Source organism: Gordonia sp. NPDC003422 (genome assembly GCF_053588675.1).
This window is the reverse complement of the sequence record NZ_JBSFQL010000023.1, coordinates 1-57671: the sequence shown is the minus strand read 5'-3', so window position 1 is coordinate 57671 and position 57671 is coordinate 1. Positions and strand designations below refer to the sequence as shown.

General features: G+C 64.0%; 51 protein-coding genes, 1 tRNA gene and 1 pseudogene (1 of these 53 running past the window's edge). 33 read left to right on the top strand and 20 right to left on the bottom strand.

Features of this window, described 5'->3' with window-relative positions:
- The 6 genes from ACWDTF_RS18690 to ACWDTF_RS18665 form a co-directional block, all read right to left on the bottom strand.
- On the bottom strand, window positions 1-170 hold the start of the coding sequence (locus ACWDTF_RS18690; protein ID WP_449754831.1) for a hypothetical protein. 352 nt of this gene lie to the left of the window's left edge; the window shows 170 of its 522 coding nt (coding positions 1-170); its start codon is at window positions 168-170; its stop codon lies off the left edge, out of view.
- Between the two features lie 131 nt (window positions 171-301).
- A complete protein-coding gene (locus ACWDTF_RS18685) occupies window positions 302-970 on the bottom strand; it encodes a hypothetical protein (protein WP_449754830.1) in 669 nt (222 codons plus the stop codon).
- 50 nt (window positions 971-1020) lie between these two features.
- The gene (locus tag ACWDTF_RS18680) at window positions 1021-1611 is read right to left on the bottom strand and encodes a hypothetical protein (RefSeq protein ID WP_449754829.1); all 591 of its coding nucleotides are present in this window, start codon (window positions 1609-1611) and stop codon (window positions 1021-1023) included.
- Between the two features lie 58 nt (window positions 1612-1669).
- Window positions 1670-1933 carry a hypothetical protein gene (locus ACWDTF_RS18675; RefSeq protein ID WP_449754828.1) on the bottom strand — a complete coding sequence of 88 codons (264 nt, stop codon included), beginning with the start codon at window positions 1931-1933 and terminating at the stop codon, window positions 1670-1672.
- Between the two features lie 322 nt (window positions 1934-2255).
- Window positions 2256-3731, bottom strand: coding sequence for an AAA family ATPase (locus tag ACWDTF_RS18670; protein WP_449754827.1), 1476 nt, complete (start codon window positions 3729-3731; stop codon window positions 2256-2258).
- 68 nt (window positions 3732-3799) lie between these two features.
- Complete coding sequence (locus ACWDTF_RS18665; RefSeq protein WP_449754826.1) at window positions 3800-4024, bottom strand: helix-turn-helix domain-containing protein; 225 nt, start codon at window positions 4022-4024, stop codon at window positions 3800-3802.
- Between the two features lie 59 nt (window positions 4025-4083).
- Between ACWDTF_RS18665 and ACWDTF_RS18660 the strand changes: the two genes are divergently transcribed.
- Window positions 4084-4635, top strand: a complete 552-nt coding sequence (locus ACWDTF_RS18660; protein ID WP_449754825.1) for a hypothetical protein — start codon at window positions 4084-4086, stop codon at window positions 4633-4635.
- 2 nt (window positions 4636-4637) lie between these two features.
- Window positions 4638-5879, top strand: coding sequence for a tyrosine-type recombinase/integrase (locus ACWDTF_RS18655; RefSeq protein WP_449754824.1), 1242 nt, complete (start codon window positions 4638-4640; stop codon window positions 5877-5879).
- Between the two features lie 46 nt (window positions 5880-5925).
- Here the strand turns inward: ACWDTF_RS18655 and ACWDTF_RS18650 are convergent.
- Window positions 5926-6002 (bottom strand) — tRNA-Leu (locus ACWDTF_RS18650).
- A 148-nt stretch (window positions 6003-6150) separates the two neighbouring features.
- On the opposite strand from ACWDTF_RS18650, the gene ACWDTF_RS18645 reads away from it, so the two are divergent.
- The 12 genes from ACWDTF_RS18645 to ACWDTF_RS18590 all read left to right on the top strand — a co-directional run bounded on the left by ACWDTF_RS18645 (window position 6151) and on the right by ACWDTF_RS18590 (window position 21455).
- Complete coding sequence (locus ACWDTF_RS18645; protein WP_240855695.1) at window positions 6151-6774, top strand: ANTAR domain-containing response regulator; 624 nt, start codon at window positions 6151-6153, stop codon at window positions 6772-6774.
- Between the two features lie 169 nt (window positions 6775-6943).
- Complete coding sequence (locus tag ACWDTF_RS18640; protein ID WP_240855693.1) at window positions 6944-8164, top strand: branched-chain amino acid ABC transporter substrate-binding protein; 1221 nt, start codon at window positions 6944-6946, stop codon at window positions 8162-8164.
- 103 nt (window positions 8165-8267) lie between these two features.
- Window positions 8268-9314, top strand: a complete 1047-nt coding sequence (locus ACWDTF_RS18635) for a branched-chain amino acid ABC transporter permease (protein WP_240855691.1) — start codon at window positions 8268-8270, stop codon at window positions 9312-9314.
- A complete protein-coding gene (locus ACWDTF_RS18630) occupies window positions 9311-10528 on the top strand; it encodes a branched-chain amino acid ABC transporter permease (protein WP_449754823.1) in 1218 nt (405 codons plus the stop codon). Before ACWDTF_RS18635 ends, ACWDTF_RS18630 begins: the two co-directional genes overlap by 4 nt.
- On the top strand, window positions 10525-11496 hold the full coding sequence (locus tag ACWDTF_RS18625) for an ABC transporter ATP-binding protein (protein WP_449754822.1): 972 nt from the start codon (window positions 10525-10527) through the stop codon (window positions 11494-11496). Before ACWDTF_RS18630 ends, ACWDTF_RS18625 begins: the two co-directional genes overlap by 4 nt.
- Entirely contained in the window at window positions 11480-12286 is an 807-nt protein-coding gene (locus ACWDTF_RS18620) for an ABC transporter ATP-binding protein (RefSeq protein ID WP_449754821.1), read from the top strand. The genes ACWDTF_RS18625 and ACWDTF_RS18620 overlap by 17 nt, the downstream gene beginning before the upstream one ends.
- A 39-nt stretch (window positions 12287-12325) precedes the next feature.
- Window positions 12326-12898, top strand: a complete 573-nt coding sequence (locus ACWDTF_RS18615; RefSeq protein WP_449754820.1) for a GNAT family N-acetyltransferase — start codon at window positions 12326-12328, stop codon at window positions 12896-12898.
- 49 nt (window positions 12899-12947) lie between these two features.
- On the top strand, window positions 12948-15719 hold the full coding sequence (polA, locus tag ACWDTF_RS18610; protein WP_449754819.1) for a DNA polymerase I: 2772 nt from the start codon (window positions 12948-12950) through the stop codon (window positions 15717-15719).
- A gap of 562 nt (window positions 15720-16281) precedes the next feature.
- Window positions 16282-18597: a bifunctional serine/threonine-protein kinase/ABC transporter substrate-binding protein gene (locus ACWDTF_RS18605; RefSeq protein ID WP_449754818.1), complete on the top strand. Its 2316-nt coding sequence runs from the start codon at window positions 16282-16284 to the stop codon at window positions 18595-18597.
- A gap of 183 nt (window positions 18598-18780) precedes the next feature.
- On the top strand, window positions 18781-19716 hold the full coding sequence (locus ACWDTF_RS18600; protein ID WP_240855676.1) for an ABC transporter substrate-binding protein: 936 nt from the start codon (window positions 18781-18783) through the stop codon (window positions 19714-19716).
- A gap of 4 nt (window positions 19717-19720) precedes the next feature.
- Complete coding sequence (locus ACWDTF_RS18595) at window positions 19721-20686, top strand: amino acid ABC transporter permease (RefSeq protein WP_240855674.1); 966 nt, start codon at window positions 19721-19723, stop codon at window positions 20684-20686.
- On the top strand, window positions 20673-21455 hold the full coding sequence (locus ACWDTF_RS18590) for an amino acid ABC transporter ATP-binding protein (protein WP_355275673.1): 783 nt from the start codon (window positions 20673-20675) through the stop codon (window positions 21453-21455). Before ACWDTF_RS18595 ends, ACWDTF_RS18590 begins: the two co-directional genes overlap by 14 nt.
- Before the next feature lie 6 nt (window positions 21456-21461).
- On the opposite strand, the gene ACWDTF_RS18585 is transcribed toward ACWDTF_RS18590, so the two are convergent.
- On the bottom strand, window positions 21462-22286 hold the full coding sequence (locus ACWDTF_RS18585) for a class I SAM-dependent methyltransferase (RefSeq protein ID WP_240856026.1): 825 nt from the start codon (window positions 22284-22286) through the stop codon (window positions 21462-21464).
- An 88-nt stretch (window positions 22287-22374) separates the two neighbouring features.
- On the opposite strand from ACWDTF_RS18585, the gene ACWDTF_RS18580 reads away from it, so the two are divergent.
- The gene (locus ACWDTF_RS18580; RefSeq protein ID WP_433254955.1) at window positions 22375-25293 is read left to right on the top strand and encodes a BTAD domain-containing putative transcriptional regulator; all 2919 of its coding nucleotides are present in this window, start codon (window positions 22375-22377) and stop codon (window positions 25291-25293) included.
- Here the strand turns inward: ACWDTF_RS18580 and ACWDTF_RS18575 are convergent.
- The 3 genes from ACWDTF_RS18575 to ACWDTF_RS18565 all read right to left on the bottom strand — a co-directional run bounded on the left by ACWDTF_RS18575 (window position 25237) and on the right by ACWDTF_RS18565 (window position 28246).
- Complete coding sequence (locus tag ACWDTF_RS18575) at window positions 25237-26334, bottom strand: SAM-dependent methyltransferase (RefSeq protein WP_240855670.1); 1098 nt, start codon at window positions 26332-26334, stop codon at window positions 25237-25239. The genes ACWDTF_RS18580 and ACWDTF_RS18575 overlap by 57 nt on opposite strands.
- Window positions 26335-26774: 440 nt before the next feature.
- Window positions 26775-27311 carry a 2'-5' RNA ligase family protein gene (locus ACWDTF_RS18570; RefSeq protein ID WP_449754817.1) on the bottom strand — a complete coding sequence of 179 codons (537 nt, stop codon included), beginning with the start codon at window positions 27309-27311 and terminating at the stop codon, window positions 26775-26777.
- A gap of 50 nt (window positions 27312-27361) precedes the next feature.
- A complete protein-coding gene (locus ACWDTF_RS18565) occupies window positions 27362-28246 on the bottom strand; it encodes a DUF4189 domain-containing protein (protein ID WP_449754816.1) in 885 nt (294 codons plus the stop codon).
- 268 nt (window positions 28247-28514) lie between these two features.
- Here ACWDTF_RS18565 and rpsA point away from each other — a divergent pair, with 268 nt between their 5' ends.
- The 3 genes from rpsA to ACWDTF_RS18550 all read left to right on the top strand — a co-directional run bounded on the left by rpsA (window position 28515) and on the right by ACWDTF_RS18550 (window position 31558).
- The gene (rpsA, locus tag ACWDTF_RS18560) at window positions 28515-29975 is read left to right on the top strand and encodes a 30S ribosomal protein S1 (RefSeq protein ID WP_240855666.1); all 1461 of its coding nucleotides are present in this window, start codon (window positions 28515-28517) and stop codon (window positions 29973-29975) included.
- An 88-nt stretch (window positions 29976-30063) separates the two neighbouring features.
- Complete coding sequence (gene coaE / locus ACWDTF_RS18555) at window positions 30064-30966, top strand: dephospho-CoA kinase (RefSeq protein WP_240855663.1); 903 nt, start codon at window positions 30064-30066, stop codon at window positions 30964-30966.
- Between the two features lie 142 nt (window positions 30967-31108).
- Window positions 31109-31558 carry a hypothetical protein gene (locus ACWDTF_RS18550; RefSeq protein WP_240855658.1) on the top strand — a complete coding sequence of 150 codons (450 nt, stop codon included), beginning with the start codon at window positions 31109-31111 and terminating at the stop codon, window positions 31556-31558.
- 14 nt (window positions 31559-31572) lie between these two features.
- Here the strand turns inward: ACWDTF_RS18550 and ACWDTF_RS18545 are convergent, their stop codons facing one another.
- Both ACWDTF_RS18545 and ACWDTF_RS18540 read right to left on the bottom strand, forming a co-directional pair.
- Window positions 31573-32049 carry a hypothetical protein gene (locus tag ACWDTF_RS18545; RefSeq protein ID WP_240855656.1) on the bottom strand — a complete coding sequence of 159 codons (477 nt, stop codon included), beginning with the start codon at window positions 32047-32049 and terminating at the stop codon, window positions 31573-31575.
- Window positions 32046-32573 carry a DUF402 domain-containing protein gene (locus tag ACWDTF_RS18540; RefSeq protein ID WP_240855655.1) on the bottom strand — a complete coding sequence of 176 codons (528 nt, stop codon included), beginning with the start codon at window positions 32571-32573 and terminating at the stop codon, window positions 32046-32048. Before ACWDTF_RS18540 ends, ACWDTF_RS18545 begins: the two co-directional genes overlap by 4 nt.
- Window positions 32574-32647: 74 nt before the next feature.
- Here ACWDTF_RS18540 and uvrB point away from each other — a divergent pair, with 74 nt between their 5' ends.
- Window positions 32648-34798, top strand: a complete 2151-nt coding sequence (gene uvrB / locus ACWDTF_RS18535) for an excinuclease ABC subunit UvrB (RefSeq protein ID WP_240855653.1) — start codon at window positions 32648-32650, stop codon at window positions 34796-34798.
- Window positions 34799-34969: 171 nt separating this feature from the next.
- Window positions 34970-35416, top strand: a complete 447-nt coding sequence (locus ACWDTF_RS18530) for a universal stress protein (protein ID WP_355275686.1) — start codon at window positions 34970-34972, stop codon at window positions 35414-35416.
- 12 nt (window positions 35417-35428) lie between these two features.
- Here ACWDTF_RS18530 and ACWDTF_RS18525 read toward each other — a convergent pair whose 3' ends face one another.
- Window positions 35429-36334: a hydroxymethylglutaryl-CoA lyase gene (locus ACWDTF_RS18525; protein ID WP_449754815.1), complete on the bottom strand. Its 906-nt coding sequence runs from the start codon at window positions 36332-36334 to the stop codon at window positions 35429-35431.
- A 140-nt stretch (window positions 36335-36474) separates the two neighbouring features.
- Here ACWDTF_RS18525 and ACWDTF_RS18520 point away from each other — a divergent pair, with 140 nt between their 5' ends.
- The 6 genes and pseudogenes from ACWDTF_RS18520 (at window position 36475) to ACWDTF_RS18495 (ending at window position 40947) form a co-directional block, all read left to right on the top strand.
- The gene (locus ACWDTF_RS18520; protein WP_355275690.1) at window positions 36475-37161 is read left to right on the top strand and encodes a GntR family transcriptional regulator; all 687 of its coding nucleotides are present in this window, start codon (window positions 36475-36477) and stop codon (window positions 37159-37161) included.
- A 36-nt stretch (window positions 37162-37197) separates the two neighbouring features.
- Window positions 37198-37341 carry a hypothetical protein gene (locus ACWDTF_RS18515; RefSeq protein ID WP_433254934.1) on the top strand — a complete coding sequence of 48 codons (144 nt, stop codon included), beginning with the start codon at window positions 37198-37200 and terminating at the stop codon, window positions 37339-37341.
- On the top strand, window positions 37338-38435 hold the full coding sequence (locus ACWDTF_RS18510; RefSeq protein WP_449754814.1) for a CaiB/BaiF CoA transferase family protein: 1098 nt from the start codon (window positions 37338-37340) through the stop codon (window positions 38433-38435). Before ACWDTF_RS18515 ends, ACWDTF_RS18510 begins: the two co-directional genes overlap by 4 nt.
- A gap of 63 nt (window positions 38436-38498) precedes the next feature.
- Window positions 38499-39233, top strand: a pseudogene (locus ACWDTF_RS18505) (hydantoinase/oxoprolinase N-terminal domain-containing protein).
- Window positions 39164-40321, top strand: a complete 1158-nt coding sequence (locus tag ACWDTF_RS18500) for a hydantoinase B/oxoprolinase family protein (protein ID WP_433259538.1) — start codon at window positions 39164-39166, stop codon at window positions 40319-40321. The pseudogene ACWDTF_RS18505 and the gene ACWDTF_RS18500 overlap by 70 nt, the downstream one beginning before the upstream one ends.
- The gene (locus ACWDTF_RS18495) at window positions 40318-40947 is read left to right on the top strand and encodes an isochorismatase family protein (RefSeq protein ID WP_433254928.1); all 630 of its coding nucleotides are present in this window, start codon (window positions 40318-40320) and stop codon (window positions 40945-40947) included. Before ACWDTF_RS18500 ends, ACWDTF_RS18495 begins: the two co-directional genes overlap by 4 nt.
- A 142-nt stretch (window positions 40948-41089) precedes the next feature.
- On the opposite strand, the gene ACWDTF_RS18490 is transcribed toward ACWDTF_RS18495, so the two are convergent.
- The 4 genes from ACWDTF_RS18490 to ACWDTF_RS18475 form a co-directional block, all read right to left on the bottom strand.
- Window positions 41090-43444: a HelD family protein gene (locus ACWDTF_RS18490; protein WP_433254925.1), complete on the bottom strand. Its 2355-nt coding sequence runs from the start codon at window positions 43442-43444 to the stop codon at window positions 41090-41092.
- Complete coding sequence (locus ACWDTF_RS18485; protein ID WP_449754813.1) at window positions 43441-44055, bottom strand: hypothetical protein; 615 nt, start codon at window positions 44053-44055, stop codon at window positions 43441-43443. Before ACWDTF_RS18485 ends, ACWDTF_RS18490 begins: the two co-directional genes overlap by 4 nt.
- Window positions 44056-44125: 70 nt before the next feature.
- The gene (locus ACWDTF_RS18480; protein ID WP_240855639.1) at window positions 44126-45277 is read right to left on the bottom strand and encodes a DoxX family protein; all 1152 of its coding nucleotides are present in this window, start codon (window positions 45275-45277) and stop codon (window positions 44126-44128) included.
- A 675-nt stretch (window positions 45278-45952) separates the two neighbouring features.
- Window positions 45953-46306, bottom strand: a complete 354-nt coding sequence (locus ACWDTF_RS18475) for a DUF732 domain-containing protein (protein WP_449754812.1) — start codon at window positions 46304-46306, stop codon at window positions 45953-45955.
- 264 nt (window positions 46307-46570) lie between these two features.
- Between ACWDTF_RS18475 and ACWDTF_RS18470 the strand changes: the two genes are divergently transcribed.
- Both ACWDTF_RS18470 and ACWDTF_RS18465 read left to right on the top strand, forming a co-directional pair.
- On the top strand, window positions 46571-46918 hold the full coding sequence (locus ACWDTF_RS18470; protein WP_449754811.1) for a hypothetical protein: 348 nt from the start codon (window positions 46571-46573) through the stop codon (window positions 46916-46918).
- Window positions 46915-47196, top strand: a complete 282-nt coding sequence (locus tag ACWDTF_RS18465) for a ribbon-helix-helix protein, CopG family (protein ID WP_449754810.1) — start codon at window positions 46915-46917, stop codon at window positions 47194-47196. Before ACWDTF_RS18470 ends, ACWDTF_RS18465 begins: the two co-directional genes overlap by 4 nt.
- A 381-nt stretch (window positions 47197-47577) precedes the next feature.
- Here the strand turns inward: ACWDTF_RS18465 and ACWDTF_RS18460 are convergent, their stop codons facing one another.
- A complete protein-coding gene (locus ACWDTF_RS18460; protein WP_449754809.1) occupies window positions 47578-48258 on the bottom strand; it encodes an MBL fold metallo-hydrolase in 681 nt (226 codons plus the stop codon).
- 281 nt (window positions 48259-48539) lie between these two features.
- Here ACWDTF_RS18460 and uvrA point away from each other — a divergent pair, with 281 nt between their 5' ends.
- The 5 genes from uvrA (at window position 48540) to ACWDTF_RS18435 (ending at window position 57031) form a co-directional block, all read left to right on the top strand.
- Entirely contained in the window at window positions 48540-51422 is a 2883-nt protein-coding gene (uvrA, locus tag ACWDTF_RS18455; RefSeq protein WP_240855636.1) for an excinuclease ABC subunit UvrA, read from the top strand.
- 243 nt (window positions 51423-51665) lie between these two features.
- Window positions 51666-53018 carry a hypothetical protein gene (locus ACWDTF_RS18450; protein WP_449754808.1) on the top strand — a complete coding sequence of 451 codons (1353 nt, stop codon included), beginning with the start codon at window positions 51666-51668 and terminating at the stop codon, window positions 53016-53018.
- Window position 53019: 1 nt separating this feature from the next.
- Window positions 53020-54009, top strand: coding sequence for a phosphoribosyltransferase-like protein (locus ACWDTF_RS18445; protein ID WP_449754807.1), 990 nt, complete (start codon window positions 53020-53022; stop codon window positions 54007-54009).
- A gap of 11 nt (window positions 54010-54020) precedes the next feature.
- Window positions 54021-56045: an ORC-CDC6 family AAA ATPase gene (locus ACWDTF_RS18440; protein ID WP_449754845.1), complete on the top strand. Its 2025-nt coding sequence runs from the start codon at window positions 54021-54023 to the stop codon at window positions 56043-56045.
- Window positions 56045-57031 (top strand): hypothetical protein, encoded by a 987-nt coding sequence (locus ACWDTF_RS18435; RefSeq protein WP_449754806.1) that lies wholly within the window; start codon window positions 56045-56047, stop codon window positions 57029-57031. Before ACWDTF_RS18440 ends, ACWDTF_RS18435 begins: the two co-directional genes overlap by 1 nt.
- 34 nt (window positions 57032-57065) lie before the next feature.
- On the opposite strand, the gene ACWDTF_RS18430 is transcribed toward ACWDTF_RS18435, so the two are convergent.
- Window positions 57066-57413, bottom strand: coding sequence for a hypothetical protein (locus ACWDTF_RS18430; protein ID WP_449754805.1), 348 nt, complete (start codon window positions 57411-57413; stop codon window positions 57066-57068).
- Window positions 57414-57671: the final 258 nt, after the last annotated feature.

Sequence of the window (57671 nt, the reverse complement as noted above, 5' to 3'; positions counted from 1 at the left end):
CGGTGCTCGTCGGGCAGGGTCGCGTACTCGCAATGGCCAAGGGAAGCCGGATCGCGAGGTGTCAGCCGTGCGTGGGTTATCTCGCCGCCCAGCAGCGTTGCGACGACGGCATGGGCAGATTCGTGGATAGCGGTCGCGAACCGGTCGCGGGTCCGCTTGTCGACCTTCATGGGTGTGCAGTCCTCTCGTTGGAGATGTTCGACGACGTTCGGGGCGGGGCGGTCCGTAACCAGGCCCCCGCCCCGAACGCCGATATGGTGAGGAGCGGAACTCCCATCACGCGCCCACCATCGCCGGTTGGTCAGTGGGGGATGCCCAGATCGTCGAGCACCTGACGCGCGGCGTCGGCATCGTCGGGCGCGCTGGGGGTCGAGTCGCCGCGTGCGTTCTCGAACTGGCTGATCTTGCGCCCGAGACTCATTGCTGCAGAATCAATCTCCCTCAACACAGCTTCGAGGCGTTCACTCACCGACAGCAGACCCCGCAGAGTGCCCGGGGGTCGGGCGTTCCCGAGGTAGTCGGCCAGGGGCGCGGTGAAGGCGTCGGCGTACTCGACGAGCACCGCCGCCCATTCACCGCCGATGACGTCCTCACGTTCGATGTGGGGCTCGACGGGCCGCTGGGCGACCGTGACCAGTGCCTTCTCTGCCTGGGCGCGTGCCGACACCGGAAGGTGTGCAGTACGGCGATGGGCATCCCGTTCGATGAGCAGCGTGGCGATAGTCGACACCGCACCACACACCGCGTTGACGACGTCCTCGACGCCATGCTTGAAGGCCAGGGGTCGGGGCTGGGCGGCGACTCGCTGAGCAAGCGGGGACACGATGGCGTCGACCTCATCGGCGAGACTGAACGCGCCACCGTACACGTGCGTGAGGCGCTTGCGGCGGCGGTTCCGAAGCTCGTCCTGGGTGTATTCGGGCGGGGGCGTGAAGGCGTACTCGCGTCGGGTTCGGTAGCTGGTGCTCATGGGGATAAGACCTCTCAGTTGTGTTGTTATCCGTTGGGTGACAGTCGATCTCACGGGTTGCACCACTCCTCAGGCGTCGGGCAGGGGTGCATGTCGTCGCTCAGCGCCACGCTCCCGGGATAGAACCGCTCGCGGGTGTCGTCACCCTCGGGCAGTGCGGAAAGGCCGGGAGCGTTGAGGAGAGCGGTGGACAACCCGGGAAGTCCCTCCAACGCCTGGCGAAGGGTGCGCGGGTCGAGCACGCTGAGGATTTCGGCCATGCGCGTGGCGAACTCGGTATCACTGACGGGCGGGTTGATCTCGACCTGCTGGGGCGCGTCGAGTCCGAACAACTTCGAGATGCGGTCGTGGGTTCGCAGCACGACGTTGGCCGCGTTGACGTCACCCGACACGGCGGCGGCGATGTGTCCGCGCATGACCAGTTCCAGCCGACGCCGCTCCACCTCGCGGTAGGTCTCGACGCTTTCGGCCTCCTGGCGGGACAGCAGGCGGTTCACGGCGTGTCGGGGTCCCGACTCGTCGGTGTAGCCCACGCGCTCGGCAATCTCGGACCACTGCAGGCCCGCCGTGCGCAGCTTGAGGGCTTCATGGGCGCGCTCGCGCTCGGCGGCGTCGGGGGCGTTCTGGCGGGGGTTGCTCACGGCGTTGTCTCCTTGGTCGAGCTACGGACGGGCTTGATCGGATCGGGACGCGGCGCGCTCATGCGAGCACCAAGGCGCTGCTACCTGCTGCCCGATACGCCGCTCGGCTGAACGAGTCGGCGCGGGCGATGTAGTTACGGCCTCGGACCTTCACGGTCTCGACGTCGCCGTGTTCGACGAGCGCGCCGAGTGCGGTCAGGCGCAGCCAGAACCCGGCAGGCAGGGTGTCGCGGATGCGTGCCCACGGCACCATCTCGCCCTCGGGGTAGGACTGCAGTGCGTCCAGGATCATCTGCTCGACGCTGCTGTGGTTCTCGATCATCTGGGGTCTCCTCGTTGTGTTGGTGGTCGGTGTTGTCGTTCGCACTGCTCCCGCCGAGGCCCACGGGTGCGGTGTCAAGTCGGTGTCATGTTTTTGTCAGGATTTCGTCATCATCTGCGGGTCACGCGGCTTCTACGCAGCTCCCACCGCCTCCCCGTAGATGCGGGGTCGGGTCGACTTCGTGGAGTAACGAGCTGGACCCCTCTCCACCCCGTCAGGTCGGACGTCCAGCTCAGCTCGTCCCTATAGACGAGCTGACGAGCTGGACTGAGCACTTCGTTAGTTCGTTCTAACGAGCTGTGACGAGCTGACGAACTGGCCATCATTCGACCTCCTGCGCAATCGTGAAGGTGTCGGCCCCGGGGTGCAGGAAATGCGCCCCGCGAGAACCTGTCTCGACCCTCGCCGCGTTGCTCGCGAGCGCCGACTTGATGGCGGCGCGAGCTGTGTTCTGCGAGATGCCATCACCGCGCAGACGTTCCTCGGCGGCGTTCTTTGACAGGGTTCCCGGGGACTCGTGGATGAGTGCGAGGAGCTTTTCGACGGCCTCATTGGTGACCGACTCGCGGCGGTTGCCATCGGCGTAGCTGAGTCGGCGTGAAGCTGTGTCGAACGAGAGGCGACCCTCGGGCAGCGACACATCGCGACCGAGCGCGGAGAAGTACCGGGGCCGTGTGCCATCGTCGTCTGTCTCGTCTCCATCGCGGACGATCTTCCACATGGCGTCGTTCCAGTCGAGCAGGCGCGAGTCACCGCGTGCGCGCTCGTTCTGGTGACCCATGTGCGTGACCACCATGCCCTCGTCTGCGCCGATCTCGGCCAGCAGTTCATCGAAGGCGACGAGCACGCGGCCCGCGTCCTTGTCCTCTGACAGGCCCTGAGCGTCGAGAATGGGACGAAGGCAGTCGAGTATCACGACGTCGGCATCTGCGAGCTGTGCCGCCCACTCCGACCGTGTTGCCGCGCTGAGAATGTCGAACGACGACACAGCACCGCGCAGCGGCAGGACGGTCACCGCGTCGGTGTTGACGATCCGCTGGTCGCGCAGCCATCGGCGCAGCGTGCGGGGGTCGAGTTCGGTGTCGATCAGTGCGACTCGCTGGACCGGCGCGGTGTCGAACTTGTCGAGGAACTTGCCCCCGTCGACGAGCGTGCGGATGACGTTGCCGACCATCGTCGACTTCCCGGCCTTGAATTGCGCGGCCAGCAGGATGCGGCCACCTGTCGGCCACACGTCGCCGATCCGGTAGGTGGCGTCCTCGTCGGGTTGGGCCAACAGATCGCTCAGGCTGAGCGCACAAGGCCGCTCGACTGAGGTGTTGTGCTGGTTGACGATTCGGCGGGCCTCGTCGTCGATCCGCTTCACGGTCGCACGTCGTACCGCCTCGGCGCGCTGCTTGAGGCTCGCAATCTCGTTGTCGCTCAGCGGAACCAGGGCGCACAGCTCCGCATCGGTGGCGTCGACGTTCACAGCGTCGGCCCCGGTGAACATGAGCGTCGGCGCGGCCTTCACCGGGTCGCGTCGAGCGTCGCGACGGCGGAGATTCGCGGCGAGGTCGTACTGCCACCCGACCTGGGGATCGTTGAGCAGTGCGACGTCGTACCTATGTCCGCGCCAGCGATCCTGTCGACGCTTCAAGGCATCCGCTGCGCAGTCGTCCTCGTGCTCGCGCTTGGGTAGCTTGCCATGGTCAAACGGGTTGTAGTCGGGGTGGTCCCGAGGCAGGTCGGCACCGTAAACGCGCCGGGTTTCTGCACTAGACTGGGCGGTGGGCTCGTCGCCCTTGGTGGTCGTCATGTCGACCTTTCTGCAGCGCCCCGGCTCCTCGATCTCCCGGGGCGCTGCTCCATGTAAACGGTTGCGCGTCAGCGATTTTCGCCGGGAGTCTCGACGTGCGCGTCGATGTAGGCGCGGACGTCGGAGGCGCGGTATCGCACGCGGCGTCCGATCTTGACGTAGGGCAGGCCCCGTCCGAGATACCGCTCCGTGCTGAGCGTCCCCTCCGTGGTGTTGAGGTAGCTCGCGGTCTGCTTCGGGGTCCAGAGTTCTTCGGGTGCTGCGGGTGAGCGGCGGGTGTCTGTTGCTGTCATGCGAACTACATTGCTCGGCAATGAGGACAATTGCTAGGGCAAAGTGTCATACTGTTTACGTGAGCACCACTTACAACACAGAACCCATCAAGGGAGACGTCGAGAGCGTCACCCGCAACGACGACGGATTGATCGAGGTCAGGCTCGTCGGCCACGCGCACCGCTACCAGGTGCGAGTCACGACACAGCAGGGCAGCGCGCCGCGTCTCGTCGAGTTGCGCATGGTCTCGCCCGACGATGCCGCCGAGATTGACCCGATGAACGTCCGACAGATTCCCGTGCGCCGACTCGCTGCGGCTGCGGCCAAGTTCGAGGCGCGCGGGGATGGCCTCATCACGACGATTGCCGAGGTCAACGACCCGACGCTGGACCTGCGCCCCGAACGGTCGACGGGAGGCAGGGGGAACAAGCTCGACGACGACCATTACCGGCAGGTGGCGGGACTGCTCATTGCGGCGCTGGAAGTCGGCGAGTCACCGCGCGAGTACGTCGGGCGTGAGCTGCACGCCTCGAAGCCCACCGTCGACAAGTGGATCAGGGAGGCCAAGCGCCGGGGGTTCCTCGCGCGCGACTGGTACAAGGCCGACAGCAGCGACAACGGAGGGCAGTAGATATGGCCAGCATCAAGAAGTACGCGACCGCCAAGGGCGACCGTTGGCGCGTGCAGTACCGGACGCCGGATCGCCGCCTGACGACTCGACGGGGGTTCCTGACCAAGCGCGACGCCGAGAACTTCGCGGCCACCACGCACGTCTCGAAGTTGCGTGGCGAGTACGTCGACCCCGCCGATTCTCGGGTGACCATCGGGGAGCTGGGTCCCGACTGGCTCGCGCGGCGTGCTCACCTCAAGCCCAGTTCACGCCACGTCGAGGAGATCGCGTGGCGCATCCACGTCGAACCCAAGTGGGGCCGGGTCAAGATCGCCGACGTCCGTAACAGTGCAGTGCAGTCGTGGGTGGTCGACATGGGCCGCATGGTCACCGACAGGGAGGGCAAGGTCACGAAGAAGGGCAGCGGGGCCGTCACGATCCGTCGTGCTCTCGACGTACTCGCCGGGATCCTCGATGAGGCCGTGCGAGACCGTCGACTCGTCATGAACCCGGCGCGGGGCGTCAAGCTGCCCCGCAAGGAGGCCCGAGAGCACAGCTACCTCACCGAGGCGCAGCTCTGGCAGCTCTCGGAGGCGGCGTCGGATGGCCGCGCGGGAGACGACAAGGCCGTGATCCTGCTGCTACTGGGCTACTGCGGCCTGCGGTGGGGGGAGCTGGCGGGTCTGCACGTTGCGGACGTCGACATGCTCAGCCGACGCCTGCACGTGCGTCGGAACGCGGTCAACGTCGGTGGTGAAATCATCGTCGGCACGCCCAAGACCCACGAACGGCGGACTATCCACTTCCCCAAGTTCCTCGTCGAGCCGCTGAGCGTCGTCTGTCAGGGCAAGGGCCGCGATGACATCGTGTTCCCGGCAGCGCGCGGCGGATATGCGAAGTCACCCGGGGCCAACACGTGGTTCAGCGGTGCGGTCGCTCGCTGCCAGACCGCTGCAGACGAGGCCCGGGCCAAGGAGCGCAAGGCGTCGCCCGACGTCGAGCTGACGACGCCCGAGTTCCCCAGGGTGACGCCCCACGACCTGCGCCACACTGCTGCCTCGCTCGCGGTCTCGGTCGGCGCGAACGTGAAGGTGGTGCAGAGGATGCTGGGCCACAAGTCGGCCACGATGACGCTGGATACCTACGCCGACCTGTTCGACCGCGATGCCGAGTCGGTCGCCGACGCTCACGACGAGCGTCAGACGTCGGTAATCGCGACGAATGTAGTCAAAATGTCGTCAAAGGCGTCAGGCGGGGGAGCCTGAGCGCTCCCGGTAAGCCGTTGACCAGCAGCAATATTCGCTGGTCAGGTGGTGCCCTCGGTGAGACTCGAACTCACACTGTACGGGTTTTGAATCCGTTGCCTCTGCCAATTGGGCTACGAGGGCGTGCGCGCGACGGTGTCGGTTGCAACAGCCAACTCTAGATGATCGGCCGGTGGGCACGTCACCCGGTACTCTGCCACCATCGACCTCCGTGCTGCCGGGCCATGCTCGGCGGCCCGACCTGCGGGGTCGCCGACATCGAGGAGGGGAAGTGACGGTGACCGACAGCGTCAAGGCACATGCCGACGGTGCGACGACGGCACACAAGGTGCTCGTCGCCGAGGACGACTCGCTGATTCGGATGGACCTCATCGAGATGCTTCGCGAAGAGGGGTACGACGTCGTGGGGGAGGCGCCCAACGGTCAGGCGGCCGTCGAACTCACCGAGAGCCTGGGTCCCGACTTGGTGATCATGGACATCAAGATGCCGATCCGCGACGGGATCGACGCGGCCACCGAGATCGCGCAGAAACGACTGGCGCCCGTGGTGATGCTGACGGCATTCAGTCAGCGCGATTTCATCGAGAAGGCTCGCGACGCCGGCGCGATGGCGTATCTGGTGAAGCCGTTCACCAAGGCCGATCTGGTCCCGGCGATCGAGGTCGCGGTAAGTCGCTACCAAGAACTCAAGATGCTCGAACGTGAAGTCGCGACGGTCAACGATCGTCTGGAGACACGCAAGGTCGTCGAACGAGCCAAGGGTCTGCTGATGGAGAAGCAGGGCTTGTCCGAACCCGAGGCGTTCAAGTGGATTCAGCGTGCAGCGATGGATCGTCGGACGACGATGAAGGCGGTGGCGCAAGTCGTCGTGGAGACGCTCGGTCCCCAGGGCTGAGCGAATTGCGAGCCTCGTAAATTCTGGGAAAACCTCACCGCGTTTGTCGTGGGAGTTTGCGCCCAATCCATCGCACCCAGCGCTTGGGCGGTCTATGTTTTCTCAAGGTCTGCTCAGCAGATCTCTCGACCGCGGGGTCGGGCCGGCTCTTGGAGAGAGGTACTGAACAATGCACCGTCGCGTGACGACAGTTGCACTGGCGACGACGCTGGCAGCTGTACTCGCCGTTTCGGCATGTAGTAGCAAATCCACGGATTCGGGATCTGAATCCAGTGGATCTGCCGGCTCCGGACTGACGATCTCGCCTGTGGCCCAGATCAATACCGCAGGCGAGGAACAGCCCGCGGTACAGGAGGCTAACGCGCTCAATCCCGCCGAACCCGGCGGCCAGACCTGTGCGCCCGCGACCATCGCGATGGCCGGTGCCCTCACGGGTGCCGATGCGGCTCTGGGCATCAACATCAAGTACGGCGCTCAACTGGCCGTCGACCAGCACAACAAGGCCAACCCGAACTGCCAGATCACGTTGAAGACCTTCGACACCGAAGGCGATCCGCAGAAGGCAACTCAGGTAGCCCCGCAGATCACCAACGATGATTCGATCATCGGACTGATCGGTCCTGCCTTCTCGGGCGAGACCAAGGCGACCGGCGGCATCTTCAATCAGGCCGGGCTGGTGTCGGTGACGGCGTCGGCCACCAATCCGGGCCTCACTGGAAACGGCTGGAAGACCTTCTTCCGCGGGCTGGCGAACGATGACGTGCAGGGTCCCGCCGTCGCCAACTACCTGACCGGCAAGCTCGGCAAGCAAAAGGTGTGCGTCATCAAGGACGACACCGACTACGGCGCGGGCCTGGAGAATGCGGTGACCGAGGCGCTGGGCGCCAAGGCCGACGCCAGTTGCTCCGGCGATGTGAAGAAGGGTGAGCGCGATTTCTCGGCGGTCATCTCGAAAGTTACAGCGGCACAACCGGATGCGGTGTTCTACGCGGGGTACTACGCGGAGGCAGCGCCGCTCGCACAGCAGCTGAAGACCGCAGCCCCGAACGTGACCTTCGTGTCGGGTGACGGTGCCAACGATCCGCAGTTCACCGCGCAGGCGGGCGACTCGGCGAAGGGTGCCTACCTGTCGTGCCCGTGTGGTCCTGCTCCCTCGCAGTTCGCGCAGGAGTACCAGTCGGCGTTCAACCAGGCTCCGGGCGTCTACTCCGTCGAGGCCTACGACATCGCGGCCATCATGATGAAGGGCATCGAGGAGGGCAACACCACCCGACCGAAGCTCCTGCAGTACATCGGGCAATACAAGGGCGCGGGTCTTGCGCGTCAGTACTCGTGGCAGACCAACGGCGAGCTCTCGACATCGCTGATCTGGGTGTACGAGGTCAAGTAACGCATCAACCAAACACTCGGTGCGTCCGTGCCGCCCACCGGCGTTCGGGCGCACCGAGTGTTTGTGAAGTACACCCGTGAACGATGACGGCTGAAGGGGACGAATGACCACCACCTACCTGGTGGCCGAGACGACAACAGCGGTGGCGTCGACCATTGGATTCGACGTCGGATCGCTTGTCGACAGCTTCTGGTATCTGACCATCGAGGGCCTGACGTACGGCTCCGTGTACGCCCTGGTGGCGGTCGGTTACACGCTTGTCTACGGCGTTTTGCGGCTCATCAACTTCGCGCATTCCGAGGTCTTCATGCTCGGCATGTTCGGCACCTACGTCGGATTGCTGCTGCTGGGATTCACTCCGTCCGGCAACACGTACGCCGAGGGCACGTTGATGACGGTGGTCTATCTGGTGCTGGCGGGTCTGTTCGGCATGATCGTGTCCGGCAGTGCGGCCATGGGGTTGGAGTTCGTGGCCTATCGGCCGCTGCGACGGCGAAACGCCAAGCCGTTGGCCTTCCTCATCACCGCCATCGGCATGTCGTTCGTCTTGCAGGAATTCGTGCACTACGTGCTGCCGAAGGCCCCGGTCGAGCCACCGCTGGGCGGCTCGTCGGCTCAGCCGACAATTCGCTTGGTCGCGCCGGTCGAACAGTTCACGATCTTCGGAGCCCCGGTCACCAACCTGACGATGGTCATCATTTTCTCGGCCGTGATTCTGGCGCTGGGCACCGACTTCATGATCAACAACACCCGGCTAGGGCGCGGGATTCGATCGGTGGCGCAGGACCCGGATGCGGCCCTGCTCATGGGCGTGTCGCGGGACCGGGTCATTCTGCTCACCTTCTTGATCGGTGGTCTTCTGGCCGGTGCGGCAGCACTGCTCTACACGCTGCGTGTCCCGAACGGGATCATCTTCAATGGCGGGTTCATCCTGGGCATCAAGGCGTTCTGCGCCGCGGTCCTCGGCGGCATCGGCAATGTCCGCGGAGCTCTGCTGGGTGGGCTGCTGCTCGGCGTGATGGAGAACTACGGATCGGTGCTGTTCGGCAATCAATGGAAAGACGTGGTGGCCTTCGCATTGCTGATCCTGGTGCTGATGTTCCGTCCGACGGGCATTCTGGGTGAGAAGCTCGGAAAGGCGAGGGTATGACGACGCAACCGGTCGGCACGACAACGCCCCAGGCCCCCGAGCGCCACGGACTCGGCGACGCGATCCGCACGTGGTGGGAGGCACTCCCGCGCGTACAGCAGTGGCTGGTCGGTGCGCCATTGATCCTTCTCCTGGCGCTGCTGCCCGTCATCAATCCGCCGCTGATCACCACGACGGCCACCAACTTCGGAGTGGTCATGGCGACATTTGCCATGACCGCGCTCATTGCCATCGGACTCAACGTGGTGGTCGGACAAACCGGCCTCCTCGACCTCGGCTACGTCGGCTTCTACGCAGTGGGTGCCTACGTCGTTGCGCTGATGACCAGTCCGTCAAGTCCGCTGTGGAACAGCCCAGACCATGGGTTCTTCTCGGGTCCCTGGGCCTGGCTTGCGTGTGTTCCGCTCGCGATCGTGATCACCGGTGTCACCGGGCTCATCCTGGGCACGCCGACGCTGCGTGTGCGCGGTGACTACCTGGCCATCGTCACGCTGGGCTTCGGTGAGATCGTGCGACTGCTCGCCGACAATCTCACCGAGGTCACCAACGGGGCGTCGGGCCTGCAGGGCGTCCTGTACCCCGAACTCGGCCGCAGTGACGAGAGCCCAGGCGGTGTGTTCTCGACCGCCAACAACAGCACCGACCTCAACTACGGCGTGTGGTGGTACTGGCTCGGGATAGTCGCGGTGATCATCGTGCTCATCGTCGTCGGAAATCTGGAGCGCAGTCGCGTCGGCCGGTCGTGGGTCGCCATCCGTGAGGATGAGGATGCCGCAGAGATCATGGGCGTGCCGACCTTCAAATACAAGCTCTGGGCGTTCGTCATCGGGGCCGGAATCGGTGGGCTGTCTGGGGCTGTCTATGCAGGTCAAGTCCAGTACATCGATCCCAAGGCATTTACCGTCATCAACTCGATGCTGTTCCTGTGCGCCGTGGTCCTCGGCGGTCAGGGAAACAAGCTCGGGGTCATCGCCGGTGCGTTCATCATCGTCTACCTGCCGGCGAGGGTTCAGGGTGTCGAGGTCGGCGGGCAGGCGCTGAGCGAATACAAGTACCTCTTCTTCGGGCTCGCACTCGTGGTGCTGATGATCTTCCGCCCGCAAGGGCTGTTCCCGGCCCGAGCACGATTGATCACCTTCGGTCGGCAGGTGTACTCGGTCGCACGGCGCACTCCACACCCCGCACCGTCGGGCAGCGAGGAGGCACGCGCATGACGCATCGCATCCCCGACGACGAGCCGGAGCAGACGCCCCCGACGCCGGACCTCTCTGAACAGCTGGCCGAAGCCCAGGCCGACGTCGAGGCCACCGTGGTGGTGAACCCCGCAGACGTCGACCCCGCTCTTGCCGATCCCGAAGCCGTTGCCGAAGCTGTTGCGCCGCAACGCGAGATCGCTGCCGAAGAGGGTGAGACGCTACTGAAGGTCGAGGGTCTCACCGTGGAGTTCGGTGGGCTTGCCGCACTCGACGACATCAGCTTCGACATCAAGAGGGGCGAGATCCTCGGACTCATCGGACCCAACGGTGCAGGCAAGACCACCTGCTTCAACGCGATCACCGGTGTGTATCGGCCCACCAAGGGAATCATCACCTTTGACCAGGCACCCCTCGGAAAACTCAAGCAGCACAAGATTACTCGGCGTGGCATTGCACGCACGTTCCAGAACGTGCGGCTGTGGGGCGAGATGACGGCGCTGGAGAACGTGTGTGTCGGCACCGACGCCCGGCACAAGACGTCGGTGTTCGGCGGAATCTTCCGCACCCCACGTCACTATCGCGAAGAACGCGACGCGGTCGATCGTGGCATGGCGTTGCTGGAGTTCGTGGGCATCGGACCTCGTGCGGCCGAGAAGGCGTCGAATCTGCCCTACGGTGATCAGCGCCGCCTTGAGATCGCGCGTGCGTTGGCGACCGAACCCAAACTGCTCTGCCTCGATGAACCGGCGGCCGGCTTCAATCCGAGTGAGAAGACGGCGCTGATGGGGCTGATCAAGAAGATTCGCGACGACGGATACACGATCCTGCTGATCGAGCACGACATGCGGCTGGTCATGGGTGTGACCGACCGCATCGTGGTGCTGGAGTTCGGACGCAAGATCGCCGAGGGCAGTCCTCGCGACGTGCGTGACAATCCCGCCGTCGTTGCCGCCTACCTAGGAGTTCCCGATGACGAGATCGCCTGATCACGACGAATCCGCGACAACGAGCTCCGTCGAGGCGGACGCCACGACTGCGGACGCCACGAGCACCGGGACGCCGGTGCTCGAACTGACCGACGTCGTCATCCATTACGGACGTATCCGTGCCCTGCACGGTATTTCGTTGCACGTGAACGCGGGTGAACTCGTCACGCTGCTCGGTGCCAACGGGGCAGGCAAATCGACCACCATGCGCGGCGTCTCCGGGCTCAACAAACTCAGCGCCGGAGACATTCGGTTCCACGGTGAATCGATCACGAAGTGGTCGGCGCACGAGCGGGTTGCCCGTGGCATCGTCCAAGTGCCAGAAGGGCGTCGGATATTCCCCGGGATGACCGTCCTGGAAAACCTCGACATGGGTTGTTACGGAAGGAAATTCCCCAACAAGGCGGCCTACAAAGAGGCGCTCGACCACGTATTCGACGTGTTCCCACGTCTGGGCGAGCGACGCAAGCAGTACGGCGGCACGATGTCCGGCGGCGAGCAGCAGATGCTGGCAATCGGTCGCGCGTTGATGGCCCGGCCCACCCTGCTGCTGCTCGACGAACCGTCGATGGGGTTGGCGCCCATGGTGATTCAACAGATCTTCCGGATCATCGCGCAGATCAACGCCGATGGCACCACCGTCCTGCTGGTCGAACAGAACGCTCAGCAGGCGCTGAGCCGATCCGACCGCGGCTACATCATGGAGACCGGGACCATCACCAAGGAGGGGCCCGGCAAGGAATTGTTGGTCGACGACGCGGTACGAGAGGCGTACCTCGGCGTGGCGTGACCTCTGGCGCGCGCCGTGGCCGTGAGTACTGTCGATGCCATGGTTGATGTCACAGTGCGAACTGCGGACGATCTCGACACCGTTGAGCGTGTGCTCACGCAGGCCTTCGCCGACGATCCGGTGATGCTGTGGATACAGCCCGATGCGAGTCGTCATCGGATGATCTTCCACACCCTGCTCCGCAACGTGCACGGCCCGACCTCCACCCTGGAACTCGCAGTCCGCGACGGCGCCACCATCGGCGCGGCGGCATGGGACCCACCTGGACACAAGATCAGCGCCAAGGGGCAGGTGATGTCCTCGTTGTGGTTCATCCGCGCCCTCGGGCCGCGGATCGGTCGCGGGTTCGCGCTTGAACAGAAGTTCATGAAACGACGTCCGAAGGAGCCACACTGGTATCTCGGTCAACTCGGTGCCGCTGCTCCGGGTCTCGGAGCAGGGACTGCGCTGCTCGAACACCGGCTGTCGCAGATCGACGCGCCGGCGTATCTGGAGAGTTCCAATGAGCTCAACCTGCCGCTGTACGAGCGGTTCGGATTCCGGGTGACCGAGGAGGTCGTCCTGCCGTTCGACGGTCCAACGGTGTGGCTGATGTATCGGCCTATGCCGTAAGTCGCGTGGGGCGCCCGAGCTGTCGGGGCCCATCACTAGACTTCGAGAGGTGAGTCCCGCGCAGAGTTCCAGCCCCGCCCGATCCGCGACGCGTGGCAAGGGCGCCGACCGTAAACCTGTGTTGATGCTCCTCGACGGGCATTCCCTGGCCTACCGGGCGTTCTTCGCGCTTCCGGCGGAGAACTTCAAGACCGCGAGCGGGCAGACCACCAACGCCGTGTACGGCTTCACGTCGATGCTGATCAACCTGTTGCGCGACGAAGAACCGACGCACGTTGCGGCAGCCTTCGACGTGTCGCGCAAGACGTTCCGGTCCGAGATGTACCCGGAGTACAAGGCGCAACGATCCAAGTCGCCCGACGAGTTCAACGGGCAGGTCGACCTCACCAAAGAGGTTCTCGACGCCCTGGGCATCCCGGTGATGGCGATCGAGGGATACGAGGCCGACGACATCATCGCGACTCTGGCCACCCAGGCCGACGCGGAGGGATTCTCGGTGCTCGTCGTCACCGGCGACCGCGATTCGCTGCAGCTGGTCAACGAGCGCATCACTGTTCTCTATCCCCGCAAAGGCGTGTCGGACCTGACCCGCTTCACGCCGGAAGAGGTCGAGAAGAAGTACGGTCTCACGCCGGTCCAGTATCCGGACTACGCGGCGTTGCGCGGCGATCCAAGTGACAACCTGCCCGGCATCCCCGGAGTGGGGGAGAAGACCGCGTCGAAGTGGATACGTGAGTACGGTTCGCTTGCGTCGCTCGTCGACCACGTCGACGAGGTGAAGGGCAAGGTGGGCGACGCCCTGCGCACACATCTCGCGTCGGTGCAGACCAACCGTCAGCTGACCGAACTGGTCCGGGACATGCAGTTGCCGGCCACCCCCGACGAGCTCGCCGTCGTCGGGTGGGACCGCGACCGCATTCATCAGCTCTTCGACGATCTCGAGTTCCGAGTCCTTCGTGACCGGTTGTTCTCGACGTTGAGTTCTGTTGAGCCAGAAGCAGAGTCCGGATTCGACCTCGACGGCGCGATCCTGGCGCCGGGTGAGGTGTCGGACTGGCTGACCACACACGCCCGCACCGGCCGCAGCGGAGTCGCCGTGACCGCGCCGCACGTCGTGGTGGGGGCCGATCCCACCGGGCTGGCGATCGCCGCTGCCGACGGGACGTCGGCCTACATCGATGTGACATCGGTCGATCCCGACGACGAGCGTGCGCTGGCCGCATGGCTGGCCGACGACACCGTCGGCAAGGCGCTGCACGAAGTGAAGTGGGCGATCCACGCACTCGCGTCGCGTGGCTGGACGCTTGCGGGTGTCACCAGCGACACGTCACTGGCCGCCTACATCGTGCGGCCCGGTCAGCGCACCTTCAACCTCGACGATCTGGCATTGCGCTACCTGCGGCGGGAACTGCGCGACGACACCGCCACGGACGACGGACAGTTGTCGCTCCTCGACGACGACGGCGGTGCCGCGAAATTGGCCGAACAGCACATGCTCGAGGCGCGTGCGGTTGCCGAACTCGCCGAGACCTTGGACACCGAGCTCGACCGGATCGACTCGCGGCCGCTGCTGACCGACATGGAGCTGCCGCTGGCGTTTGTGCTCGCCGATCTGGAGGCGGCCGGAATCGCGGTCGACGTCGCACATTTCGAGGAGCTCGAGGAGAACTTTGCCGAACGGATCCGCGTCGCCGCGGACGCTGCCTACGACGTGATCGGCGAGCAGATCAACCTCGGATCGCCCAAACAGCTGCAGACCGTGCTGTTCGACAAGCTCGACATGCCGAAGACCAAGAAGACCAAGACCGGCTACACCACCGACGCCGACGCGTTGCAGGCGCTGTACGAGAAAACCGAACATCCGTTCCTCGCGCATCTGCTGGAGCATCGCGACGCAACCCGACTCAAGGTCACCGTCGACGGTTTGTTGAAATCCGTCGCCGACGACGGTCGTATCCACACCACGTTCAACCAGACGATCGCCGCGACGGGTCGCCTGTCGTCGACCGAGCCGAATCTGCAGAACATCCCGGTGCGCACGGCGGCCGGCCGGGAGATCCGGCAGGGTTTTGTGGTGGGTGCCGGGAGCGCAGCGAGCGGGCCCGGTGATACCGGCGCCGGGAGTGACTGCCTGATGACCGCCGATTACAGCCAGATCGAGATGCGCATCATGGCGCACCTGTCCGAGGACGCGGGCTTGATCGAGGCATTCAACACCGGGGAGGACCTGCACAACTTCGTGGGTTCGCGGGCGTTCGGCGTCCCGATCGACGAGGTGACCACGGAGATGCGGCACCGGGTGAAGGCGATGTCGTACGGCCTCGCGTATGGGCTGAGTGCCTTCGGGCTCGCCGCGCAGCTGAAGATCTCCCGCGACGAGGCCAAGGAACAGATGGAAGCGTACTTCGCCCGGTTCGGCGGAGTCCGTGACTACCTGCACAACGTTGTGGCGGAAGCGCGCCGAAACGAGTACACCGCAACGCTTTTCGGTCGTCGCCGATACCTGCCCGACCTCAACAGCGACAATTGGCAGCGTCGACAGTCCGCCGAACGCATGGCCCTCAACGCGCCGATCCAGGGAACTGCAGCAGACATCATCAAGGTTGCAATGATCAACGTGCAGAAGCGGGTTCGCGCGGAGAAGCTCGATTCGCGCATGCTGCTGCAGGTGCACGACGAGCTCGTCGTCGAAGTGGCCAATGGTGAACGCGATGCGATCGAGGCCGTGGTACGTGAGGAGATGGGTAGCGCCATCGAGTTGTCGGTGCCCTTGGAGGTGTCGGTTGGCTTCGGTCGGTCCTGGGACGACGCGGCACACTGATTCGAAGGGTACTGCCTTCGGCCTCCTGACCTGCGAAAACCCGCCTGCTGGTTGAGTAGCGTCCTGCCTGTGGAATCTAGGGGAAGAACTTTCATCCCCGGGGTTGGTGGTCGTCCGCGAGAAATTTCTGGGGGAGGGCACCAAGGGTAGGGGACGAGTTTCTTCCCCGACTTCTTGTGGCGGTTCGGGTCCGTGATCGCAGGGTTTGGGCCGTGACGACGGTGCCGACCAGAGGGGCCGGCCATCAGTATGACTCTGTGTCCGGAATCCGAACACGAAATCATACTGATCACCGCGACTGTGATACCCGCCCTCGACGACGACCCTCATCCGCCTCCACGGTCGCCGACGCCGTCGGCGGGTGGTCGTTGATGCGACGGGTTCGGTGGCGAACAGTTGAAGGTGAATCGAGAAACTTCAAGGGGGGTCGGCCACATGGTTGAATCCGCGCCACTGATCGGGTGGTGAACTGCGACCCGACCCTAAGGTGATGGCCATCACAGTTAGGGCGGATGGCTGTGACGTGTCGAGTATCCGCATCGTCATGCCCAGTGGAGGCCCCGTGATACTCGAAACGGGACGTATCTTTGCAGGTTATCGGGTCGTTCGACCCATCGGTCAGGGCGGGATGGGTCAGGTCTATCTGGTCGAGCACCCACATCTTGGCCGGCTCGAGGCGCTGAAGTTGATCGCCGTCGACCACGGAGACCCGCAGTTCGAGGAACGATTCACTCGCGAGGCGAGGACGGCGGCCGCCCTGAAACATCCCGGCATCGTGACGATCTACCACTACGGGGTCGAGCAAGGCATGCCGTGGTTCACGATGGACTACGTCGATGGCACCGACTTGGCGTCGACCCAGCGACTGACTCGTGACGAGGTCGGGGTGGTCGTGTCGCATGCCGCGGACGCGCTGGATTACGCGCATCGCCATGGAGTCGTCCACCGCGACGTCAAACCGGCAAACATCATGGTCACCCGCGACGACGCAACGGGTTCGCTCGAGCGGGTGGTCTTGCTCGATTTCGGAATCGCCCGACTCATGTCGGGTGCACGTCTGACGGCGACGTCCGCCTTCATCGGCACATTCCGCTATGCGGCACCCGAGGTGCTCGACGGGACGTCGGCGACCGACCGTGCCGATCAGTACTCGCTGGCCTCCACGACATTCGAATTGCTCACCGGGAGAGCGCCTTTCACTGCCGAGCACCCGGCGGGTCTGATCGCGGCACAATTGAGCAAGCCACCGATGTCGCCGTCGGAGGTCTCGCCGGAACTGGCGCCGATCGACCCGTGCGTCCAGCGTGCCCTGGCCAGGAATCCCGCCGCGCGTTACGCGTCGTGCTCGGACTTCGCACGTGACTTCGCCGCCGGTCTACAGGTCATGAATCCAAGTGCATCGGTCACGGCGACCCAGGTGGTGGTGCCACCGCCCGGTCGCGGGGACGACAGCAATCCGGCCGCCGTCCCGACGTCGATGCGGGCGAGTAGGGCCGCTTCGGTGGCCGGTATGGGGTACGGCCCCGGAGGAGCATCGGGACCCGGCTCGACGCCGGGCGAACCACTGGGACCGATCGGGCCACCGTCGGGCCCCGGACCACACCCCTCGTGGCCGTCACAACCACCGCCGCCGCCGCGCAAGAAGCGGCGAAAGGCTTTGTGGGCAGGGGGCATTGCCGCAATGATCGTGGCGGCGCTGGTCGTCGCCGCCGGTGTGTACGGATTCCGATCGGATGACGAGTCCGAGGTCGAGGCCAAGGCATCACGGGCGGTTGGCCCCGGTGTGTTCATGCCGATCACGCAGGTCGCCGTCGACGGTAGCCCGGCCGCGCATGACGTGAGTCAAGCGCTGGATCCACGTGGATCGGGAGACGCGAAATGTGCGCCGACGACGATTGCGTGGGCCGGACCGCTCAGTGGCAAGCGCGCCACTCGTGCAGCCGGCACGCGTAACGGGGTGGCGCTCGCCGTGCAGGCTCACAACGACGCTAATCCCGATTGTCCGGTGACGGTGCGCGAGGTCGACACCCAGGGAGATCCGGAACAGGCGGCGAGGCTGACTCCCGGCATCATCGGTGATCCCTCGGTCATCGGTGTCATCGGTCCGTGGACCTCGGGCGAGGCCTTTGGCATGGGCCCGGCGTTCAACGCAGCCGGCCTGGCCTTTGCGAGCGGTTCGACGACATCGCCGAAGCTGGGCACCGACGGATGGCGCACCTTCTTCCGGGGCACCATCTCCGACGATGAACTCGGGTTCGCCATCGCGAACTACCTGGCCAAAACCCGGCGATTCTCCAAAGTCTGTGTGGTCGGCGACGACACGGACCTGTCCGGTTCCCTGTCGCCGTCGGTGGCGGCGAACCTGGGATCGGCACTTGCGGCGGACTGCAACCTCACTCTGAAGGCCGGGTCCACGGATTACGCCCAGCAGGTGGCACGCATCAAAGCGGTCGCTCCCGACGCCGTCTTCTACGGAGGCAACTACCCGGAGGCCGCGCCGCTGGTGCGGCAGATGCGCGACGCGGGTGTCTCGGCCACGTTCGTCGGCGGGTCCGACGGAATCTTCAACCCGCTGTTCGTGGAGGCAGCCGGCCCGGCCGCGAAGGGAACTCTGGTGGCGTGCAACTGCGGTCCGTCGTCGGAGCAATTCCTTGCGGCCTACCGTGACAAGTTCCAGGCCGAGCCACTTGTGTTCGCGTCGGAAGCCTACGATCTGACGACCATCATGCTGGCGGGCATCTCCTCGGGTGTGAACACGCGGGAGGCGATGGTCGCCCATCTGCAGCGCTACGCGGGCATGGGGATGGCGCGGGAATACCAATGGGGCACCAACGGAAACCTCACGTTCCCGCGGGCATGGGTCTTCCAGGTCGCTTGATCGAACGAGCCCGCGACGGCGAGCGAGCGATCGCTCATCTGGCTGTCGGGATCGGCTCCGCCGGTTAATCTTTCGTAACCGACCGGTGAAGTGCGACCGCAGGCAGTAAGTTCAGACGCCGGGGGACACGACAGTTTCGGTTGGTTACCTGCTCTGAGTATCGGGGCACGAAGGGGTTTTGTGATGCGCGACCTGCGATCGATCCGTCCGGCAGCGATGAGGCTGCCGGCAATTCTCACGCTGCTCTTGGCCGTGATCGCCCTTGTGGTGGCGGGCTGCTCCAATGACGAGTCCACAGAGGGCAATGGTGGCAGTTCCGCAATCCAACCGATTTCCGTGGATGTCGAGAAGCAGGCCGATATCGCAGCACTGTTGCCGCCGGAGATCGCGCAGTCCGGGCAATTGATCGTCGGCGTGAACGTTCCCTACGCACCCAACGAGTTCAAGAACAGCAGCGGCGAGATCATCGGCTTCGACGTCGATCTCATGAACGCCATCGGCAAGGTGCTCGGCGTGACACCGGTCTACAAGGAAGCCGACTTCGACAAGATCATTCCCGCGATCCAGGCAGGGACGTTCAACATCGGCATGTCGTCGTTCACCGACAACCTGGAGCGGCAGCAGCAGGTCGACTTCGTCACCTACTTCAATGCGGGCACGCAGTGGGCGCAGCAGGCCGGTGGGAACATCGATCCGAACAACGCCTGCGGCAAGAAGGTTGCCGTGCAGGCCACGACCGTGCAGGACACCGACGAGATCCCCGCGAAGAGCAAGGCGTGCACCGATGCCGGTAAGCCGGCCATCGAGAAGGTGAAGTTCACCGATCAGTCCGAGGCGACCAACGCGCTCGTGCTCGGTCGGGTGGACGCGATGTCGGCGGATTCGCCGGTCACCGCCTACGCGATCAAGCAGGCCGGCGGCAAGATCGAGGCGGCCGGCGAAGTGTTCGACTCGGCGCCGTACGGATACCCGATCGCCAAGGGCTCGCAACTTGCGCAGGCCATCCAGAAGGCAGTGCAGTTCCTGATCGACAACGGCCAGTACAAGGCGATCACCGAGAACTGGGGCGTCCAGGCAGGTGCCATCCCCACCGCGGTCATCAACGGCGCGACCAGCTGATCGGGTGAGTTCACCGACCACCGGCCCGACCGGTGTGGGTTCTGACGCGGAGTCAGAACCCACACCGATCAAGGCCGTACCACTGCGACATCCTGGTCAATGGGTAGCGGCAGCGATCGTCGCGATCCTGGTCTTCCTGTTCATCTGGGGCGCAGCCACCAACGACGCTTACGGGTGGAGTACCTACGCGAAGTATCTCTTCGACACCCGCATCCTCGAGGGTGTCGGGTACACCATCGCGCTGACGGTGCTGTCGATGGTGATCGCCATCGTTCTCGGTGTGCTGTTGGCGATCATGCGACTGTCACCCAATGTCGTGTTGCGGTCGGTGTCGTGGGTGTACCTCTGGATCTTCCGTGGCACACCCGTGTACGTGCAGTTGGTCTTCTGGGGACTGTTCCCGTCGCTGTACAAGCAGATCGATCTCGGAATCCCGTTCACCTATCAATTCGTTCACTTCGACATCCAGTCGCTCAATGCGGCATTCACCTTCGCGATGATCGGCCTGGCGCTCAACGAATCGGCGTACATGGCCGAAATCGTCCGCGCCGGCATCTCCTCGGTCGGTGAGGGTCAGACCGAGGCATCGGTGGCACTGGGGATGTCGTGGACGCAGACGATGCGTCGCACAGTGCTGCCGCAGGCGATGCGCGTCATCATCCCGCCGACCGGCAACGAGGTCATCAGCATGCTGAAGACCACGAGCCTCGTGACGGCGGTGCCGTTCAGTCTCGAGCTCTACGGTGTGGCCCATGACATCTCGGGTGTCAATTTCCAGCCGATCCCGCTGTTGCTCGTCGCGTCGACCTGGTACCTCGCGATCACCAGCGTGTTGATGGTCGGCCAGTTCTACCTCGAGCGTTACTACGCCCGAGGTGCCTCGCGGCAGCTCACCGCCCGGCAGTTGAAGGCGATGGCCGCAGTGCGGAACGAGGTCGTCGTGGATGAGGAGAGCGATGAGCGCCGGTGACACGAAGCCGCAGCCCATGGTGCTGGCCGACCGCGTGTGCAAGAGCTTCGGGACCTTGCAGGTCCTCAAGGGCATCACGCTGGAGGTCGGCCGGGGTGAGGTGCTCTGCCTGATCGGTCCCTCCGGGTCGGGCAAGTCCACCTTCTTGCGCTGCGTCAATCACCTCGAGGTGGTCAACGCCGGTCGGCTATACGTGGACGGTGACCTCATCGGCTACCGGGAGCGCGGCGACAAGCTCTACGAGATGAGCCCGAAGGATGCGGCCAAGCAGCGCCGGGATATCGGGATGGTGTTCCAGCACTTCAATCTGTTCCCGCACCGCACTGCGCTGGAGAACGTGATCGAGGCGCCCACGCAGGTGAAGAAGCAGTCGAAGACCGAGGCGCTCGCCCGGGCCCGGGAACTCCTCGATCGGGTGGGGCTCGCGGACAAGGCCGACACTTATCCGGCGCAACTGTCCGGCGGCCAACAGCAACGCGTGGCCATCGCGCGGGCGCTCGCCATGGACCCGAAACTGATGTTGTTCGACGAACCGACATCGGCGCTCGATCCCGAACTGGTCGGCGAGGTCCTCGGCGTGATGCGTGAGCTCGCGGCGTCGGGAATGACGATGGTGGTGGTCACCCACGAGATGGGCTTCGCCCGTGAGGTGGCCGATCAACTGGTCTTCATGGACGGCGGGGTGGTCGTCGAAAGAGGCGATCCGCGCGAGGTTCTGGCCAACCCGCAGCACGAACGGACCAAGCTCTTCCTGTCGAAGCTGCTCTGATGGTCCTCAGCGGACCGGCTTCGTGCAGGAGAAGATCGCCGTCCCCGGAAAGTAGCTGCCGCGCAACGGACTCCACTGGCCCCACACGCGATCGAAGTCGTCGGGCCATTCCGGTTCGATGATGTCGTCCAGAATCAGTCCGGCGGAGCGGATCTCGCGGACCCGATCGCCGATGGTGCGGTGGTGTTCGGCGTAGGTCACCTGCCCGGCGTCGTCGATCTCGGTGTAGGGAGTGCGGTTGAAGTACGGGATGGTCACGGTCAGTCCGTCGGGACCCGGGTCGTCGGGAAACATCCAGCGCATCGGATGATTCACGGCGAACACCCATCGCCCGCCGGGGCGGAGCACTCGGGCCACCTCGGCCATGACGCCGGCCGAATCGGCCACGAACGGCACAGCGCCGAAGGCCGAGCATGCGGCGTCGAAGGAATCGTCGGCGAACGGGAGTGCCTCGGCGGTCGCTTGCACAAGTGGCACCCGCTGCTCGTCGCGGGCCATGGCGGCGACACCGATGCCGAGCATGCGCCGCGACAGATCCATGCCCACCACGCGGGCGCCCTGTGCGGCGAGCCAGCGGGCACACGGAGCCGAGCCGCAGCCGACCTCCAGGATGTCGCGACCGGCTACCTCACCGAGAAGGTGGACGTCGGCTTCCCGAACCCGCTCGGGACACCAGACAAAATCGCCGCCGTCGCGACCGACGCCGAGGAATTCTCCGTGTTCGCGGTGGTAGTTCTCGGCGTCGGAGTCCCACCACGACCGGTTTGCTCGTTCGGTGACCTCCGAGGTGGCATCGGGAAGTAGCTGGGGCGGACGCGGAACCTGCGGCATGTCGTCGTGCACGCCTCCGATGATAGAATTTCGCGTGGTCAGCGTGCTTCTGCTGGGTCCGATCGACGTTGCACCGACAGTTACGTCGGTGCGAACCACCGCGCAATTCGGCAGTCCACGTCTGCGCTGCCTGCTCGCTGCGCTCGCGGTCCACGCCGGTGAGATCGTGAGCGTCGACCAGCTGGCCGACATCCTCTGGGGCGACGAGCAACCGACCCGACCCGAAGCCTCGCTGCACAACCTGGCATTTCGTCTGCGCTCCGAATTGCGGCGCGCGGGGCTGGAATCGGTGACGGTCCGCACGATGGCTCCGGGATACGGATTGACCGCCAAGCCGACCGACCTCGACGTCGCGGTCTACGCGGACGCGATCCGGTCGGCGGCCACGCTCCTCGGACCGGATCCGCAGGCGGCCCTCGACCTGGTCGACGACGCCGAAGCTCTGTGGCGCGGAGACCCATTCGGTGAGTTCACCGACGCCCACTGGGTGCGCGAGGCGGTCGGTGATCTGGTCGAACTGCGTCTTCGTGGCGTGGAGATCGGTGCGGACGCGCTCTTGTCGCTGGGTCGCGCACCCGATGCAGTACAGCGACTTTCGTCGACGACGGTGGAGCATCCCTACCGTGAGAGTCTGCACCTGCGTCTGATGCAGGCGCTCTCGAGCGCGCATCGGCCGACCGACGCGCTCGCCGTCTACCGCAGCCTGCGGGACAGGCTGGCAGAAGACCTTGGCACCGAACCCGATGCCGCGCTTGGGCGGTTGCACGCAACGATCCTGGCCGGTCCCGAAGCCACCGCGGCCGCCCCCCGACGTGAGCACGCCGAACTCTTCGGCCGCCGGCACGATCTCGCCGCGGTGACGGACGCGTTGGCGGCCGATCGGGTCGTCACCGTCGTCGGGGTGGGTGGGGTGGGCAAGACGGCGTTGGCCCGGGAACTCGCGACGCACTTCGGTCCGACGTCATGGTGGTGGTCAGAACTGGCGTCGGTGACCGACGGCCCTGCCGTGGCGCCATTGGTGGCAGCGGCCACGGGCGTGCGGCTGCGCGGGGACCTGAATCCGGTCGATGGGCTGGCCGACGCACTCTCAACCGCGGAAGGCGTTGTGGTGCTGGATAACTGCGAACACGTCATCGATGCGGCGGCGGTGGTCGCGTCGACGTTGCGGTCGCGGTGTCCGGGTATCACGGTGCTGGCGACCTCGCGCATGCCGCTCGGGGTGGACGGAGAACGAATCTTGCCGCTCGAGCCGCTCGCCGCGCCCGGCGAAATCGGTGATGTCGGGTCGTCGCCCGCGGTCCAACTCCTTTGTGCGCGTGCCTCGTCCCGCGATCCGGACTTCTGCCTGACCGAGGCGAATGAGGCTGCTGTTGCGGAGATCTGCCGACGGCTCGACGGTATCCCACTGAGTCTCGAACTGGCTGCCACGAAGATGCGGGCTCTCGGGCCGGAAGTACTGGCGGGGCGGCTCGAGTGGCGATTCCGGGTGCTCCGCGGCGGGGTTCGTGCAACGCACCCGCGGCATCGAAGCCTGCACGCCCTCGTCGACTGGTCGTATTCGTTGCTGGGCGAACGCGAACGGGAACTCTTCGACATGCTGTGGGTGTTTGCCGGCGACTTCGATCTTGCCGCGGTTGAGTTTGTCGTTGCCGAGGTCGAGGGACCCGCTACCCGCGACGACGTCGAACTGCGGATGTCCGAACTCGTGGAGGTGTCGATGGTGGCCGTGCGCGGCGGCAGATATCGCCTGCTCGAGACGCTGCGCAGCTTCGGCGTGCAACAGTGCACCCAGGGTCGTGACGAGACCCTCCGCCGTGCGCATGCGGGCTACGTCGCCGATCGGCTTGCCGGGCGAGAACGCGATCTGTGGGGACCGGGTCACGCCGCGGCGGCACAGATGGCCGCGGCCATGCTGGACGACGTTCGCCGTGCCATGGATTGGGCGGTCACCCACGACCGACGGCTCGCGATCCGCATCCTCCTCGGGTTGCTGCCCTATCTCGAACTGTCGATGAGTACCGAGGTGACCGGATGGGCGCGAGACTTGCTGCGCAAGAGCGGAGATGAGCATCGTCGTGAACGAGCGGTCGTCCTCGCGGTTGCGGCAAGCGGTGCCCGTTTCGACGGCGACCTGTTCGCTGCGGGGCAACGGGCGCGGGACGGGCTCGACTGCGATCCGCACGGACCGGTCCTCGTGTATCTGCACATGATCCTGCTCGATGTGGCCATGTTCCAAGGGGATCTCGATCTCGCGCAGGAGCACACTCACCGCTATCGCGTCGCCGCCGCCGATGCGGGTATGCCGTCGGTAACGTACATGGCTCGTGCCTGTTCGGTTCTGGTCGACTCGTATCGCGATGACGCCGACGAACCAGAGGCGGGTTCGGCGCACGTGATTGCGGTCGCCGGCGCTGCGGCGGACGCGGGCGACGACGTCGTTGCGTCGTGGTGCAACTACATCGCCGGCGAGGTGTTGCGCGAGTGCGACCCGCATCGGTCGATTGGGTTGTTCGACAACGCGATCGAGGGTTCGGCCCGAACCTGCGACCGCTATCTGCAAGGGGTGGCCATGGTGTCGCGGGCGTCGGTGGAGTTGCGGGCCGGTGACCCGTCGATCGCGGCCGGCATGTTCCGCGACGTGGTCGAGCACTGGCGCAGATCGGGCAACTGGACTCACCAGTGGGTGGCAATGCGAACCGTCGTCGAACTGCTTGCACACCAGGGCGATAAGGCGGCTGCGGCGCGGTTGCTCGGAGCCATCCGGCACTCCGGTGAACTCAGCGGTGCCGGGGTGTACGGCGAGGACGAGGAGCGCCTGGCCGGGATTGAGCATGAACTGACCGAGACTCTCGGCGACGACACTGTGGCGGTCCTGATGGAACTGGGTGCCGCCCTGCACCCGGCTGCGGTGGTCGCGTCGAGTGCCGCCGCCCTGGACATACTGTCGCGGTCAGGTCCGGGTGGTGAGCTCGTAGAAACGGAAGAAGCTGAAGTCGTCGATGGGTAGCGTCGCGGCGCCGGCGAATCCGGCGTCCTTCGCGTAGCCGTCCAAGACGCTCGGTCGCATCACCGTACCGGTGGCGGACGACGGTTCCGAACACATTCCGTCGGGCAGACAGACGAAGATCGAGAATCCGTACATGAGCCGGTCGACCTCGTCGGCGGACCCGGCGAACTCCCCGGACACCGCCTCGTCCATGACCACCATCGAACCGCCCGGCACGAGCGCGGCACGCACCGATCGGAGAACCTCTACCGGGCGTGGCATGTCGTGAATGCACTCGAAGGCGAAGGCAATGTCGAAAGTGCCTGCTTCGCCGGCGGTGTTGCCGTCGGCGAGACGGAAGTCGACACGATCGGCCACCCCATGGTCTGCTGCGTTGCGCCGAGCCATCGCCACCGACTCCGCATCGACGTCGAGTCCGGTGAAGAGTGCCTCGGGGTAGGCCTGTGCCAGAGCGATGGTCGACCATCCGCCGCCGAATCCCACGTCGAGAATGCGCGCTCCCGGCCTCGACAGGGTCCGGTGGATGTGGTCGACGCCGGCGATCGCGGGTCCGAGGCGTTGAGCAAACCACGGCCGGTTCAGGGCCGCTTGACATTCGCGGGCATCGGCGCCCAGGGCTTCCCAGCTGACGCCGCCGCCGCGTCGGTAGGCCGACATCAGTTCGGGAAGGTGCGTGAAGGCGGCCGCGAACATCCGTGGGAGGGCGCCGAGGTAGGCAAGACTGTGTTCGTCGAGCAGCACCTCGGCGACCCCTGGTGCGATGGCGAACTTCGGGGTTGTCGAGGTGGTGTCGGCGTCCAGTATCCCGAAGGCGGCTTGCATCTCCAGCCATTCGCGGACGTATCGGCGATGGGTTCCGGTGCGTGCGGCGACGTCGTCGGCAGTCGAGGGTCCGTGATCGGCGAGGTCGGCATACCAGCCGAGACGTTCGCCGAGGTAGATGCTCATCGTCTCGGCCGTGGCCAGAGTCGAGGTGAACAGCCGCTCGGCGAACTCGTCGGCGGACGGTGCATGGTCGGTGTGAATCTGTGTGAGTGTCATGCCGGAAGTCTTGCCCGGCGACCTCTCAGATCACTCTCACCGCCTGAGTGCCGAGTTGGAGAACGCGAGTGCTGCAGCACTCGCGCTCTCCAACTCAACTCGAGTCCTCGCAGCTCGAGGTGGAATGTGGCCAGGAGGAAGCCCAGGCCGTGCCCGACCTGGTTGTCTATGTGCCGTGGGTGGCCTCAGGCCACACCCTGTGCCGAATCGTTGAATCTGTGTGGTGCAAAACCCAAGTTCTTAACAAGTACCCGGAGTGTAAGGATCGCTTCCACGGCAGGAACCGCGGCCGGTTCACAGCGTCGCTAACCCTCATTTTTGCGGGCGCCAAACCATCGTGTTTTCCCAGGTCAGAGCGCTGGCCGCCAAACCTTCGTAACGGGGAGCAGAGGGACGTGACGCGTTGGTGCAGGTCAGCGTCATGATCACCGGACTTGGAGTCAGCGAACCCCAGCAATCCGAGTTTCGGTGCGCGCGTCGCTGTCCCATCGTCGGAGAGCCACGAACCGGCCATCGATCGGAGTTTGGAGGTCGGCCACGTCGAGTGCGCGGGTGAGTTGCTCGAGGTCGAGACGCCGAGCGATCGTGACGTGTGGAGTCCAGCTTCCCGGTGCGGTGTGGAGCGGCGGCGGGGCATCGGCGATGTGGTCGGCGGACAAGTCGACAACCTCTGCGTGCAGGTCGAGCAGTTCGGCGGTCGGAACCACGAGCCGCGCGAGGGTCACCCGCTCGGGCCGGCCGAACAGGATTGGCGCACCGATGGTCATCGGGATCGGGAATCGCGTGGACAGGTGGGCGCACGCCGCATCTGCCTCGGCCTGAATTCGCGAACTCACCACCACGGTGACGTGCGGGCGATTGGTCGGAGTGAGATGCCGGCCCGCGTTCGGGAGGCCGGCATCGGTGAGCTGTGACCAGTGCGTCCGTACGGTCGCGTCGCTGCGCTCGTCGAGCAGGAGCTCGATGGAATGCATCATCGCGTCAAGTCAACCAGCCGGTCTGTGAGCCCGATACCAGGTTGCGAATGTCACATACAGGTGGTGATGAGCTCGCTGCACGTGCCCTGCCCGATCGACGTGCACTTGTCCCGTGCCGCGGTGATCACCGAAGAGCGCACTCGACCGTTCGCCCAACCCGTGGGCCCCCAGCCGCTGGCGGCCGGAGCCGTGGCCACCGAGGCGCACCACCCGGTCTGCATCGGTACCCATCCGCAATAGCTGTCCGACGGCCAGCCCTTGCTCCAGATGGCCTGGTTGCAGGCGTTGACGGCCGCCGTCTTCGCGGCGGTGCTGGTCGGATAGTTGGTGGCGACCTTGTACGCGCCCGACCCGGAGAACGCGATCGCCCCGTAGTAGATGGTCTCGGGGGTTGTCGTGGTGGTCGTCGTATACGGCGTGTACGACGGGCTCACGGTGGATTCGGTGGATGTGGTCTCGGTCGAGGTGCTCGCGTGGGCACTGTTCTCGGAATCCTTGTCGTCGCCCGATTTTGCGATGGCGATCACCGCGACGGCGACCACGACGCCGACGATCAAGACGAGGACGCCGACGATCGCGAGCACGGTGGTGCCCGAGTTCCCGCCACCGCCGTTAGGTGGCGGGCCGAACGGGGGACCCCCGAAGGGCGGCCCGCCGAACGGAGGGCCGACGGGCGGTGGTCCCGACGGTGGTGGTCCGTACGGTGACGATGGGTATGGGGGAGTCCCGCTCGGTGGTGGCCCGCCGAACTGGCCCGGGCCGTTCTGGACGGGGTTGTACTGGGTCGCCCCGTACTGGTTGGGATCGTATGGGGGCGTCGGATTGTGGCCGGTCGGCGTGCCGTACGGGTCTGGGGCTCTCTCGCCGCCCCTGCCGTTTTGAGCACCGCCGTGTGGATCACGGCCGTATGGGTCGCCGTTGTATGGATTGTTCATCGCGATATCCCCGATCCTTCTACTGGCGTGCACGGCCACGACGTCCCACCGTGAGCCAGACACCCGCCCCGAACGGCTCGACCGGAACCTGCCCTTGAGGTCGTATTTGCCCAGGACAACCCGTCTCGCGTAGTCTTGCACGAGCACGCGCGCATGGTCGCGTGCCCTCGTTGTGCCCAACGCCGATCCAGTGTCAGTCGACTCAGTGTCAGCGGGCCCGACAAGCGGAACTGTACCTACTACACACCTGTCCGGAGCAACTCAACATATGTCGTCCCCCACGATCACCTCGCCGCAAGTAGCCGTCAACGATATCGGCTCGGCCGAGGACTTTCTCGCCGCCATCGACTCCACGATCAAGTACTTCAACGATGGCGACATCGTGGAAGGCACCATCGTCAAGGTCGATCGGGACGAGGTTCTGCTCGACATCGGTTACAAGACCGAAGGCGTCATCCCTTCCCGTGAACTCTCGATCAAGCACGACGTCGACCCCAATGAGGTCGTCAACGTCGGTGACGAGGTCGAGGCCCTGGTCCTCACCAAGGAGGACAAGGAAGGCCGCCTGATCCTGTCCAAGAAGCGCGCTCAGTACGAGCGTGCGTGGGGCACCATCGAGGAGCTCAAGGAGAAGGACGAGGCCGTCAAGGGCACCGTCATCGAGGTCGTCAAGGGCGGCCTGATCCTCGACATCGGCCTGCGTGGCTTCCTCCCGGCGTCGCTGGTGGAGATGCGTCGCGTTCGCGATCTGCAGCCGTACATCGGCAAGGAGATCGAGGCCAAGATCATCGAGCTCGACAAGAACCGCAACAACGTGGTGCTGTCGCGTCGTGCCTGGCTGGAGCAGACCCAGTCCGAGGTCCGCAGCGAATTCCTGCACCAGCTGCAGAAGGGCCAGGTCCGCAAGGGCGTCGTGTCCTCGATCGTCAACTTCGGCGCGTTCGTCGACCTCGGCGGCGTCGATGGTCTGGTGCACGTCTCCGAGCTGTCCTGGAAGCACATCGATCATCCGTCCGAGGTTGTCACCGTTGGTGACGAGGTCACCGTCGAGGTTCTCGACGTCGATCTGGACCGCGAGCGTGTTTCGCTGTCGCTCAAGGCAACTCAGGAAGATCCGTGGCGTCAGTTCGCCCGCACCCACGCGATCGGTCAGATCGTGCCGGGCAAGGTCACCAAGCTGGTGCCGTTCGGTGCGTTCGTCCGCGTCGACGAGGGCATCGAGGGCCTGGTGCACATCTCCGAGCTGGCCGAGCGTCACGTCGAGGTGCCGGATCAGGTTGTCGCCGTCGGTGACGACGCGATGGTCAAGGTCATCGACATCGACCTGGAGCGTCGTCGGATCTCGCTGAGCCTCAAGCAGGCCAACGAGGATTACACCGAGGAGTTCGACCCGTCGAAGTACGGCATGGCCGACAGCTACGACGAGCAGGGCAACTACATCTTCCCCGAGGGCTTCGACGCCGACACCAACGAATGGCTCGAAGGCTTCGAGAAGCAGCGTGAGGCATGGGAGGCCCGGTACGCCGAGGCCGAGCGTCGCCACAAGATGCACACCGCTCAGATGGAGAAGTTCGCCGCGGCCGCAGCGGAGGCTGCCAACGCACCGTCGGACTACTCGTCGGCATCCGAGAGCCGCACCGCGAGCAGCGCTCCCGCGTCGACCGGCGGTTCGCTGGCCAGCGACGAGCAGCTCGCAGCACTGCGCGAGAAGCTGTCGGGCAACGCCTGATCGCTCCGTAGTCACTGACTGACGAGGCCCCCTCCCGATTCGGGAGGGGGCCTCGTTGTCGTCTGTGTCGGTTTGCGAAACTGATGGGGTGATCAGGCTGGGGCTGACCGGCGGCATCGGAGCCGGCAAATCGACAGTGGCCAAGACCTTCGTCGACCGGGGCGCGTACATCATCGACGCCGACAAGATCGCCCGTGAGGTGGTGGCACCCGGATCGGAGGGGCTCGCCTCGCTCGTGACGGCCTTCGGCGACGACATCCTCACCGCCGACGGCAGCCTCGATCGGCCGGCGCTGGCCGCCAAAGCCTTCGTCGACGACGAGCAGCGTGCCAAACTCAACGGCATCACCCATCCGTTGATCGGCGCACGGACTCAGGCGCTGCTCGACGCGGCGCCGCCGGATGCGATTGTGGTGCAGGATATTCCGCTGCTCGTGGAGAACCACACGGCACCGTTCTTCCATCTCGTCGTCATCGTGCACGCCGATGAACAGCTTCGTCTGCATCGTCTGACCACCATGCGCGGTGTGGATGAGGCCGATGCCCGGGCTCGGATCGCTGCTCAGGCCACCGATGAGCAGCGGCGCGCGGTGGCCGACGCCTGGCTGGACAATTCCGGTACGCCCGAGGACCTGGCCGCAGCTGCTGCGGCGCTGTGGGACGAACGGCTGCTGCCGTTCGAGGCGAATGTGCGTGCGCGTCGGCCTGCGGAGCCGATCGAGGCTCTCGTGGCGGCCGACCCGGACCCGGGTGCGTTGCCCGGCCGTCTCACCAACCGACTCTGGGCGATCGTCGGCGCGAACGCGACCGCGGTCGAGGTCACCGCGAGCGAACCGTCGATCGAGCTGATGGTGACCGCACGGAGCGACGATGCGGCCGCCGAACTGGGCGATGCGCTCGCCGATGGCGGGTTTGCTCCGGTGGCGCCTGGTCGCCATCGATCCTGCGATCCCGGCAAGCCTGCGACGGTCGCGGTGGTTGCGCCGACCTGATCCGAAGCTCGTGACTTCTTCCCCCGTCCAATAGGTTCCTCGATTCTTGCGTCCGGAGCCGTCGTAGATTGCTACCCTGAGCCCGAAATGTTTCATATATGACCTGGTGATTAGTCGGGGAGAGTCGGGAAAAGCTATGTCGGTGAACAAGTTTCGTGTTGGTGCAGCGGTTGTCGGGGTTGGGCTGGCGATGTCGGCGGCAAGTGTGGCGGGCCTGGCGCCTGCCCCGGAGGCCGGGGCCGCGGTCGAGGGAGTCGCGATCGGAACGCATGCGGGCTACGGTTCGGTCGCCAGCCGCTACGGGGCGGGATGCACTTACAAGGTGGCGGCGATGGTCAGCGACTACTCGCCCAACGCGGAGCGGGTGACCATCACGAGCCGACGGCTCGGCGGTGGCCCGACGGTCACGCTGGTGAGCAAGAAGCCGACCCGGCCTGTGGTTGCCGCGTCGTGGATGCCATCGGCGCCCGGTGTCTACGTCATCAAGGCAACGCAGGGGAACTCGACGAGGTCGCTGACCGCACAGGCCGGCATCGGGGTGCAGTTCCCGCCGTTCTTCGGCCGAGGGCAGTGCGCGGTCCTGATTCCTTGACGTAACTATGGCGTTCACGCGAAATGCGCGGCGAGGCGTCGATGTCGGTGACGGAAGAGGTGGCCGACGAACCAGACGAGAAATGGTGTCAGCGGACGCAGAAGTAGCCGTGGCCGGAACTCGAGCACGTCGCTGACCTCGGTGCGGCTGTCATCGAGGGCCGTCAACCGGCGAGTGTGGGTCCATGTCTTCATCGTCACCATCGACGACTCTTCGCGGAACCCGACGCCCGGGGTCAGCTCGACGATCCTCAGATCGTCGTAGTCGAGCGGGAGGACGCCGCCGTAGAGTAGCCACACCTTGCCGACAGGTTCACCGATCTCGATGTCGGCGATGGTCTTTCCGCGGTGCCGTCGAGGCAACACCATCTTCATGTATGGCATCAGTTCGGCGTTGATCCCGTCCATGCTCGCGACGCGTTCCCACGCGGTCTCGGACGGTACGTTCAGGACCGAGGTCTGGCCGACACGGCTCAGTGCGGTTTCAGTCATGGCCGGTCCAGCCACGTCAGACGGTCGCAGACGGACTCGTCGAGCCACAGTTGCACGTCATGTGCGTTCTCGGCGGCGCCCACCAGGGTTCGGGCCGCGATGGCGACGGCGTGGTCGCAGTCGGCGAGTTCGAGCAGGCCGGCGGCGTGTGCTTCGAACAGCTCGTCGACGTCGAGCAACTGCAGTGGAGTTCCCGGAACGTCGACGAGGTCGAGGTACCAGTCGACGGCGTGCCAGCGCCCGTCCGCGTCGGGCCCCGAGAACTGCCCGACGTCCAGGTACAGGCGCTGGCCGTCGCGGTACCCGTCCCGGAAGTGGAAAATGTTGGCGCGCAGGCCAAGTGTGGGGAGTAACCAGGTCTCGAGATGCTCGAACCGGGGATGGTCGGCGGTCCGCGACATGTACAGCCCGAAGCCGGTGATCCGATAGTCCAGCACAGGCCGGACGAATCCCTTGTTGTCGGTGTTGGTCATCGCGGGCACGTCGAACACCTCACGCTTGGGCGGGTGCGGGGACTCGGCCATGTCGTCAGCCTAATGGCGCCTCGGCGCACCTGCGCCGGAACATTCCTGTCATAGGCCGCGTTTACCCTGGCACTATGGCTTTTGCTGCTGAACACCCTGTTCTTGCCCACTCCGAGTTCCGCCCGGTCGGCGAGGTCGTGCGCGCCGGTGGAGACTTCGAGGTGGTCAGCGAGTACGAACCAGCCGGCGACCAGCCAGAGGCGATCGATGATCTCGAGAAGCGGATCGCCGCGGGTGAGAAGGACATCGTGCTGCTCGGCGCCACCGGCACAGGCAAGTCCGCGACCACCGCCTGGCTCATCGAGCGCGTCCAACGACCGACGCTGGTGATGGCGCCGAACAAGACGCTCGCCGCTCAGCTCGCCAACGAGCTGCGCGAGATGCTGCCCAACAATGCGGTCGAGTACTTCGTCTCGTACTACGACTACTACCAACCCGAGGCGTACATCGCCCAGACCGACACCTACATCGAGAAGGACTCGTCGATCAACGACGACGTCGAGCGGCTGCGGCACTCTGCGACGTCGAGTCTGCTGTCGCGGCGTGACGTGGTGGTTGTGGCGTCGGTGTCGTGCATCTACGGCCTCGGCACCCCGCAGTCCTACTTGGACCGCTCCGTGGAGGTCGAGGTCGGGCAGGAGATCGACCGTGACGCACTGCTGCGCCTCCTCGTAGACGTGCAGTACACCCGCAACGACCAGTCGTTCACTCGCGGTGGCTTCCGGGTTCGGGGCGATACGGTCGAGATCATCCCGTCCTACGAGGAGCTCGCGGTGCGCATCGAGTTCTTCGGCGACGAGGTGGAGGCGCTGTACTACCTTCACCCGCTGACCGGAGATGTTGTTCGACAAGTCGATTCGCTCCGAATCTTCCCGGCGACACACTACGTGGCCGGTCCGGAGCGGATGGAACGCGCGATGAAGGGTATCGAGGAGGAACTCGAGCAACGGCTGGCCGACCTGGAGGGCAAGGGCAAGCTGCTGGAGGCCCAACGACTCCGGATGCGCACCACTTACGACCTGGAGATGATGCGGCAGGTCGGATTCTGTTCGGGTATCGAGAACTATTCGCGCCACATCGACGGCCGCGCGGCGGGCAGTGCCCCGGCGACCCTCATCGACTATTTCCCTGACGACTTCCTGCTCGTCATCGACGAGTCCCACGTCACCGTTCCGCAGATCGGCGGCATGTACGAGGGCGACATGTCCCGCAAACGCAACCTGGTGGAGTACGGATTCCGATTGCCGTCGGCGGTGGACAATCGTCCGCTGACCTGGGACGAGTTCGTCGACCGGATCGGGCAGACCGTCTACCTCTCGGCAACCCCCGGTCCCTACGAATTGGGACAGGCGAACGGTGAGTTCGTCGAGCAGGTGATCCGGCCGACCGGACTCGTCGACCCGGAGGTCGTGGTCAAACCGACCAAGGGGCAGATCGATGATCTCGTGCACGAGATCCGGGAGCGGACCGAGCGCGACGAGCGGGTCCTGGTCACGACGCTGACAAAGAAAATGGCCGAGGATCTCACCGACTACCTGCTGGAACTCGGCATCCGGGTGCGATACCTGCATTCCGAGGTCGACACCCTGCGACGCGTGGAGTTGCTGAGGCAGCTGCGATCCGGCGATTACGACGTGCTGGTCGGCATCAACCTGCTCCGCGAGGGACTCGACCTGCCCGAGGTATCGCTGGTCGCGATCCTCGATGCCGACAAGGAAGGATTTCTGCGCAGCACCACCTCGCTGATCCAGACGATCGGACGCGCGGCGCGCAACGTCTCGGGCGAGGTGCACATGTATGCCGACAAGATCACCGACTCGATGCGCAACGCGATCGACGAGACCGAACGGCGGCGCGAGAAGCAGGTCGCGTACAACACCGAACACGGAATCGACCCGAAGCCGTTGCGCAAGAAGATCGCCGACATCCTCGACCAGGTGTATCGCGAGGCCGACGACGTTGCGGTGGGCGGTTCCGGGCGCAACGCCAGCCGGGGCCGGCGCGCGCAGGGCGAGGTGTCCAAGGCCGGCAGCGCGGGCGTGCTGGAGAAGCGGGACGTGTCGTCGATGCCGCGGGCCGAACTCGCCGATCTGGTGTCGCAGCTCACCGATCAGATGATGAACGCGGCCCGCGACCTGCAGTTCGAGCTGGCCGGCCGCCTGCGTGACGAGATCGCCGACCTCAAGAAGGAGCTCCGCGGAATGGACGCCGCAGGAATCAAGTAGCCGAGAGTCGGGGGCAAGCCACCGCGGCGGCTATTTGTGCGGATCACCACGAACCGGGGACAAACACGGCGCGGGCAAACTACCCTGCCGGATCAGGGGCCCTACAGTATGGGGATGGCATGAGCCCCGCTGGAGGGCAGCGGGGTGGGAATCTCTTCTGAGAGGTTGGCAATGAGCGCATACCAGACCGTCGTCGTTGGAACGGACGGTTCCGAATCGTCGATGAAAGCAGTAGAACGTGCAGGCGCCATCGCCGGTGAGGCGGCGCAGCTTGTGATCGCATGCGCATATTTCCCCAATGATCGCAGCGCCGGTGGGGCGGCCGACGTGCTCAAGGACGAGGCGTACCAGGTGACCGGGTCGGCACCCACCGAAGAGATCCTGCGGACCGCCAAGGAACGGGCCTCCGGTGCCGGTGCGGGGAACATCGTTGCGCGCCCGATCAAGGGCGCGCCCGTGGATGCTCTGCTGCAGCTGGTGACCGATGTGAAGGCGGACCTTCTCGTCGTCGGAAACCGCGGGTTGAATTCCATCGCCGGTCGTCTGTTGGGCTCGGTGCCCGCCGATGTGGCACGCAAGTCGGCTTGCGACGTCCTCATCGTGCACACCACGAACTGACCTATTTGCACGTCACGGTCGCGTCGGAAATCCTCCGGCGCGACCGAGTAGCGCCGGGACCGCCTTGTCCAACGTCTTGCCGAGCCATTCGGCTGCCGTGACGAGTCCCGTCATGTCGACGCCCGTGGACACATCCGTCCGATCGAGGGCGTACAGCAGATCCTCGGACGCGATGTTGCCCGTGGCCGCGGGAGCGAACGGACAGCCGCCGAAGCCGCCGATGCTGGCGTCAAGGGCCGTTGCACCTGTTTCCAATGCGGTGAGGGCGTTGGCGTAGCCGGTATTTCGTGTGTTGTGGAAGTGCCACCGCTGTGGAATCCCAGGAGCCCGTTCGGCGGTGATCCTGGCAAGTGCGCGAACCTGTGCGGGCACGCCCACTCCGATCGTGTCCGCCTGCGCGATCTCGTCGGGGGCGCCGGCGTCCACCAGTTCGGACACGATTTGTCCGATCCACGTGGGATCGACCTCCCCGGAGAACGGGCATCCGAACGCGGTCGCGATGGTCACGGTGGTGGCCAGACCCGCGGCGCGCGCATCGCGCACCACATCGGCTGCCGCTGAAATACCTTCGGCGACGCTGCATCCCTGATTTGGCCTGCTGAACTCCTCGGTGGACACCACAACCGCGTTGACCTCGTCGACCCCGGCCTCGACCGCGCGGTCCAGACCGCGACGATTGAGAACAAGTCCGATATAGGAAACGTCGGCCCGGTCTCGGGGCACGGCAGCCATCACATCTTCGGCGCCGGCCATCTGCGGTACACGCTTGGGATTGACGAAGCTGACGGCCTCGATGCGGCGTACGCCGGCCTCGACCGCGCGGTTGATCAACTCGACCTTCTCGTCGACCGTGAGCAGTTTCTGTTCGTTCTGCAGTCCGTCACGCGGACCGACCTCGACGAGCTGTACCGATGCCATGCCTCATCCTCGCACTATCCGAGATTGTATGCAATGAGCCAATGGTTGATCGAAATTTGACGCGATTCGGCGGACATATCGGTCAGGGCCCGCTAGATTGTGAACAATCAATGGTGAGGGAGTGGGGCGAATGGAGTCCGATGACAAGGGCAGTTGACCGCGTGTACGGCCACATCCGGGACGCCATCGTCGACGGCACGTATGCGCCGGGCTCGCGGTTGGGCGAGGTGGAGATCGCCGAATTGACCAGCACGAGCCGCACCCCCGTCCGGGAGGCGCTTCGTCAGCTCGAGATGGAAGGGCTGGTCGAGGTGCTGCCGCACCGGGGCGCCCGGGTGTGCACGTGGACCGCGGCCGACCTCGAGGAGATCTACGAACTGCGGATGTCGCTCGAGGCGTTGGCCGCCGCGCGGGCGGCGCGGCGCATCGGCCCCGATGAACTCGATCGCCTGGATGCCTTGTGCTCGCGGATGGAAGCGGCGACCCTCCCCGAGGCCGATCTGGATCTGCTCGCACAACTCAACGACGAATTCCATGCCGTCGTCCGGTCCGCCGCTGCGAGCCCGCGGCTGGTGTCGATGCTGGCTTCGGTCATCTCCCTCCCGCTCGTGATGCGTACCTTCCACCGCTACGCCCCGGCCGATCTCACGCGCAGTCACGCCCACCATCGTGATCTCGTGGCGGCACTTCGGGCCCGCGACGACGTCTGGGCCGACGCGGTCATGCGCGCGCATGTGCGCGCGGCCGAGAACGTCCTATTGCAAGCGCACGCCGCCGACCAGGCGGCAGCCGACCACGCCGATGCCCGATCGGACACCGCTGTCTGATCTGCGTTGGTGGACAACAGGAATGAGGAATGCCAGATGAACGCTGCTGCTGCGACCGCAGTCGATGCGACGGCCGGATCGACGTCGGGTCCGCTGTCGGATCTGCGGGTGGTCGAGATGGGTCAGCTACTTGCCGGCCGTTCTGTGGTCAGCTGCTCGGCGACTTCGGTGCCGAGGTGATCAAGCTCGAACCGCCGGGTTCGGGGGACCCGATGCGTCAGTGGGGACGGGAGAAGCCGCACGGAAGGTCGCTGTGGTGGCCGGTCGTGGCGCGCAACAAGAAGTCGGTCACCTGCAATCTGCGTGACCCCGAGGGGCAGCAGTTGGCCCGCCGCATCATCGCCGAGGCCGACATCGTTGTCGAGAACTTCCGGCCGGGCACGCTCGAGCGTTGGGGCCTCGGCTTCGATGAACTCCGCAAGGACAACCCCGGCCTGATCATGGCGCGCGTCAGTGGCTACGGACAGTCGGGCCCCTACTCGTCGCGTGCCGGCTTCGGGTCGATCGGTGAGGCGATGGGCGGAATCCGTTATGTGACAGGCGATGCCGGCATGCCGCCATCGCGCAGCGGGATCTCGATCGGCGACTCACTCGCGGCGGTCTTCGCCACCGTCGGCGTGCTGGCCGCCATCCATCAGCGCGAGCGGTCCGGGCGTGGACAACTCGTGTATTCGGCGATCTACGAGGCGGTCCTGGGCATGATGGAGTCGCTCTTGCCGGAATGGGAGATCGGCGGCTACCAGCGTGAACGGACCGGATCCGTACTGCCGAACATCGCGCCGAGCAACGTGTACCCGACGAAGGGTGACGAGATGATCCTGGTCGCCGCGAATCAGGACACGGTCTTCGCGCGACTTGCGACAGCGATGGGACGCGACGATCTGATCACCAATCCGCGCTACCGCGATCATGCGTCGCGCGGTGAGAACATGGTCGAACTCGACGACGTGATCGCCGACTGGACCCGCGATCACGGAACCGAGGAACTCCTGGCGATCCTGCACGAGGCAGGTGTGCCGGCCGGCCGCATCTACACGGCACAGGACATGTTCGCCGATCCGCATTTTGCGGCACGGGACGCGATTGTGCGGTTGGCGCACCCCGATTTTGGGGAGATCCCCATGCACGGCGTTTTCCCGAAACTGAGCGAGACTCCCGGATCGGTTCGGCATGCCGGACCCCAACTGGGTGAGCACAACGCAGACATCTATCACGACCTACTCGGCGTCGACGATCAGGCGCTCGCCGACCTCACCAAACGCGGCATCATCTAACCCCCAATATGCTTGCCGCACAGCATCTGTCACACACAACCCCCCAACAGCTTGGAGATCACCATGAGCTACCGACTCGGCGTCGACGTCGGCGGTACCTTCACCGACGTCTTGCTTCTCGAGGAGACCACCGGGACCACCTATCGCGCAAAAACCCCGTCGACACCGGCGGACCAATCGGTCGGAGTACTCAACGGAGTGACCAAGGTGTGCGAGGAGGCGGGGATCGAGCTCGCTGCGGTGGGCCAGGTCCTGCACGGGACCACCGTGGCCACCAACGCCATCCTGTAGGGTCGTGGCGCGCGCGTCGGATTGGTGACCACCGACGGCTTCCGGCAGGTGCTGCAGATCGCGAGATCCTTTGTGCCAGGGGGTCTCGCAGGTTGGATCATCTGGCCCAAGCCCGAGCCGTTGGCGAAGCTCGAGCACACCATCGAGGTTGTCGGTCGGATTGCGGCCGACGGCAGCGAGGTGACGCCGCTCGACGAAGAGCAGGCACGGTCGGCCCTCCGTGGTCTCGCCGAAGCCGACATCGAGGCCGTGACCATCTCACTGATCAACTCGTACGCCAACGACGCGCACGAGCGTCAGGTCGCGGCCTGGGCGGCCGAGGAACTGCCGGGAATTCCGGTGTCGATCTCCAGCCACGTCCTGCCGGAGATGCGGGAGTACGAGCGCACCTTGACGACGGTGGCCAACAGCTATGTGCAACCGGAGGTTTCGAGACCATCGAGTTCAGCGACTTCATCTGCGACGACGGATGTGGTCACGGCCCCTACGAACTCACCATCAAGCTGACTCGCAACGGGGAGAAGATCCACCTCGATTTCTCGGAGGCCGCGCCGCAGGCGGTGGGGCCGGTGAACTACTTCATCAACGAGAACCTGGTCCGGATGTTCTTCGGGATCTACGTGATCACGGTCGCCGATCCGCAGATCCTCTGGAACGACGGCTTCTATCCGCTGATCGACGTGACGATACCGGAGGACTCGTTCTGGAAACCGCGGTTCCCGGCCGCGCTCAACGGTCGCAACCATGGCATCGGTCGTGTCTTCGACCTCTTCGGCGGATTGCTCGGCAAGAACAACCCGGAGATCCTCAACGCGGCCGGCTTTTCATCCTCGCCGCACTTCATGTACTCCGGTCACTACGACGGCGGGCCACGCGACGGCGAGTGGTTCCAGTTGTACTCCATCGGATTTGGTGGGATTCCGGGCCGTCCGATGGGCGACGGGCCGGACGGGCACTCGTTGTGGCTGTCCTTCGTCAACATCCCGTGTGAGTACTTGGAGTCGTACTACCCACTGCGAGTTGAGCGTTGGGAGACCATCAGCGACACCGGCGGCGCGGGTCTGCATCGTGGCGGCAACGGTGTCGACGTGGCGTATCACTTCGAGGAACCCGGCACCATCGCCATCCACGACGACCGCTGGCTCACCTACCCGTGGGGTGTCAACGGTGGCAAACCCGGTGCGCGCGGGCGGAAGTGGATTCAGCGGGCCTCCGGTGAGGTCGAGGTCCTGCCGAGCAAGATCAACGACGTCCCGGTCGGTCGGGGCGACGTCCTGCACTTCGTCACCTGGGGCGGCGGCGGCTGGGGCGACCCGCTCGAGCGTGACGCCGAACTCGTCGCGCTGGAGGTCAGCCGGAAACTGGTGAGCGCGGCCGGGGCGCGCGCGGGATACGGGGTCGTGTGCAGTGACGACGGTGTTTTCGACGCGGCGGCCACGACCGCGCTGCGTTACGAGATCCGCTCGGGCCGAGGGGAACTGGCGGTCTTCGACAAGGGTCCGGAGATCGCGGAGATCTTGGCCAACTGCGAGGCCGAGATCGGTTTGCAGCCACCCCGCCCACCCGTGAACGTCCGCAAAGCCGTCGGGGCGTGAACGACATCCTCGCGTCGTACCGGGAGTCGGGATTCGCGCGCGATCTCGGCCCCGGGCGCAGCGCTGCGGTTCTCGTCGTCGACGTCGCACGTGCGTACCTCGACGACTCATCGCCGCTTCGGGCTCCGGCCGAGGATGCGATCGCGGCGTGTGCGGAGCTGGTGGCGACGGCCCGGGCGTGCGCGGTGCCGGTGGTGTTCACCCGGGTCGTCTATCAGCGTGGCGGTGCCGACGGCGGATTGTTCATGCGAAAGATTCCGTCGCTCAAGGTTTTCGAGGAGGGGTCGCCGCTGGCCGACTTCGTCGACGATCCGCGGCCCGAATCCGGTGAGATTGTCGTCACCAAGCAGTACGCGAGTGCGTTCTTCGGAACATCGTTGGCCGCGTCGCTGACTGCGTCGGGTATCGACACGCTCTACATTTGCGGGCTGAGCACCAGCGGGTGCGTGCGGGCCAGTGCCACCGACGCGATGCAGCACGGGTTCCGCCCGCTTGTCGTCGCCGATGCGTGTGGTGACCGGGAACCGGCCATCCATCAGGCGAATCTCCTTGACCTACGGGCGAAGTACGCCGATGTGATCGATCTGCAGGAGGCGTTGGCGCAGTTGCGGGCGGTTGATTCGTAGCGAGACCCGGGCATGCACCCCGCTGCCTGAGGTGTGAGGAGCGCAAGCGACGAGCCTCGAAGGCCTGGTGACGAAACCTCGCCAGGCCCTTCGAGGCTCGTCGTCAGGGCTCCTCGCACCTCAGGGAGCGGTGGGGACGTAGTCAGCGGTTGCTCGGGGTTGTCGTGTCCGCGACCGGCAGCTCGGCGAGTTCGTCGGGCAGCGGCTCGGTGTGTACGACGATGAGCCGCTGCGTGGCGCGGGTCAGGGCGACGTAGAGGTCGCTGTATCCGTACCGGACGTCGTTCCCGGATTCGGCGATGATCGCGGCTGGTTCGACGACGATGGTGGTGTCGAACTCGAGTCCCTTGGCGGTGCGGACCGTGAACACGCGCGGCGGGTCGTCGAGACCGGCGTCGGCGAGGGCCGACGAGACCGTGGCTTCCAGGGATTCGGGTACGAGAACGGCGGTGAGCCCGCTGTACTGTTCCTTCGACACTTCGACGACGGCCGCCCCGATGTCGTCGGTTGGCACAGCGACGGGTGCAATTCCGTTGCTGCGCAGCGATGTCGGCGCAGTTTCCGAACCGCCGATGCGATCGAGCACGCGAATGGCGTAGCGCATGATCTCGTCGGGGGTGCGGTAGTTGACCGTCAGCTCGCGGAGCTGCCAGCGATTGGCAACATACGGTTGGAGGACCTCCCGCCAGGATCGGGTGCCCGCTTCGTCGCTGGTCTGCGCGGTGTCACCGATGATCGTCATCCAGCGATTCGGTATGCGGCGCATGATCATTCGCCACGCCATCGCCGACAGCTCCTGCGCTTCGTCGATGATGACGTGCCCGAAGGTCCAGGTGCGATCCTCGTAGGCGCGTTCAGCCGTGGTGGCGCGTCGTATCTCGGTCTGTCGGGCCGCCAGCTGTTCGGCGTCGATCAGGTCGTAGGCCATCAGGATCTCGGGGTCGAGTTCGTCTTCGATGTCCTGTGGGGCGGAGCCGGTCAGAATGTCCAGGGCGTCCTGCGCCTCGGCCAGTTGTCGACGCCAGCGTTGGCGTTCGGCGCGTTCTGCGTCGTCGGTTCCGTAGCCGACCAGTTCGGCGAGCTCATCGAGGAGCGGGACGTCGGCGGGGGAGAAGTCGGCGCCGTCGGACGACTGTGTGCCGACTGGCCGCTCCAGTGCTGAGCGGTCCTCGGCCGACCAGCCGGGGGTCGCCTTGCGGATGGCTGCCGGGTCGGTGAGGAACTCGCGCAGTAGATCCTGCGGCGTCAAGGCCGGCCAGAATCGTGCAAGCTCGGCGCGGATGTCCGGGTCACGGCTCATATCGTCGCGGATGTCGGCAATGTCGGTGGAGCTCAGCAGTTGTGAGCCGTCGAGCAGGCTGGAACCGATGGTGTTGGCATGTCGGACGGCGAGTTCGTCGAATGCCGCGCGGAGGAACGCACGCTGCGCGAGGTTGTGCGGACGACGGGTGCTGCGCGCCTTGCCGCGTGCGCTCTTGATCAGAGCCGAGTCGATTTGCACTTGATAGCCGTCGAAATCGACATCGATGGGTCGGCCGGGCAGCGATTGCTGGGCGCGGACCGCGCGTTTGAGCACGTCCACCATGCTCAGATTTCCCTTGACCACAGCGGTTTCTCGAGTGTCGGTGGCTGCGGCATGAACGCCGGGGAAGAGGTTCCCGACGGTCGAGAGCAACACTCCCGATTCACCCAGCGACGGAAGGACCTGCCCGATATAGGTGAGGAAGTCGTCGTTGGGTCCGACGATCAGGATTCCGCTGCGCGCCAACAGTTCTCGGTGCGTGTACAGCAGGTACGCCGCGCGATGCAGCGCCACTGCAGTCTTGCCCGTGCCCGGTCCGCCCTGGATGACGGTGACGCCACGGTGCGTGGACCGGATGATGAGGTCCTGTTCGCGCTGGATCGTCTCGACGATGTCGGTCATCTCGCCGGTGCGGGCCACGTTGAGCGCTGCGACCAGCGCCGACTCGTTGACCACGTCACCGTTGCCCACATCGTCGAAGTTCGCCTGGTCGCCGGTGAGGTATTCGTCGCTGACGCCGCGTACCTTTCGGCTCCGGGTACGGACATGCCTGCGGCGCGCGACGTCCTCCGGAGCGGCAGGCGTGGCGAGATAGAAGGGTCGCGAGAGCGGCGCGCGCCAGTCGAGCAGCAGAGTGGAGTCGGCTGCCTCCTCGTCGCGGTCGCCATTGTCGCGGACGCCGTCGTCGAGGACCCCGATACGTCCGATGCGCCTAATCTCGCCATCGTCGAGATCGAGCCGACCGAAGTACAGATTATGTTCGGCCGCATCGAATTTGGCGAGATCCTCGGTGTACATGCGTTCGTAGGACTCGCGTTCGGACCGGGCTTGCGGCGTCCCGCCGGATTCGCTCAGCGTGGTCGACAGGCGATTGCGCGTGGTGGTCCGCATGCGGTCCAATCGGCCGTAGACGCGGTCGAGGTGTTCTTGTTCCTCGTCGAGTCGGGGGTCGGCGTCCGGGGGCACGGCCGTCATGCTTCACCTCCGTGCGGGACAGCGGCGGTCGTTGGCCAGGCGGGGAAAGCCAGTCCGTGGGTCCGAATGTCGTCGGCGACGCGGGCGGCGACCGTGGGCTCGGCGAGCCGACGGCAGACCTGCTCCGCGCGGTCCCGCAGCACGGGACTGTGCAGACGTCCGTGAAGCCAGTCGAAGACGTCCTGCTGTGTGCCGAAGGACAGAGGTCGGCCGGCCGGTTCGCCGAGCGCGCCATGCCGGGACACGTAGAGCGCGAAGGACTCAGCGACGGGTGGGTTCAATGGGTGGTCGTGCGTGGTCACTGTCAATCGATCGTAGTTGGGTTCGGTCTCGTCCAGGGTGGCCAGTTCGTCGGCGTGCAGCCACGCGGCCATCGTGGTCAGCGACGCGCCGGGCGATGTGATCGGGGTGGCCGGAACGTAGCCGCGCCTCGACACATGTGCCGAATGGCCGACCGCGAGGTTACCCACCTCGAGAGCGAATAGCTCGACGCTGTGTCCGAGTTTGACCCTCATCACACTCGACGATGCGTTGGAGCCGATGGCGACCACGAGTACTCCGCCGACGCGAGACGGTCGGTGCAGCGGGGTAGCGACAGCGGACGCGGGCACCCACGGGTATTGGTGGGGTGGGTGCACCGCGTCCGGGTTGTTTGGTGGCGTCGTCAGGTGTGCGCTGCCTTCAGCTGCGGGCCTTGCGCCAGCGGCGGCGGCCCTCGTCGGCGGTGTGGCTTGCGGTGTCGCCCGCCGCCTCGGCAAATGCCCGTGCCGACTCGGCGAGCTCGGTCGAGAGCTCGCGTGCGGCGTCGGCGAGGTCCGCGCTACGCGCCTTGGCAGTCTCGGCGAGTTGCGGCGCCTTGTCGCGGGCGGTCTCGGCCAGGTCGGCACTGCGCGACTTGACGGTCTCGGCGATCTGCGGGGCCTTGTCGCGTGCGGTGTCGGCGAGTTCGGCCGACCGGCCCTTGGCCACCTCGGCCAGTTCCGCGGAACGCCCACGTGCTGCGTCGGCGATCTCGGGGCCGCGCTTGCGGGCGAAGCGTGCGAACCCGGTCGACTTCTCGCGTGCGGCGTCGGCGACCTCGGGTGCCCGGTCACGGATCAGCTCGGCCACCTCAGCTGCGGCTCCCGATGCCTTCTCGGCGAACTCTGCGGACCGTTCGCGCGCAGTCTCGGCGAGTTCGGGTGCGTGTTCGCGGAACTTCGCCGCGGCCTCCGCTGACCGCTCCGACAGCAGATGCGCCCCTTCTTTGAGGTATTCGCCCGCTTCCGACGAACGCTCACCGAGAACCTCAGCACCGTCCTGCGTGCGTTCGCGCAACGACTCCCAGGTGGTGGCGCCTGCCGCGGCGCCGATGGGCAGCGCCGCGGTGATCGCGTCACCTGCGGCACTGGCCTTGCGCTTGCCGCGCCATGCGAGCGACGGCTTGCCCTCGGTGTCGGCGGCAGCGATCAGGAGTCCGCCCAGCAGGCTGACGTTCTTGAGGAACTGGGTGCGCTGCTGCGCGCGCACGGCAGGGTCGGTCTCCGCCCAGAATGCGTGGCCGGCGACGGTGGTCGGGACCAGACTGCCCGCGAGCACGGTCGACGCGACACGCGGGAACTTCCCGGTGGCGAGCAACAGGCCGCTGCCCACCTGAACCGCCCCGTTGATCCGCACCAGGGTCTCGGGATCGGTCGGGACCTTCTCCGTCGTCTCGTTGGGCAGCTTGTCGACGGCCTGTTCGACAAAGCCCTGCGCAACCTTGGCGCGGCGTTCCGGATTGCGAATCGAATCGACCCCGGCGTAGACGAAGACGGAGGCGAGCATCGGGCGGGCGATACGGCGGAGGATCATTCGGTCACGACCTTCTGGTGTCGGGGTTGTGTTGTTCGAATTCCTGCTGGTGCGCTCTTCTTGGCTTTGTCCACGCTACCTGTTCGTCGCAGCGGGCCGTCCGGATCGCTGGTCACGGGGCTGTGCGGAAATCGCGACGCCGTCAGTTGCGTGGGCACGCGCACGCGCCCCCAGCTTGGGGCACGGTCTGTTCAGTAGCTGGCCATCGCTGCGCGATGACGGGCTACATCCTGCCCGAGTTGTTCGTGACCTGACTGCCCAGAATCCCGCCGCCGCTAGTCTGGCCAGGATCGTGGTGAGCTGGTGATAGCGCGGCAGCTTCCTATCATGGGTGCCACCAACGCAGGCCTCGTGGAGTCTGCTTACACAGAGCGAAACTGTCGGTCGCATAAAGGCGTGCCCGAGCACCGAGCTTCGGGCAGGCAGTCCCTATTTGAGAACGAGTGATCGTTGGTGCGTTCCACTTCTCTTTGCTTTCCCAGACTCCGTTCAAACCCGAACAGAACAGCTTCCCGTCGGAGGAAACCTTGCCCAGCTCGTGCTGATAGCAAGGACCTCCTTCGCGCTGCACCGAGGACCGCGATGCCGAGACATCGCCGATGCCGCCTATGACGCCTGTGGCGGCTGCTGCCAGAACAAGGCCCGCGATGATCGACTTCCTCATCGGTTATGTCCTCAGAAGTTCTCGTACCGGTGCGCGTGGCGAGGACAGAGGTCCTGCGTCGCATAAAGCAGGAACAGTCGCTGTTGGTAGGCGGGCTGATAGCTGCCGTCAGGGTTGTAGTAGATCCGCTCGGCAACTTGGGTATCCCGATATCGGTCCATCACGCGGCACGCTCGGTAGCCACCCGCCACCATCTCCGCGTCAGTGGTGTAGCGGCTATTGGGCCAGGCCGCTGTCGGCAGAGTCCTCGCTTTGTTCACGAACCGTTGCTCGGCGGGGGTGATGGCTGATGCCGATCCGGCGGCCCCTACGAGAAGACCGGTGCACATCACCAGCGCGGCAAGTCCGGCGACGAGCAATTTCATTCGTTGGTCCATTTCATGATTGCGTGCGGGATGCAGTTCGCGGTGCCGCCCGAACGCGCCTGCGCATCGGCCGAGTGCACGACGTCGCTGAATCGTACCCTCCTCGAGGCAAATAAATCGTGGGTCGAGCGCACGTTCGTCTGATGAGGTGAACGTCCCACCGCATGAGCAACCGCCGATACGAACGCTCGGACGTTCCGACGTTTCTGACCAGCAACTGTGCATCCACTAGCCGTGGGCTAGAAAGTGTCTTACGCTTTTGTGGTGCAGGTAAATGTCTACGGATCGGCATACCGACACGGCATCACCGACGATGAGATTCGGGCGACGATCGCATATCCGCTGATTCGATATGCGATCACCACCGAGTTTGAGGACGCAGACACCTACATGTTCGTAGGCCGGATCGACAACGAGCCGTGGATCGAAGTGGCCGCCGAGGATCGAGATGGCGACAGCTGGGAGGTATTCCACTCGATGCTGCTGACCCAACGCGTTGCAACTGAAGTGTATGTCGCATCGGCCGGCGCCATCGACCTGTGTGCTGAGTGGGTTGGGCAGCGCCCGACGGTCGGCACGTACCTAGACCTGGAGGAAGGTGACCAGAGATGAATCCGAGGAATGCGCGCGACTACGAGCGCATGGCCGATGCGGTCGAAAGCGGAGAGTACAAGGTGTCCGGACCACTCGAAACCGGTGCCACACTGAAGATGGGCCGACCGGCGGTAGGTGAGCGCCGAGACACCACCTCACGTACGGTGCGCTTACCTGCTGCACTCGATGCGCGGCTGGCTGATTACGCGGAGGATGCTCGAACAACTCCAAGTGAGGTTCTCAGACGGGCAGTCGATGAGTATCTGAGCAAGCGTCCGATCCGAAGAGTTCGGTGACCAATCCCGCTGACCTGGGCAAATGCAAAGAACCGGGCTGCGGCCGTCCCACAAAATCTAGGGGAGGAAGTTTCTTCCCCGATGTTCGGAGTCGTCCCTTAGAAATTTGCGGGGAGGACACCAAGGGTAGGGGAAGAGTTTCTTCCCCTACTTTTTGTGGGCGCATGTTCCTTCCGTCGCGCTCGGCGGAACGCGATGACCGAGACGGGTGACTGAGATCGGGCCCGTCAGCGTCGGCTTCCGGGACATACCCGGAGGACCACCCTCAGGGGCCCGATCGTGGCCACCGGCCCGACCCAACCTTCCCGCCGCCACGATCGCCGACGCGGTCGGCGGGTGGGTCGCTGACTCGACGAGACCAGCCGTCTTAGTGCACCGGTGCTACCAGCCGCGCTCGCGCCACTCCGGGAGCGAGCCACGTTCGGCGCCCAGGGTCGTGTCCTTGCCGTGTCCGGGATAGACGACGGTGGAGTCGGGGTATCGGTCGAAGATCTTGGTGCTGACGCCGTCGACGAGGGTGTCGAAGTCACCGGGTTGCCATGTCTTGCCGACACCGCCGGGGAACAAGCAATCCCCCGTAAAGAGGTGCACGGTGTCACCATCGGTCAGGGCGAGCGCGATCGAACCGGGGGTGTGACCGACCAGATGGATCGCGTCGAACGAGAGATCACCGACGGTGATGACGTCACCGTCGTCGACGAGGCGGTCGGGTGTCACGGGGAGTTCGGCCGCGTCGAGGCGCCCGGCCGCGGTGGGCACGCCGGTGGTCTCGGCGATCTGCTTCAGTGCCTGCCAATGGTCGAAGTGCTGGTGGGTCGTGAAGATGAGCGCGGGTGTGCCGGGTAGCTGCTCGAGTAGGGCGGCGATGGTGTCGCCGTCGTTGGCGGCATCGATGATCAGCTGGTCTCCGGTCGCGCGCGAGGTCACCACGTAGACGTTGTTGTCCATCGGGTCGACGGAGAGTTTGACGATGGTCGCCGAGTCCAGCGTGCGGCGTTGCGGGGTCTTGGACTCGGACAGGTCGCCGGTGTAGATGTCGGAGATGGGGGCTGCTGCTGTCATGCAGACCACTCTATGAGTGGGTGCCGATCGTGGCGGCAACTCCGGCCTGCGCGCTCGGGAGATCGGCGCCCGCGCAGGTCGCGAGTATCGTGGATGACTGGCCCCGATACCTGTGCGCACCCGGCGGAAAGCGTCCGTGGGAACTGCTGCGCCCGAACTTGTCGGTGGCTGCCGATACTGTGCGAGCGCGTGCGTCGTGCGCGCACGAACCTGCCGGTCACGCCCGTTGTGGCAGCCCTCGCCGGGCGGGACCGACATCGAGAATGAACGTTAGGACAGCAGTGGTTGATCGTCTGATCGTCCGTGGTGCGCGCGAACACAACTTGCGCGGCATCGATGTGGACCTCCCGCGGGACAGTCTCATCGTCTTCACCGGACTGTCCGGCTCGGGTAAGTCGTCGTTGGCCTTCGACACGATCTTCGCCGAGGGGCAGCGCCGCTACGTCGAGTCGTTGTCGGCGTACGCGCGTCAGTTCCTCGGGCAGATGGACAAGCCGGACGTCGACTTCATCGAGGGTCTGTCGCCCGCGGTGTCCATCGATCAGAAGTCGACCAACCGCAATCCGCGGTCGACGGTCGGCACCATCACCGAGGTGTACGACTACCTGCGACTGCTCTACGCACGCGCCGGTCGTGCGCACTGCCCGGTGTGCGGGGAACTCATCGCCAAACAGACACCGCAGCAGATCGTCGACCAGATCCTCGACATGGAGCAGGGCACAAAGTTCCAGGTTCTCGCGCCGGTGGTGCGTACCCGCAAGGGCGAGTTCGTGGACCTGTTCGCCGAGTTGCAGACGCAGGGATTCGCCCGCGCCCGCATCGACGGGATCATCTATCAGCTCAGCGATCCACCGAAGCTCAAGAAACAGGAGAAGCACGACATCGAGGTCGTCGTCGACCGCCTCGTGGTGAAAGCCTCCGCCAAGCAGCGTATGACCGATTCGGTCGAGACCGGATTGCGTCTGGCCGACGGTATCGTGGTGCTGGACTTCGTCGATCTCGACGAGGCCGACCCGCACCGTGAGCGTCGCTTCTCCGAGCGGATGGCCTGCCCCAACGGGCACCCGATCGCCATCGACGACCTCGAGCCGCGGTCGTTCTCGTTCAACTCGCCGTACGGCGCGTGCCCAGAGTGCGACGGACTCGGTGTGCGCAAGGAGGTCGACGAGGACCTCGTGGTCCCCGACCCGGACCTGTCGCCGGCCGACGGTGCAATCGCACCGTGGTCGGGCGGGCACAATGCCGACTACTTCCTGCGTCTGATCTCCGGGCTCGCAGACCAGATGGGCTTCGACGTCGACACCCCGTGGCGCAAACTTCCGATCAAGGCCCGTCGCGCGATCCTCAATGGCAGTGACCACCAGGTGCACGTCAAATTCCGCAACCGCTACGGCCGGACCCGTTCGTATTACACCGAATTCGAAGGTGTGATGGCGTTCCTGAGCCGGCGGATGGAGCAGACCGATTCCGAGCAGATGAAGGATCGGTACGAGGGCTACATGCGGGATGTACCGTGTCCGGCCTGTCACGGCGCGCGTCTGCGCCCCGAAATTCTTGCGGTCACGCTGGATCACCCGACGTACGGACCGCGCTCGATCGCCGAGGTGTGCGCGCTCTCGGTCGCCGAATGCGCCGACTACCTCAACGGCCTCGAACTCGACGAACGTCAGGCCGCGATCGCCGGCCGCGTCCTCAAGGAGGTGCAGGCGCGGATCACCTTCCTGCTCGACGTCGGGCTGGAGTACCTGTCGTTGTCCCGTGCGGCGGGGTCGCTGTCCGGCGGCGAGGCGCAGCGCATCCGGCTCGCGACGCAGATCGGCTCGGGACTCGCGGGCGTGCTGTACGTCCTCGACGAACCCTCCATCGGTCTGCATCAGCGCGACAACCGCCGGCTGATCGACACCCTCACCCGCCTCCGCGACCTCGGCAACACGCTGATCGTCGTCGAGCACGACGAAGACACCATCAGGGCGGCCGACTGGATCGTCGACATCGGGCCACGCGCCGGTGAACACGGCGGCGAGGTCGTGCACAGCGGCAGTTACAAGGACTTGCTGAAGAACCGCCGCTCGCTGACCGGTGCCTACCTCTCCGGGCGCGACGAACTGCCGGTGCCGGCGATCCGCCGACCGATCTCACGCAAGAAGCAGCTGACCGTCGTCGGGGCGCGCGAACACAACCTGCGCGGCATCGACGTCGAGTTCCCGCTCGGCGTGCTGACCGCGGTCACCGGAGTGTCGGGCTCGGGGAAGTCGACGCTGGTCAACGACATTTTGGCGACGGTGCTGGCCAACAAGCTCAACGGTGCCCGGCAGGTGCCCGGACGGCACACCCGGGTCAAGGGTCTCGAACAGCTGGACAAACTTGTGCAGGTCGACCAGTCGCCCATCGGTCGTACTCCGCGGTCGAATCCCGCGACCTACACCGGCGTCTTCGACAAGATCCGCACCTTGTTCGCGGCGACCACCGAGGCCAAGGTGCGTGGCTACCAGCCGGGCCGGTTCTCGTTCAACGTCAAGGGCGGCCGCTGCGAGGCGTGCGCGGGCGAGGGCACCATCAAGATCGAGATGAACTTCCTGCCCGACGTGTACGTGCCGTGCGAGGTCTGCCACGGCGCCCGTTACAACCGGGAAACCCTGGAGGTGCACTACAAGGGCAAGACGATCTCCGAGGTTCTCGACATGCCCATCGAGGAGGCTTCCGAGTTCTTCGAGCCGGTGACGTCGATCCACCGGTACCTCAAGACGCTGGTCGACGTCGGCCTGGGTTACGTCCGTCTCGGACAGCCGGCGCCGACGCTCTCCGGCGGCGAGGCCCAACGTGTGAAGCTCGCTGCGGAACTGCAGAAGCGCTCGACCGGCCGCACCGTCTATATCCTCGACGAACCGACCACCGGCCTGCACTTCGAAGACATCAAGAAGCTCCTCGGGGTGATCAACGGGCTGGTCGACAAGGGCAACACGGTTATCGTCATCGAACACAACCTCGACGTCATCAAGACCGCCGACTGGATCATCGACATGGGTCCCGAGGGCGGCAGCGGCGGCGGGACCGTGATCGCCGAGGGCACACCGGAAGATGTGGTCACGGTGCCCGAGAGCTACACCGGCAAGTTCCTCGGCGAGATCCTCGACGTCGACGCGACGGTGGCGTCGGCCGGGTAGCAGATGAACCTGGTCTTCGGTCTAGGGCCAGAGATTGGTACCACCGCGGTCCTCTGGATACCTCAAGTGGCCATCTGGTCGTGGCTCAAGCGTGCTGCCGAAGGAGCGCATGTCAGGAGCGATGACGTCCCGGTATAGGACATAACGTAGTCCTCAATCAGATCACGGCCGTGCATAGCCCGGATGCATGGCGCACATGCGTGTCGCGTGCTTGCGGAAGTGCGCCTTAGATAGTCTCGGGCGATGGCGGTAGCAGGGACTGATGAGCGGATACACCAACGGCCGATAGAACATGCCGGAGATGATCATGACAGGCCAGTCGCACGAAGTACTTACACCCGCAAACTCCGGGAAGCGGCCGCGCGATACGAAGGGAAACCACTGGATGTCAGTTTCCGCGAGATGGTAGGACCGCTTCCGGCGGACGATCTAACCCATGCTATCTATCCCTATCCGGCGCGACTTATACGGCATATACCACGCTTTCTCTTGGGAGCGGAACAGGTTATCGGCGGCGTCGACTATATTCTGGACCCGTTTTGTGGATCGGGGACTATACTGCTGGAGGCATCACGCTGTGGAATACCGAGTTACGGATTCGACCAGAACCCAGTTGCTGCGCTGATCTCGAGTGTGAAAACGACGCCTCGCGATCCCGCAGAGCTGGGTGACGCCCTGAAATTGTTCCTGGAGCTTGCCAAGAAGACCAGACGTTCTTGTACACATCCAGAGTACCTCGCGAGGTGGTACACAACGAGCGACCTATCAATACTCTCGAGATCCGCGTCGGCGCTTAGCGACTTGGAAGGCTTGCCCGGACACGATTTCTTGAAACTCACGCTCGCCCTGGCCGCGCGACGCTTTGCACTCATGGACCCCCGAATTCCGGTTCCAGTACGGGACAGAAATTTCGTCCAGGTCGACCGCAAATCAAGGTGGCACCAGGTCGAGCATATCGGAGCTACCATGATCAATAAAATATCGAGACTACCGCCGGGCCGCCCGACGCCAATGACCCTCGCAGCGGATGCTAGATCACCCAAGGCTTGGGAGCTACTGCCAAAGAACCTGAATGGCATTGTGATCACAAGCCCACCCTACGGTGCATCCCAGAAATACATACGAAGTACCAGTCTCGAAGCGGGGTGGCTAGGGTTCAGCGGGGAACGCGGCACCGCCAACCTGGAGTCATGCAGCATTGGTCGCGAGCATATACGGAAACGCGACGTTCCGGAAGAATCGCATGGCAGTACTTTCGGTGAGAATCTTAAAGCCGACTTGAATGAACTCCAGGTGCGTAGTCCGGAACGATACAGAATCTACGCACACTACTTTCACGACATGGAGAAAGTGCTCGCCGGAATCCGCGATTCGAAGTCGATCGAGAAAGTTATAATGATCTTAGGCGACAATTGGGTAGCCGGAGACATAATTCAGACCAGTAGTCACATTCGGGACATGATGCGGGTTATGGGTTTCATCGACAGGCTGACGTTGAGGGATAAAATAGCGGGCCGATCTCTACTGACAGCCAGAAAAGGTGTCGCTAGACCAGCGGACGCAGAATATATCACTATCTTTGCTCGAGGGTGTTGATATGGCGGCAGACGACAACTTCGATATAAGCCCAGCCCTGCCGAAAGAGTCTTCAATGCAGGTTATGCTGGAGAAGTTCGACACACTTGCGAGTGAAATCTGGAGCGAGTCCATAACCAGGGTAGAACTTGATTCCTGGCTGCAGAATTTCACCGGGAGGACTGGAACGCCACCACTCGACGAGCAGTTGAATGCGTTGCATTTGCTCTGCAACTATAATCTCTTCGGGGTCCGGGAGGTCCGTGAACTTCTTAGATGCGTATTCCGTGATCTTCTACGGTACCCGATAGTTCAGAATGTTCGAGCGAAGAATGACATGACACTAGATTATCAGCTAATCGAAGCCGAATGGCAAACAGAACTTGAAGCTACAAGGTTCTTACCGATGGGGAATCCGTCAGAAAGCGGCGCTCACCTCCTTTACTACTTCCGCCAGATCAACGAGCTTCCTAAGGAGCTATTTGTAAATCAGCATGAAATACTTGATGGCCCGGTTGGTGCGCAAGATTCGAAGGTAGCCATATCGGGGCTGAAGCGGCTGGTCTTCATTGACGATGTGCTTGGGAGCGGAACACAAGCATCGAGGTATAGCCGCAATTTCGTGAGTCAGGTTAAGAAAGCTGCGGAGGCAGAAGGGCGAGAACTAGAGGTCGCATACTTCGTATTGTTCGCTAAGGGCGCAGGGATCGATGTCGTTCAGGCGACAAGCTTCGACACGGTAAAGGCTGTCCATGTGCTGCAGGATACGGAGCTTGCATTCGACGAGAATTCGCATGTCTATATTCACTGTCTGCCCGGAGTGGATCGACAGACTGGCGAGAATGTTGCGCGCACTTACGGCGAACTGATTTATCCGGGCAATCCTCTAGGATACAAGAATGGGCAACTGCTGATCGGTTTTCAGCACAATACTCCCAATAACACTCTGCCCATTCTGTGGGCAAATCGAAAGCAGTGGAATCCAGCGTTTCCTAGATTCGAGAAAGAGTAATCGCGTTGACGGTGCCAAGAAACCCATTTGAGATTACGAAAGCAGTGGACTTTACCGACGAAGAGATCCGCTCGACCTTTGTCGACTACCCTCAAGGTGGGTACAGATCTTTCGCTGGACCGGCAAGTCCGATGCCAAAGTTCCTGGTAAGCGGAAAAGGGGGTGGGCGCACGCATTTGATGCGCTACTACTCATACGCGTTACGGAGATCTGCTGCCGAAGAGACGATAGTAGATCAGATCAGCAAAGACGGGTATCTCGGAATATACTCCCGTTGCAGCGGATTGAACGCTTTCCGGTTCTCAGGAAAAGGAATTGAAGAGGATGTATGGACCTCTGTATTCTGCTATTACATGGATTTATGGCTTACATCTCAGCTGGTCGAGATTCTGATCGATATATCAGATCGGGATAGTCCGTGGACGATGGAAGCCCAGTTTGAGTTCGTCAGGAATGGTCTCGGTGACGTTCTCGATGACGTAACTCGTCAACGTTTCTTGGGGATCTCTGTAGACACAAGTCCACTGAAGATTGCTTTGCGTGAGATTCGTAGAATTCGGAGATCTATGGATCGAGAGATCAACAATGCGGCCATTAAGCGCCGACTAGAAATTGAAGTCAGATCAAACCCGGGTGATCTTATCTTTAAAGCGTCAAAGGCGGCCAGTCGGCTTTCCAACGAATTTAGCCACGTTTTATTTGCGTTCCTATTAGACGAGTTTGAAAATCTGTCAGAGCCGCAGCAGCGGTATGTGAACACGCTAATCAGAGAGAAAGTCTTGCCAACCACCTTCTTACTGGGAGGTAGGCGCTGGGGCGTACGCACGCACCGTACTCTAAACACTAACGAGGAGAACAAGCAAGGGAGCGAGTATGAATGGGTCGAGCTCGAGCAGAGTTATCGCGATACGGAGGGCGCATACGCCAAGTTCTGTTTAAATCTTACTCTTCAACGTGTTCAGGATGCTGGCTATCGAGGTTTTGATGACGCTGACGATTTGCGACAACTCTTCTCTGTCGATCCAACCTCAACGCGAGATCTCGCCGATATTGCCGCATCTAGGGCACTCGAGGACTGTAAGCCGGAGAACAGGAAGCATCTAGTTAGGCTTCGCGATGTAGTATTCGCGTCTACTCGTAGTCGGGATTTGGCGGCTTCAATTGTGTCGGCGATCGCTGTGCCCTCAAGTCCCATGTCTGAAAAGTTTGCGATTCACCGGTTCTACCAGAATTGGAGCAGGGAAGGTCATCTGAGCAAGGCTGCCGCGCGCGAGGCTGCGGACGAGATTGCTGCTTTTCGCAATGGTACGTTCGATACCTCCACTTCAAATTTTGTTCGGTTGTGGAAGCTCGATCTCTTGGCGCAGATTTACATGGACTGCGGCCGGCGCTCGCCTTATCTGGGAATAGACCGTTTTATCGAGGTGTCTGCTTTCTTGCCGCGAAGCTACCTTATGACCATGAAGTACGTTGTAGAGGCATCAAACATTCGAGGTGAAGATCCTTTCTCAACTTTGCAATCAGTTTCGGACGACGCTCAGATGTCGGGTGTCTTGCGCGCAAGTCGTTGGTTCTTGAGAGACGCACGACCAACTGAGGGTCTTGGGAATGAGTGTGAGCGCGCAATACGGAGGCTGGCGACTCTCTTTAATCGCGTTAGATACTCCGACAAGCCTGCTGAAGTATCATGTGTTTCTTTCTCGACCGATTTCGGTGAGGTTTCTAGGAGCGTTAGGGAGGTAGTTGAGGCTTGCGTGGATTATGGCTTGCTACTCGAAGTATTCGAGGGTCGAGCAGCACGAAATGATGGGTCCACCTTGCATAAGTTTCAACTTAGTCCGATGCTGTGCCCAATCTACGCCCTGCCGACCAGCAGGCGTGGCGAGTTGAATATTAAGCCATTAGAGATGCAGTCGATATTCGATCCCGATGGGTCGGACGAGTCGTATGCACGAACAGTTCGTCCTAGGTTGAGGTCAATGCGGGCTCCGTTTGGAGAGCACGATACGGACCCGGCTCAGGACAGGCTGTTCTGATGGCGGTTGATTACTCAGTCTTTCGAAAGAGGCTGTATCTGCCATCGCAGATTTCGGACATGGAGTTCGACGTGTTTGTTTCGGCACTCAATCAGTCTGAGCGCGTTCGAGATGTTTGGGACGGTGTCACGTCAATTCGGCGTGTTGGTATTGTTCATCACGAGTACGGATTTGAGGGTCATAGTGTTCCAAATGCGGATTTATTGATCACCAATCCAGAAGTTGACGAATTGTCTTTTTGGTTCCAAGTGTTCGAGACGGTCGCTCCAGATGGAGACTTTTCAGGACTCCGTGTAGCAGTTGATATCACTGGACTGATGCGGCATTACGTTGTCGCCCTACCATTAGCGGCGGCGATCCGTGGAATTGTGTGTTTGAGCATTGTGTACTCGGACCCAAGCGCATATGTTCAGGGTGACAGAACAGAGTTTTCAAGGGGCAAAGTGATCATGATACGCCCGGTAAGTGGATTTGAGGGTTCACATCAATCTGGGCTTGGTTCCTCGGATGTTCTGGTGATCGGTGGTGGATACGATCATGTACTGATAAGTGCGGTGGCTGAAAACAAGCGTGCTGCTGAACATGTTGTGGTGGTTGGAATGCCAAGCCTGCAGCCCCACATGTATCAAGAGAATCTTTTGAGGCTGAGTTTGGCAAAAGAGTCGATTCGCGGCTACAGTCGTCTGCAGCATCTGCTGGCCCCGGCTAGTGATCCGTTTGCTACTGCGGGTGTGTTGGCTTCGTTTGCGGAGGAGCGATTCGGCAGCGGTGGCTCTGAAGTGAACTTGTACCTAAGTCCACTTGGGCCGAAAACGCAAGTCCTAGGATTCGCGTGGTTTTACTTGTGTGACCGGTTTCGTGAGTCGGTTTCTATTATTCTGCCGACGAGCGGCGGCTATTCCGCCGAGACGTCAACGGGTTTGGGTCGCACCTGGGTCTTTGACCTCGAGCTTAAGTGTGTCGATGTCTCCGAGTATCTGGATTAATTAGTTGGTTGGGACGGTGGCTAAGTGGTCCTGTTCATAAGGTCGTCGGGGGTTGCCAAGCGGTGGGGTCGTTGAGGTAGAGGCCGCAGGCGCAGTCGAGGGTTTCTTCTGGGCTGCCGAAGGGGTAGCCGGTGGGTAGGACCGAGTCTTGGTACTTGCCAGTGCTGGCCAGGTAGATGGCGAATCCCCAGCGGCCGGCGGAGCCGTTGTAGCGCAGTCCCATCAGCGGGATGGTGCAGCCATCGTCGAGTTCGCCATCGACGTAGGCGAACTGGCCGCGGAAGCGGGTGGATACACGGGTCAGTGCCGGCCATCGGTCGCGGGCGCGGTCGGTCAGTTTCCACTGCAGCGAGGATTTGGTCGAGTCCGGTGGTGTGGCCATGCCGGTGATCGTGCCCCAGTGGCGTGTCCCCCATGAACCCTGACTTTTATCACCGAATCGGACATTAGTGGTCGGGATCGCGCTGACCTGGGTTGATGGGTTGGTGTGGGCTGGGATTTGCGCACTAATTCGGCGTTCGTAGGCTACGGGTGTGGCGTATGTGGGCTCTTCGAAGTTGAGCGGGCGTTGCCTGGTCAGAGCCTCGGCGTGTCGATGATGTGAAACGCCCCTGGTCTCCGGAAATCTGGATGTTGCGAA

Coding starts and splice junctions, on each gene's coding strand:
- ACWDTF_RS18685 (WP_449754830.1), bottom strand. CDS start 970: ATGAGCACCAGCTACCGAACCCGACGCGAGTACGCCTTCACGCCCCCG.
- ACWDTF_RS18675 (WP_449754828.1), bottom strand. CDS start 1,933: ATGATCGAGAACCACAGCAGCGTCGAGCAGATGATCCTGGACGCACTG.
- ACWDTF_RS18670 (WP_449754827.1), bottom strand. CDS start 3,731: ATGACGACCACCAAGGGCGACGAGCCCACCGCCCAGTCTAGTGCAGAA.
- ACWDTF_RS18665 (WP_449754826.1), bottom strand. CDS start 4,024: ATGACAGCAACAGACACCCGCCGCTCACCCGCAGCACCCGAAGAACTC.
- ACWDTF_RS18655 (WP_449754824.1), top strand. CDS start 4,638: ATGGCCAGCATCAAGAAGTACGCGACCGCCAAGGGCGACCGTTGGCGC.
- ACWDTF_RS18640 (WP_240855693.1), top strand. CDS start 6,944: ATGCACCGTCGCGTGACGACAGTTGCACTGGCGACGACGCTGGCAGCT.
- ACWDTF_RS18635 (WP_240855691.1), top strand. CDS start 8,268: ATGACCACCACCTACCTGGTGGCCGAGACGACAACAGCGGTGGCGTCG.
- ACWDTF_RS18630 (WP_449754823.1), top strand. CDS start 9,311: ATGACGACGCAACCGGTCGGCACGACAACGCCCCAGGCCCCCGAGCGC.
- ACWDTF_RS18625 (WP_449754822.1), top strand. CDS start 10,525: ATGACGCATCGCATCCCCGACGACGAGCCGGAGCAGACGCCCCCGACG.
- ACWDTF_RS18620 (WP_449754821.1), top strand. CDS start 11,480: ATGACGAGATCGCCTGATCACGACGAATCCGCGACAACGAGCTCCGTC.
- ACWDTF_RS18615 (WP_449754820.1), top strand. CDS start 12,326: ATGGTTGATGTCACAGTGCGAACTGCGGACGATCTCGACACCGTTGAG.
- ACWDTF_RS18600 (WP_240855676.1), top strand. CDS start 18,781: ATGCGCGACCTGCGATCGATCCGTCCGGCAGCGATGAGGCTGCCGGCA.
- ACWDTF_RS18590 (WP_355275673.1), top strand. CDS start 20,673: ATGAGCGCCGGTGACACGAAGCCGCAGCCCATGGTGCTGGCCGACCGC.
- ACWDTF_RS18585 (WP_240856026.1), bottom strand. CDS start 22,286: ATGCCGCAGGTTCCGCGTCCGCCCCAGCTACTTCCCGATGCCACCTCG.
- ACWDTF_RS18575 (WP_240855670.1), bottom strand. CDS start 26,334: ATGACACTCACACAGATTCACACCGACCATGCACCGTCCGCCGACGAG.
- ACWDTF_RS18570 (WP_449754817.1), bottom strand. CDS start 27,311: ATGATGCATTCCATCGAGCTCCTGCTCGACGAGCGCAGCGACGCGACC.
- ACWDTF_RS18565 (WP_449754816.1), bottom strand. CDS start 28,246: ATGAACAATCCATACAACGGCGACCCATACGGCCGTGATCCACACGGC.
- rpsA (WP_240855666.1), top strand. CDS start 28,515: ATGTCGTCCCCCACGATCACCTCGCCGCAAGTAGCCGTCAACGATATC.
- ACWDTF_RS18545 (WP_240855656.1), bottom strand. CDS start 32,049: ATGACTGAAACCGCACTGAGCCGTGTCGGCCAGACCTCGGTCCTGAAC.
- ACWDTF_RS18540 (WP_240855655.1), bottom strand. CDS start 32,573: ATGGCCGAGTCCCCGCACCCGCCCAAGCGTGAGGTGTTCGACGTGCCC.
- uvrB (WP_240855653.1), top strand. CDS start 32,648: ATGGCTTTTGCTGCTGAACACCCTGTTCTTGCCCACTCCGAGTTCCGC.
- ACWDTF_RS18530 (WP_355275686.1), top strand. CDS start 34,970: ATGAGCGCATACCAGACCGTCGTCGTTGGAACGGACGGTTCCGAATCG.
- ACWDTF_RS18525 (WP_449754815.1), bottom strand. CDS start 36,334: ATGGCATCGGTACAGCTCGTCGAGGTCGGTCCGCGTGACGGACTGCAG.
- ACWDTF_RS18520 (WP_355275690.1), top strand. CDS start 36,475: ATGACAAGGGCAGTTGACCGCGTGTACGGCCACATCCGGGACGCCATC.
- ACWDTF_RS18515 (WP_433254934.1), top strand. CDS start 37,198: ATGAACGCTGCTGCTGCGACCGCAGTCGATGCGACGGCCGGATCGACG.
- ACWDTF_RS18490 (WP_433254925.1), bottom strand. CDS start 43,444: ATGACGGCCGTGCCCCCGGACGCCGACCCCCGACTCGACGAGGAACAA.
- ACWDTF_RS18480 (WP_240855639.1), bottom strand. CDS start 45,277: ATGATCCTCCGCCGTATCGCCCGCCCGATGCTCGCCTCCGTCTTCGTC.
- ACWDTF_RS18475 (WP_449754812.1), bottom strand. CDS start 46,306: ATGAAATTGCTCGTCGCCGGACTTGCCGCGCTGGTGATGTGCACCGGT.
- ACWDTF_RS18465 (WP_449754810.1), top strand. CDS start 46,915: ATGAATCCGAGGAATGCGCGCGACTACGAGCGCATGGCCGATGCGGTC.
- ACWDTF_RS18460 (WP_449754809.1), bottom strand. CDS start 48,258: ATGACAGCAGCAGCCCCCATCTCCGACATCTACACCGGCGACCTGTCC.
- ACWDTF_RS18450 (WP_449754808.1), top strand. CDS start 51,666: ATGGCGGTAGCAGGGACTGATGAGCGGATACACCAACGGCCGATAGAA.
- ACWDTF_RS18445 (WP_449754807.1), top strand. CDS start 53,020: ATGGCGGCAGACGACAACTTCGATATAAGCCCAGCCCTGCCGAAAGAG.
- ACWDTF_RS18435 (WP_449754806.1), top strand. CDS start 56,045: ATGGCGGTTGATTACTCAGTCTTTCGAAAGAGGCTGTATCTGCCATCG.
- ACWDTF_RS18430 (WP_449754805.1), bottom strand. CDS start 57,413: ATGGCCACACCACCGGACTCGACCAAATCCTCGCTGCAGTGGAAACTG.